Source organism: Mycobacterium malmoense, from assembly GCF_019645855.1.
In the GTDB taxonomy this organism is placed as follows: Bacteria; Actinomycetota; Actinomycetes; order Mycobacteriales; family Mycobacteriaceae; genus Mycobacterium; species Mycobacterium malmoense.
Genome location: NZ_CP080999.1, coordinates 4,923,083 through 4,979,873 on the forward strand (window position 1 = coordinate 4,923,083; position 56,791 = coordinate 4,979,873).

Here is a 56,791-nt window from a genome sequence, read left to right on the forward strand (position 1 = left end):
TGCTTGTCGTCGCCGTGCTGGCGACGTGCTACCGCCCGCTGTTGTTCGCCACCGTCGATCCGGACGTCGCGGCCGCCCGCGGTGTCCCGGTTCGCGCGTTGGGCATCGTGTTCGCCGCGCTGGTCGGTGTGGTGGCGGCTCAGGCCGTGCAGATCGTCGGGGCGCTGCTGGTGATGTCGCTGTTGATCACGCCGGCGGCCGCGGCCGCTCGGGTGGTCACCTCTCCGGCGGCGGCGATCGTGGCGTCGGTGGTGTTCGCCGAGGTCTCCGCCGTCGGGGGCATCGTGCTGTCGCTGGCGCCCGGGGTTCCGGTGTCGGTGTTCGTCGCAACCATCTCGTTCCTGATCTACCTGTTTTGCTGGCTCGCTGGGCGGCGCCGGGAGGCCGCCACTTAAGCAATAAGCTGGGCCGGTGGCCGGTATCGACCTCAACGCCGACCTGGGCGAGGGCTTCGGCGTCTGGCGCCTTGGCGACGACGACGCCATGCTGGGGATCGTCACCAGCGCCAATGTGGCGTGCGGTTTCCACGCCGGGGATCCCGCCGGCGTGTTGCGGGTATGCCGGGCGGCCGCCGAGCGTGGTGTGCGGATCGGGGCGCAGGTGAGCTATCGCGACCTGGCCGGGTTCGGCAGGCGCTTCATCGACGTCGCCGCCGAAGACCTTGTCGCCGACGTCGTGTACCAGATCGGCGCGTTGCAGGCGATCGCCGCGGCCGCCGGCTCCGCGGTTTCCTACGTCAAACCCCATGGCGCGCTGTACAACACGATCGTCACCAACCGCGAACAAGCCGCCGCGGTGGCCGAGGCGGTGCGCCTGGTGGACCCCACGCTGCCGGTGTTGGGCATCGCCGGCTCGGCGTTTTTCGACGAGGCCGACCGCGCTGGTTTACGCACGGTGGCCGAGGCGTTCGCCGATCGCGCCTACCGGCCCGACGGCCAGCTGGTTTCCCGTCGCGAACCGGGCGCGGTGTTGGACGATCCGGCCGCGATCGCGGACCGCGTGGTGAACATGGTGACCTCGGGGCGGGTCACCGCGATTGACGGCAGCCCGGTCGCGGTCAGCGTGGAATCGGTTTGCGTGCACGGGGATTCGCCGGGTGCGGTGGACATCGCGACCGCGGTGCGCGATCGGCTCCAGGCCGCCGGCACCGATATCCGGGCGTTCTGCTGATGCGACTAAACCGCTTAAGGCTGGGCCGGCCCGATATCGCGCGGTACTCGGACCGGTTCGACGTGCCCGCCGCCGAAGCCGAGGCACTCTCGGTGATGTGGATGGGCGTGGCGACGCTGCTGCTCGACGACGGGTCGTCCGCGCTGATGACCGACGGCTACTTCTCCCGGCCCGGCCTGGCGCGGGTGGCGGCCGGCAGGGTATCGCCGTCGGCGGCCCGGGTGGACGGCTGCCTGGCCCGGGCGAAAGTGTCCCGGCTGGAGGCCGTGATCCCGGTGCACACCCACATCGACCACGCGATGGACTCCGCGCTGGTCGCCGACCGCACCGGCGCGCGGTTGGTCGGGGGCGAGTCGGCGGCCAACGTCGGGCGCGGCTACGGGCTGCCCGAGGACCGTCTCGTCGTCGCGGTCTCCGGTGAACCAATTCGGTTGGGCGCCTACGACGTAACGCTGGTGGAGTCGCACCACTGCCCACCCGACCGGTTTCCCGGTGTGATCGGCGCGCCGCTGAAACCGCCGGTGAAGGCGTCGGCCTACCGCTGCGGTGAGGCGTGGTCGACGCTGGTGCACCACCGGCCGTCGGGCCGGCGGCTGCTGATCCAGGGCAGCGCCGGCTTCGTCGCGGGCGCGCTGGCCGGCCAGCGCGCCGATGCGGTCTACCTCGGCGTCGGTCAGCTGGGCCTGCAGCCGCGGTCCTACCTGCTCGACTACTGGGCCGAGACCGTGCGCGCGGTGGGCGCGCGCACGGTGATCCTCATCCACTGGGACGATTTCTTCCGCCCCCTGTCAAAACCCTTGCGGGCCTTGCCATATGCGGGCGACGACCTGGACGTATCCATCCGCATCCTCGACGAGCTGGCCGCGCACGACGGTGTCGCGCTGCACATGCCGACGGTGTGGCGTCGCGAAAACCCTTGGGCGTGAAGTGGTCTAGACGTTGGCACTGACCGTTGCGCTATTGCTGCTTGCCGTCGTGCTCGGTTTTGCCGTCGCCCGCCCACGGGGCTGGCCCGAGGCGCTGGCGGCGGTCCCGGCGGCCGTCATCCTGATAGCGATCGGCGCGATCTCGGCGCGTCAGGCGGCCGACCGGGTCGCCGGGCTGTCAGGGGTGGTCGCCTTCCTGGGCGCGGTGCTCGTGCTGGCCAAGCTGTGCGACGACGAGGGCCTGTTCGAGGCCGCGGGCGCGGCGATCGCGCGGGGACGCGTCCGGTCGGGCGGCCTGCTGCGGCGGGTGTTCGTCGTCGCCTCCTTGATCACCGCGGTGCTCAGCCTGGACGCGGCGGTGGTGTTGCTGACGCCGGTGGTGCTGGCCGCCGTCCGCCGGCTGCGCACCCCGGTGCGGCCGTACGCCTACGCCACCGCCCATCTGGCCAACGGCGCCTCGCTGCTGCTGCCGGTGTCGAACCTGACCAACCTGCTGGCCTTTCACACGGCCAACATCTCGTTCACCAGGTTTACCGTCTTGATGGCGCTGCCATGGCTGGGCGCCGTGGCCATCCTCTACGTGGTCTTCCGGTGGTTTTTCGCCGGGGACCTGCGCGTCCAACCCGACCCGGAGCGACGCGGGCCGGCGCCGCGGCCGCCGGTGTTCGTGTTGGTGGTCGTCGGGCTGACGCTCGCCGGGTTCGCCGTCGCCCAGTCGGTGGGGGTGGCCCCCGCGTGGGTGGCGGTGGGCGGCGCCTCGGTGTTGGCGGTGCGCAGCCTGCGTCGTCGGCACACCTCGGTGGTGGAGATCGTGCGCTCGGTGAACGTGTCGTTCCTGGTGTTCGTGCTGGCGCTGGGCGTCGTGGTGCAGGCGGTCATGCTCAACGGGATGGACAGGGCGATGTCCGCGGTGCTGCCATCCGGTTCGGGGTTGCCCGCGCTGCTCGGTATCGCCGCGGTGGCCGCCGCGTTGGCCAACGTCGTCAACAACCTGCCCGCGACGCTGGTATTGCTGCCGCTGGTGGCCCCCGGCGGGCCGGTCGCCATCCTGGCGGTGCTGATCGGGGTCAACATCGGCCCCAACCTGACCTACGTCGGCTCGCTGTCGAACCTGTTGTGGCGGCGCGTGCTCCGTCGGCACGACGTCGACGCCGGCGTCGGCGAGTACACCCGCCTCGGGTTGTGCACCGTGCCCGCGGCCCTGGTAGTGGCGGTGCTCGCGCTGTGGGCGTCCGCGCGGCTGCTGGGCGCCTAATGGCGCAAGCTGGGGGAACCTCCCGCTTGCGAGCAGACGCAGAATCGCCTATTTCCGTTGCGAAATAGGCGATTCTGCGTCTGCTCGCGCTAGCTGCGGTGGTAGGCCGGCGGCAGCGGCATGCCGAGCTCGGCCAGCACACCGCGCAGCAGCGTCGGGTAGTCGGTGATGATGCCGTCGACGCCGTAGGCGATTTGTTCGCGCATGGCGTCGGCGTCGTTGACGGTCCACGGAATGACCTTGAGCCCCAACGAATGCGCGTGCTCGACATACGGTTTGCCGGTGACGAGGGCGTAGTTGGGCGAGACGATGTTGGCGCCGACCAGCATCGCCCCGATCATCGGGTCGCCTAGCAGAGCCGGGTCGGCGGCGTTGGTGCCGGCCAGCCACGGCGAACCCGGCACCCAGGTCTCGTCGTCATACAAGGCCACCAACGGAATTGAGGGCTCCGCCCGGCGCACCATGGGCAGGGTTCGCCAGTCGAAGCTCTGGATCTCCACGCGGTCGACCCTGCCCGCCGACCTGACCGCGGCCAGTATCACGTCGACGAATTCCTGCGGCTCCGCCGATGTACCCGGGCGATCGGCCTCCACCTTGGTCTCGATGTTGTAGCGCACCCCGGCCCGATACGAGTCGGCGAGCGCAAAGACTTCCGGCAGGGTCGCTATCTTGTTGCCCCGCACCACTTCAGCGCGGGGAAACTCGGCGAGCCTGCGGCCGCAGTCCAACGTGTCGATCTGCGCCAGGGTGAGCTCGTGCACCAGCTTCCCGACGTAGGGATATGCCGGGTCACCCGCGAACGCCGGCCCCGTGTCGGCGCACTTTTCCGCGTCGATGGCCGGGTCGTGCCACACCACGGGTCGGCCGTCCTTGGTGATGCCCACGTCGAGTTCGAGTGTGCTCACGCCGAGTTCGAGCGATTTGGCGAACGCGCGCAGCGATTCCTCGGTGGCCTCCCCGCGCCCACCGCGATGGGCCTGCAGATCGAACCCGGGCGCTTGCGCCGACGCCGTCGGCGACGCCGCGAGAAGCGCAGCGCTGGCTAGCACCGCGCCGAGGCGCGCGAGCCGGCACGGCACGGCCGTTAACTCCTGCGCTGACGGGCGATTTCGGCGAGCACCACCCCGGCGGCCACCGAGGCATTCAGCGATTCGGTTTGGCCCGCCATCGGAATCGATACCACCTCGTCGCAGTTCTGCCGGACCAGCCGGGACAACCCCTTGCCCTCCGAGCCGACGACCACCACCAGCGGGTCGGCGCCGTCCAGGTCGTCGAGTGGGGTGTCACCGCCGGCGTCCAACCCGACGACGCGCAGTCCGCTGTCGGCCCAATCCTTCAGCGCCCTGGTGAGATTGGTCGCCCGTGCCACCGGCACGCGGGCTGCGGCCCCGGCGCTGGTGCGCCATGCCACCGCCGTCACCGAGGCGGAGCGTCGCTGCGGGATCAGCACGCCGTGGCCGCCGAACGCCGCCACCGAACGCACGATGGCGCCGAGGTTGCGCGGATCCGAGATGTTGTCCAGCGCGACCAACAGCGCCGGCGGCGCGCCGGTGGCGGCCGCGAGCAGGTCGTCGGGGTGGGCGTAGTCGTACGGCGGCACCTGCAACGCGATGCCCTGGTGCAGGTGGTTGGCGGTCATCCGGTCCAGGTCGGCGCGCGGCACCTCGAGGATCGCGATGCCCATATCGGCCGCGCGGGCCACGGATTCGGTGAGCCGCTCGTCGGCCTCGGTGCCCAGCGCCACGTAGAGCGCGGTGGCCGGGACACCGGCGCGCAGGCACTCCAGCACCGGGTTGCGGCCGAGCACCGTTTCGGTCTCGTCGATTCGGCCCCGCGCCGGCCGGCGTGACGGGGATTGGGCACGCTTGGCGGCGGGATGGTGGGGACGCAGGTGCGCCGGCGGGGTGGGACCGCGCCCCTCCAGCCCGCGGCGACGCTGGCCGCCCGAGCCGACGGTGGGGCCCTTCTTGGTGCCGGATTTCCGTACCGCCCCGCGGCGTCGCGAGTTGCCGGCCATCTAGTTGCCGTCACCGCCCAACGTCCACTGCGGCCCGTCGGCGGTGTCGGTGACCTCGATCCCGGCGTTTTTCAGCCGCTCCCGGATCTCGTCGGCGAGAGCCCAATCGCGTTGTTGGCGAGCCTTTTCCCGGTTTTCCAGTTCGGCCTGCACCAGCACGTCGACGGCGGCCAGGGCGGCCGACGTCTCGTCGCGGGATTCCCAGCGTTCGTCGAGCGGGTCACAGCCCAGGATGCCCATCATCGCGCGGATCGCGGCGGCGTGCCGCAGCGCGCCCTCATGGTCGCCGGCGTCGAGCGCCCGGTTACCTTCGGCGCGGGCGTGGTGCACCTCGGCCAGCGCGACCGGGACCGCCAGGTCGTCGTCGAGGGCCTCGGCGAACTTCTGCGTCCACTCGCCCGGTTCGACGGCACCGACCCGGCTGCGGACGCGATGCAGGAACTCCTCAACCCCGGTATAGGCTTTGACCGCGTCCTGCAGCGCGTTTTCGGAGAATTCCAGCATCGACCGGTAATGCGCGCTGCCCAGGTAGTAGCGCAGCTCGGCGGGCCGCACCCGCTGCAACATCGCCGGTATAGCCAGCACGTTGCCCAGCGACTTGCTCATCTTCTCCCCGCCCATGGTCACCCAGCCGTTGTGCAGCCAGTAGCGGGCGAATCCATCGCCGGCGGCGCGGCTCTGGGCGATCTCGTTCTCGTGGTGCGGGAATACCAAATCCATTCCGCCGCAATGGATATCGAATTCCGGGCCGAGGTAGGCGCGGGCCATCGCCGAGCATTCCAGGTGCCAGCCGGGGCGCCCGCGGCCCCACGGCGTGGGCCACGACGGCTCGCCGGGTTTGGCGGCCTTCCACAGGGTGAAGTCGCGCTGGTCGTGCTTGCAGGTGGCCACGCCCTCGCCCTGATGGACGTCATCGATCTTGTGCCCCGACAATTGGCCGTACTCCGGGTAGCTGAGCACGTCGAAGTAGACGTCGCCGCCGGCCGGATACGCGTGCCCGGTTTCGATCAGGCGTTGCATTAACTCGACCATCTGGGTGACGTGGCCGGTGGCGCGCGGCTCCGCCGACGGCGGCAGCACGTCCAGGGCGTCGTAGGCGGCGCTGAATGCGCGCTCGTAGGTGGCCGCCCACTCCCACCACGGCCTGCCCGCCGCGGCGGCCTTGTTGAGGATCTTGTCGTCGATGTCGGTGACGTTGCGGATGAACGCGACGTCGTAGCCGCGCGCGATCAACCATCGGCGCAGGATGTCGAAGGCCACCCCGCTGCGGACGTGCCCGATATGCGGCTGGCCCTGAACCGTGGCGCCGCACAGGTAGATGGAGACGTGCCCGTCGCGCAGCGGAACGAAATCACGCACGACACCTGCCGCCGTGTCGTGGAGCCGCAAGCGGGCGCGATCGGTCACGACGTGCCAGCTTAATCGCGAGCGTAACGTCAGCGCGAAAAATCACGCCGGATCTCGCAGTGGCGTCACGCTCGCGGAAGGTCCGCAGCGGATCCCACGGGGACCACCAGCGCGGTGGCGATCGCGGCGAGGCCCTCGCCCCGTCCGGTCAGGCCCAGCCCGTCGGTGGTCGTCGCCGACACCGATACCGGCGCCCGCAGCAGACCCGACAGCACCTGCTGCGCCTCGGCGCGGCGCGGACCGACCTTCGGCCGGTTGCCGATGACCTGCACGGCGGCGTTTCCGACCCGGTAGCCGTGCCGCGAGATCAGGTCGGCGACGTGGCGCAGCATGTCGGCGCCGCTGGCGCCTTGCCACCGCGGATCGTCGACGCCGAACACGGCGCCGACGTCGCCCAGCCCCGCGGCCGACAACACCGCATCGCACAGCGCGTGCGCCCCGACGTCGCCGTCGGAGTGGCCGGCGCAGCCGTCGGCGGCGGGAAACAGCAGCCCGACCAGCCAGCAAGGTCGCCCGGGTTCGATCGGGTGCACGTCGATGCCCAAACCGACGCGTGGAAGGGGAAGCAGCTCGGTCATCGGCGCACGATCGCTTGGGCCAGCAACAAGTCGAGCCGGGTGGTGATCTTGAACGCCAGCGGGTCGCCGTCGACCACCTGGACCTGGCCGCCGAGTCGCTCAACCAGGGACGCGTCATCGGTAAAACCGGCGGCGCCCCGGGAAGCCCGGTACGCGCTCAGCAACAGTTCGGTGGCGAACCCCTGCGGGGTCTGGACCGCCCGCAGCCCGGCCCGCTCCGGTGTGCCCAGGACCGCCCCGTTGGCATCCACGGCCTTGATGGTGTCAGATGGCGGCAGCGCGGGCACCACGGCGCCATGACCGGCCCGCAACGCGTCGACCACGCGCCCGACCAGTGCCGGCGGTGTCAGCGCCCGCGCGGCGTCGTGCACCAGCACGAAGTCGGGGTTGCCGGGGAGAGCCGCGAGGGCCAGGCTCACCGATTCGGTCCGGTCCGCCCCACCGGCCACGACGGTGGCCTTCTCGCCCAGGACGCCCAGGGCCCGCTTGGCCTGGTCGATGCGGTCGGCGGGGACCGCCGCCACGACATGATCGACGACCCCGGACTCCAGCAGGCCGGCGACGGCCCGCCCGAGCAGGGTGCGTCCGTCGAGTTCACAGAATGCCTTCGGGATGCCAGCGGCCAGCCGCTCCCCCGACCCTGCGGCGGGGACCACTGCTACTACTGTGCCCCCGGCCACCAGAAACTCAGGGCCTTCAGGAAGCGGCGGCCAGAACCTCGTCGAGGATGGTCTCCGCCTTGGCGTCGTCGGTGCTCTCGGCTAGCGCCAACTCGCCGACCAGAATCTGCCGGGCCTTGGCCAGCATGCGCTTCTCACCGGCGGACAAGCCGCGTTCCTGATCGCGGCGCCACAGGTCACGCACCACCTCGGCCACCTTGTTGACATCGCCGGAGGCGAGCTTTTCCAGGTTGGCCTTGTAGCGGCGGGACCAGTTCGTCGGCTCTTCGGTGTGGGGGGCGCGCAAAACCTGGAAGACCTTGTCGAGGCCCTCCTGCCCTACGACGTCACGGACACCGACGTACTCGGCGTTGTCGGCGGGTACTCGAACTGTCAGATCGCCCTGCGCCACTTTCAAGACGAGATACTCTTTTTGTTCCCCTTTGATGGTCCGGGTTTCGATCGCCTCGACTAACGCGGCACCGTGGTGCGGATAGACAACGGTGTCACCGACCTTGAAGATCATCTGATTCGAGCCCCTTTCGTTACTTCATCCTAACACGGCGGCCCGACACGTGCGAAGCAACGATGCAGGTCAGGGGCACAACACGTGCGGATTAGGGGTTGACAGGCGAAGCAAGACATGCAAGGCACCACACTACGCTTGTTCACGCTTGCCCCCGCGGGCACCCCGGCGGTGGCTGCTGCGCTGGTCTGGCGCCCCGCGCTACCGCCGACGAAACGTTGCTACTACTGTGCATAGTTGCACAGGAACGATGGCGCACGCCCGGCAGGAGGCATCGAGTGAACCGCTTCAAGATCGGCCTCCCGATCCGACGTTTCGCCCTGGTCGCCTTGGTCGCCGGCTTGATCAGCGGCTGCGGAGCCGGTCAGATCTCGCAGATGGCCACCCAGGAGCCCGCCGTCAACGGCAACAAGGTCACGATCAACAACGTGGCGCTGCGCGACATCCGCATCCAGGCCGTCCAGACCGGTGACTTCCTACAGCCGGGCCGGACGGTGAACCTCGTGGCGGTGGCCGTCAACCAGTCGCCGGACGTCGCGGACAGGCTGCTGGGCATCACCAGTGACATCGGCACGGTGACGGTCGCCGGCGACACCCGGCTGCCCGCCGGCGGGATGCTGTTCATCGGCACGCCCGAGGGCCCGAAAGTGGCGCCGGGCCCGCTCGACCCCAACACCGCGGTCAAGGCGACCGTCACCTTGGCCAAGCCCATCACGAACGGCCTCACCTACGCCTTCACGTTCAATTTCGAAAAGGCCGGGCAGGCCAGCGTGCTGGTCCCGATTTCGGCCGGACTGGGACCCCAGCAGATCTGAACTCTTGTCGGACCGGCCCGATACGGTCATGGCGTGGCAAATGCGCGCGTGCAATACCGCTGCTCGGAATGCCGGCACGTCACCGCGAAGTGGGTGGGCCGCTGCCTGGAGTGCGGCACTTGGGGCGCCGTCGACGAGGTGCCGGTGCTCAACGCGGGCGGCGCCCGTCGCCCGGGCCCGGCTTCGCGAGCGGTTCCGATCAGCTCCATAGACGCGCACCGCACGCACCACCGCCCGACCGGCGTCGGCGAACTCGACCGGGTCCTGGGCGGCGGGGTGGTGCCCGGCTCGGTCACGCTGCTGGCCGGCGATCCCGGCGTGGGCAAGTCGACGTTGTTGCTCAAGGTCGCCCATCGCTGGGCGCAGGCCGGGCGGCGGGCGCTGTACATCTCCGGTGAGGAGTCCGCCGGCCAGATCCGGCTGCGCGCGGACCGGCTCGGCTGCGGCGGTGACGAGGTCTACCTGGCCGCCGAATCCGACCTGCACGCGGTGCTGGACCACATCGCGACGGTCCGGCCCGCGCTGGTCATCGTGGACTCGGTGCAGACCATGTCCACCACCGAGGCCGACGGCGTCGCCGGCGGGGTCACGCAGGTGCGTGCGGTGACCGCCGCGCTGACCGCGGCCGCGAAGTCCAACGACGTCGCCCTGATACTCGTCGGACACGTCACCAAGGACGGCGCCATCGCCGGACCCCGCTCCCTGGAACACCTCGTCGACGTGGTGCTGCATTTCGAGGGCGACCGCAACGGCGCGTTGCGGCTGATCCGCGGGATCAAGAATCGATTCGGCGCCGCCGACGAGGTCGGGTGTTTCATGTTGCACGACAACGGAATCGAGGACGTCACCGACCCGTCGCACCTCTTCCTGGACCAGCGGCCGGCGCCGGTCCCCGGTACCGCGATCACCGTCGCGCTGGACGGGAAGCGACCGCTGATCGGCGAGGTCCAGGCGCTGCTGGCGACACCGTCCGGCGGCTCGCCGCGCCGGGCCGTCAGCGGCATCGACCACGCCCGGGCCGCGATGATCACCGCCGTGCTGGAGAAGCACGCCAGGCTGAACATCGCCGTCAACGACATCTACCTGTCGACCGTCGGCGGCATGCGGTTGACCGATCCGTCCTCGGATCTCGCCGTCGCGCTGGCGCTCGCCTCCGCATACGCGAACCTGCCGCTGCCCACCACGGCCGTGATGATCGGCGAGGTGGGCCTGGCGGGCGACCTGCGACGGGTCAGCGGCATGGAACGGCGGCTGGCCGAAGCCGCGCGGCAGGGATTCAGCCTCGCGCTCATCCCGGCGGGTTGCGACTCCCGATCAGACGGGGTGCCGCCGGGCATGCGCGCGCTGAGCGCACCCACCATCGTCGCGGCACTGGAGCACATGATCGACATCGCCGATCATCGCGCCGGTGCGCCGCCCGCTCCGCAACGGCTGGACGCACGGCGAACGGGACCGCAGAATGACACGCTGTGACCCGTCCGACGTTGCGTGAGACCGTCGCCCGCCTGGCGCCGGGCACGGGGCTGCGGGACGGCCTCGAGCGCATCCTGCGGGGCCGTACCGGCGCGTTGATCGTGATCGGCAACGACGAGAACGTCGAGGCCATCTGCGACGGCGGGTTTGCCCTCGACGTCCGGTACGCGCCGACGCGGCTGCGCGAGCTGGCCAAGATGGACGGCGCCGTCGTGCTGTCCACCGACGGCAGCCGCATCGTGCGGGCCAACGTGCAGCTGGTTCCGGATCCGTCGATTCCCACCGACGAATCGGGGACCCGCCACCGCTCCGCGGAGCGGGCCGCGATCCAGACCGGTTACCCGGTGATCTCGGTCAGCCACTCGATGAACATCGTCACCGTCTACGTCGGAGGCGAGCGTCACGTGGTGGCCGATTCCGCGACCATCCTGTCGCGGGCCAACCAGGCCATCGCCACCCTGGAACGCTATAAGACCAGGCTGGATGAGGTCAGCAGGCAACTGTCGCGGGCCGAGATCGAGGACTTCGTCACGCTGCGCGACGTGATGACGGTGGTACAGCGACTCGAGTTGGTACGGCGGATCGGCCTGGTGATCGATTCCGACTGCGTCGAACTCGGCACGGACGGGCGCCAGCTGCGGCTGCAGCTCGAGGAGTTGCTGGGCGGCAACGACATCGCCCGGGAATTGATCGTGCGTGACTACCACGCCAGCCCCGAGCAACTGTCCGAAGCGCAGGTGACCGCCACCCTCGAAGAGCTGGACGCGCTGTCGGACGCCGAGCTGCTCGATTTCACCTCGCTGGCGAAGGTTTTCGGATACCCGACGACGGCGGAGGCACAGGATTCGGCACTGAGCCCGCGCGGCTACCGCGCGATGGCCGGCATCCCCCGGCTGCAGTTCGGTCACGTGGACCTGCTGGTCCGGACGTTCGGGACGCTGCAGGGCCTGCTGGCGGCCAGCGCCAACGACCTGCAATCGGTCGACGGCATCGGCGCGATGTGGGCCCGCCACGTGCGTGAGGGGCTGTCGCAGCTGGCGGAGTCGACCATCGCCGACCCGCTGAGCTAACGAAGCCCCGGGTTCAGCCCGCGGGAACGGGGGCCGGCGGCGCCTCCGGTGGCGGCGCAAGCGCCGGCTGACCCGGCTGACCGGGTATCGGGCCCGGCGGCGGTGGCGGCTGATTGAGGATGAACGGAACCGGCTGCGAGCGCAGATTGCCCAGCTGCACGACGAGGTTGTAGGTGCCGGGCCCGATCGCCGGCCTCGGCAGCGGGCAGTGCGGCGCCGAGCCCATTCCCGTCCAGGTCACCGCCGTCGTCACCTGCTCGCCCGGCGTGAAGGTCTTGATCAGGGTCTCGTTGGACGGCGCGCAGTCCAGGTTGGACCACAGCCGCCTGTTGTCCAGCGAGTAGACGTAGGCGGCGAGCACCGCTGCCCCGACGTCGCGCTTGCAGGACACCAGCCCGATGTTGGTGACGACCATGGTGAATTTCGGCTGGTCACCGATGAAGTATTGGGGCGCGTTGGTCAGGCCCTTGACGGCCAGCGTCGAATCGGGGCAGTCGTCGCCCTCCTTCAGCACCGGCGGCGGCTGCACCGCGGCGGTGGGGGTCGCCGACTCCGGGTTTTGCCCCTGCGGAGGCGGCACCGGGGTGACGCCTTCCTGTCCCGCCGGGGGCGGCGCCTGCGGCGTGGGCGAGGCCGGCTTGCCCTGAGCGGAGTTGTGTTTGTCGGCGTTGGCGGGCTTGGCACCCGCGCTGTTGCCCATGAAGGCAATGGCGATGGCGGCCACGATCCCGATCACGACGACCGCGATGCCCAGGGCCAGGCCCCTGCGCCGCCAATAGATCTCGGTCGGCAGCGGGCCACGCGGTTCCAGATCCAGCACATTCACACCGTAGGCCCAGGTCACGTCGATTTGTTCGACCCGACTCGGCGTGTCGCCCTGTTTGCCGGCCAACCGCCGTGTTAAGGGCGGCGCTGGGCCAGGGTCACTGGCCGATATCTCCCACCTGGTCGACCAACGCCGCCCGCCCGTTGGCGAGGTGATAGGTGACGCCCGCGATCGCCAGGGTGCCCTTGGTCACCCGCTCCGCGATGGCCACCGAACGCGCCATGAGCTGCGCCACGGTCTCGCGCACGTGCCGCTCCTCGAACTCGTCGACGCGGCTCAGGCCGTCGCGGCGGCCCATCAGGATCGACGGCGCCACGCGCTCCACCACATCCCGCACAAAGCCGGTCGGCACGGCGCCGTCCTCGATCGCGTCCAATGCCGCCTTGACCGCGCCACAACTGTCGTGACCGAGGACGACGATGAGTGGCACGTCGAGCACGGTCACCGCGTACTCGACGGAGCCGAGCACCGCCGAGTCGATGACATGCCCGGCGGTGCGAACCACAAACATGTCGCCCAAGCCCTGATCGAAGACGAGTTCGGCGGCCACCCGGCTGTCCGCGCAACCGAATATCACCGCCGTTGGCTTCTGGACAGCGGCCAGTCTGGCCCGATGCTCGACGCTCTGGCTGGGATGTAGTGGCTTGCCGGCGACGAATCGCTCGTTACCCTCTTTGAGTGCTTTCCAAGCGGTTACCGGGCTGGTATTGGGCATGGCACATATTGTGCTGCGCCGGAGCCCCCGATGCCTAGGCAAGTGCACATTCCGGGTGATGAGCTTGTGGCTTGGTACGACCGGTCGTGCCGCGATCTGCCGTGGCGGGCACCCGGACTCGGCGCATGGCCGATCCTGGTCAGCGAGTTCATGCTGCAACAGACACCGGTGTCCCGGGTGCTGCCGATCTGGCCGGACTGGGTGCGACGCTGGCCCACCGCTTCGGCCACGGCCGCGGCCAGCGCGGCCGACGTGCTGCGCGCCTGGGGCAAGCTGGGCTATCCGCGGCGGGCCAAGCGTTTGCACGAGTGCGCCACCGTGATCGCGCGCGAGCACAACGACGTGGTTCCCGATGACGTCGACACGCTACTGACGCTGCCGGGCGTCGGCAGCTACACCGCGCGGGCCGTGGCCTGCTTTGCCTATCACCGGCCGGTGCCGGTGGTGGACACCAATGTGCGCCGCGTGGTGGCCCGCGCGGTGCACGGGCTGGCCGACGCCGGGGCGCCGTCCGCGGCGCGTGATCACGCCGACGTCTCGGCATTGCTGCCGGCGGACGGCACTGCGCCGAAGTTTTCGGTGGCTTTGATGGAACTGGGTGCCACGGTGTGCACCGCGCGCGCACCGCGCTGCGGGTTGTGCCCGCTGGCCGGATGCGCATGGCGACTTACCGGCTATCCGCCGGCGCAGGGGCCGGCGCGTCGTGTCCAGACCTACGCCGGAACGGACCGGCAGGTCCGCGGACGCTTGCTGGATGTCTTGCGCGCCAACGACTCTCCGGTTACCCGGGCGGAGCTGGATGTGGCGTGGCTGACGGATACCCGGCAGCGCGACCGAGCGCTGGACTCGTTGCTGGACGACGGCCTGGTGACGAAGACGGCCGACGGCCGATTCGCATTGCTGGGCGAGGGGTAGCCCCGGCCCGATCAAAGGCCCCTCAAAGGTCATTGCCGGCGTAGGACTGGTTGAAGCTTTTGTTAGCCAACGGGAAATCGGGGACGATCGTGTCGGCCATCGCGACCGGCAGCGCGGGCCAGTTGAACCAGGACGGGTCGACGATCTTGGCGCGGGTGATGCGACCGGTCGCGTCGATTTCGACGCGGTGGACGATGGTGCCGCGCCAGCCTTCGACGATGCCGATACCGCTGCGGGCCGCGTGCGGCGCCGGCGGGGTTTCGATGTATTCGATTGGGCCGGCGGCTGTTTCGATCAGGTGGCACGCCAGCTCGATGGACGCGGCGAACTCGTCGCGCCGCACCGTGTAGCGCGCCAGCACGTCGCCCGCGGTGGCGCCGACCTCGGTGACGGGTAGCGCGACGGTGGGGTGTTCGAGCCGGGCGTCGGTAGGCACCCCGCTGGCGCGCGCGACATAGCCGAGGCACCCAAGGGCGTGAGCGTCTTCCCGGTCCAGGACCGCCGTCCCGGCGAACCTGTCGTACACCACGGTGTTGCGTAGGGTCAGTTCGGCAATCTCCGCGACGTCGGCGGCGATGGAGCGCAGCGCGGTGGCGTCCGGCAGCGTTTGCAGCGTGACCGCGCCGGGGCGGATGGCGCCACGCAGCAGCCGATGTCCGGCGACGGCCGCGTTGATTCGCAGCAGTTGTTCGCGGACGCGCTGGGCGTGCGCGCTGGCGAGCCCGAATCCGACGTCGTTGGCCAGCGCGCCCAAGTCGGCGACGTGGTTGTAGAGACGTTCCAGCTCGACAAGCAGCGCCCGCAGCCGGTGTGCCTCGTCGGGGACTTCGACGCCGAGCGCGTCTTCGACGGCAAGGCTGTGGGCGAGCGCGTGAGCGACGGAGGTGTCGCCGCTGACGCATTCGGCCAGTTCGACCGCGCCGTCGGCCGGCCGGCCCTGAAACACCTTTTCCAGCCCCCGGTGTACGAACCACAGCCGGGCCTTGAGTCGCAGGATCGTCTCGCCGGCGACGGAGAAGCGGAAATGGCCGGGTTCGATCACCCCGGCGTGCACGGGCCCCACCGGGATCTCATATACCCCAGGCCCTTCGACGGTGACGAACGGGAAGCCGCCGACGCCTTCGAATTCGGGTGCGGGCGTGGCCGTGCCACGCATGGGATACCACTCTTCGGGCCAGTGAGCATGCCGCACCAGTCGTCTCACCTTGGGATGTCCGACGGGCCGAATCCCGTACAGGTCCGCCATCTCGCGCTCGAATCGGCTGGCCGCAAACGACAGGTATGCCAGCGAACGTATGACCGGATCACTTTCTGGCACAATATATTCGAGTTCGATACGACGATCTGGTCCGCCGGCGAGGAACAGGTAGACGATGCGGAAGGCACCGCCGTCGTCGTGTGCGGCCACCAAGCCCAGACGAAACCCGTTGCCCAGGAGGTCTTCTGCCATATCGGCCAACCGGTTTTGGGACACCCTGTGCCGCACGCAGTTACGGCTCATGGGATGCCCCGACGTTGCCGGCCGCGGCGGTGAACAATTCGGTAAGCGGGCCGGCGGTGATACCCAGGGCGAACGATGCCGCGACACCAAGGAGCAGGGCCGTCGCCATCGTTTTCGGCACAATGATTTCCGGCGTGCCGGCCACGCCCCCCAGCAGGATGCGGCCCGAGTTGCGCGCCAGCGCGGCGAAGGCGATCGCGATCAGCAGCATGCCCGCGCCGAGGGCCCACGTGAGGCGGGCATCGGCGAGCGAGCGGGCGATGGCCAACTCGCTGGCGAACATCGCGAAGGGCGGCAGCCCGAGCAGGACGACCACACCGACGGCAAGGGACACGCCGATCAGGCGGGAGCGCCGCAGCACGGCGGTGACGTCAGCGATCGCGGTGGAGTTGTGCGCCGCCTGCAGCTGACCGCTCGCCAGGAACAGAACCGTCTTGCCGATCCCGTGAGCGAGCACGTGCAGCAGCAGTGCGGCGATCGCCAGCGTTGTTCCCGCGGCCGCGGCGATCGCGATGAGGCCCATGTTCTCCATCGAGGAATAGGCGAGCATCCGTTTGATATCGGGCGTCACGGTCAGCATCAAGGCCGCGATCAGCAGCGTCGCCAACCCCATCGCCAGCAGCCCGGACCGGATGAAGGTGGGCCCGGTAGCGGCGTCGACGATCGGTTTGATGCGGACCAGCACCGAGAACGCCACCGACAGCAACACCCCGCTCATCAGCGCCGAAACGGGTGCCGGGGCCTGGCTGTGGGCGTCGGCCAGCCAGGTGTGGAAGGGAAACAGCCCGGCCTTGGCGCCATAGCCGATCAGCAGCAACCCGCCCGCCAGTCGGGTGGTGCCGGGGTCCAGGCCGGCCGCGTGCGCCGTGAGCACGTCGAGGTTCAGGGCGGCGGCGGCCGGCGCGCCGGCATGCTCGGCGGCGTAATACAGCAACACGGTGCCCAGGAAAGCGATCGCGATGCCGACCGAGCAGATCACCACGTATTTCCAGGTCGCCTCGAGCGCCGTGCGGGTGCGGCGGTGTCCGACCAGAAAGGCGGTGATCACCGTGGTGGCCTCGATCGCGACCCAGATCACGCCGATGTTGTTGGCGCACACCGCAACAACCATCGCCGCCAGGAACGCCGCCGTCAGCGCGCCGTACGTCCGGGCGCCGCGGGTGTCGGTGTGGTCGCGCGCGAGTTCGGTGTCGAGGTAGCCGATGCTGGCCCAGGTCGCCAGTGTCGCAACGATTCCGATGACGATCAGCATGGTGACGCTCAGGGCGTCGACCCGCAGCAGCCCGCCCAGCGCGAACCGGGTCCCCGATCCGACGCCGAATCCCAGCGCCGCACCACACGCGAGCACCGTCACCGCCGATGCGACGATCAACGTCGCGGTTGCCCGGCGCCACCCTCCGATCAAGGTTGCGATCGACGCGGCGATCGGCGTGAGGATCGCGGCCAACAGTAAGCCCGTCATCAGTCGTGCAGCTCCTGCAACGCGTCGAGCTCGGCGCCGCCGAAGGCGCGGGACAGGCGGCCGGTCAGGACACCGATCACCAGGACCGCGAACAGCACGTCCAGGGAGGCACCGAGTTCGACGATGAGCGGCACCCCCGCGGTGAGCAAAAACGCGGTCGCGGCAATTCCGTTGTCCAGCATGAGGAATCCCGCGGCCTGCGACACCGCGTGCCGCCGCGTGACCATCACGAGCAGCGCGATCAGCACCACCGCGGTGGCGGCGGGGACCGCGGTGGTGGTGGCCGCCGGCTGCAAATTCACCAGGGGTCGAGCGGCGGCGAACGCGGCCAGTGTCAACGCGGCAGTGATCAACAGCGATGTGGCGGTGTTGACCAGCGGGGTGGCCTCGCGGTGGGCCTGATGGGTGGGTGACGCGGCGCCGGCCGCGCGGGAAAGCAACCGGGGCAGCACCACCGCCCGCAACACCAGGACGGCCACCCCGACACCGATGAGCGCCCCATCGACGGCGTACGCACCGCGCAGGATGGGAATGGCCGCCAAGGCGACGCCCTGCCACGCCAGCAGGCGGACGATGGCGCCCAGGTCGCGGCGCCACACGACCAGCACCGCGGCCAAAATCAGCCCGCCGGCGGCGAAGTCGACCAGTACCGCGAAAGCGTTGTACGTCACGCCGGCACCGTGAAGAAGTCGGCGGCGATCACCGCGAGCAGCGCCAGCAGAAACGACCCGGCCAGCAACTCGGGAACCCGGAACAGCCGCAGCTTGGCCGCGAATACTTCGAAAGTTGCGAGCAGTCCCGTGAGCAGGGCGACCTTGGCCACCACGGCCGCCACGCCGATGACGATGTCGACCGCACCGGGCCGGCCGCCGGCAATGCCCCACGGCGCGAACAGGTTTGCCAGCAGCGCCAGCAGCACCGTCAGTCGCATGCCGGCCGCCCACTCGACCAGCGCAAGGCGGGGACCGGCGTATTCGAGCACCATCGCCTCGTGCACCATCGTCAGCTCGAGATGGGTGGCCGGGTTGTCCACCGGCAGCCGCCCGGTCTCGGCGACGATCACGATCACCAGCGCGACGAACGCCAGCACCGCGGCCAGCGACACCACCTGGCCGGGATGGGTGATGGTATGCGCCACCAAGGCACCGAGATTGGCCGATCGCGCGGGGATGGACAGCGCGAAGACGGCCAGCAAGATGGTGGGCTCGACCAACGCGGCGATGGTGATCTCGCGACTGGCCCCCATGCCACCGAACGAGGTGCCGGTGTCGATGCCGGCCAGGGTCAACGCGACGGTGCCCAAGAACAGCAGCCCGACCACAGCGAACAGGTCCGCGCTGGCATCCAGTGGGGATCCGGTGGCGACCAGCGGTGCGATCGCGGCGATCAACAGTGTCGATCCGGCGACGACGGCCGGCGCGGCCGCGAACACCACCGTCGTCCCGCGCGGGTTGATCTGTTGTTTGCCAAGCTGTTTCACTATGTCGCGCCACGGCTGCAGGACGCCGCCACCGGCACGGCCCTCCCAGCGGGCGCGCACCTGCCGGGCAAGGCCGACCACCAGCGGCGCCCCGGCGATCACGGCGCCGAGCTGCACCGCGCCCGCGACGTAGGACAGGGCGTTCATCGGGCGACCACCAGCACGGTCAGGACGCCGAGCGCACCGTAAGCCAGGTACAGGTGCACGCTGCCGGTGTGGGCGCGCCGCACCGTTCCCGCCGCCACCGTGATCAGCTGCAGCACCGGCGTATAGAAGCGTTCCTCGATCGCGTCGACGATTCTGGTGCGGTAGACGATCTTTTCAGCGAGATACCGTGACTCCGCGGTGTGCGTGACCTCGACGTCGGTGTCGGGTCGCAGCACGTCGTCGAAGACCCGTTGCAGCGGCTCGGCGAAGGACGTCGCCGTGTACTGCATGCGTGCGGTGAGATCGTTTGCGCCGCAGGCCCATAGCGGCAAGGCGGCGGGTTCCGGACGCCGGCCCCGGCGCCATCGCGCCAGGACGGCCACGGTCAGCGCGGCAACCCCGACGCCGGCCGCGATCACCCCGGGCGCGATCGAACCCAGCAGGCCGGGCAGCCGCACGACTGCCCTGAAGTCGATGAACTGCGTCGCCCGTGCGGCCGGCAGCGCGGCGACCGCACGGCGCAGTGCGGGTGCGATAACCGAGGGCGCCACCGCCAGCGTCACACAGGCGGCCGCCGCAACGGCCATACCGGCCAGCATGCTGCCCGCCGCCTCATGGGCCGTGGCGGCCTCTTCGCTTCGGGGCCGCGCCAGGAATCCGATCCCGAACGCTTTGACCATCGCCGCGACTCCCAGGCCCGTGGTGAGCGCGACGGCGCCCACGGCCAGCGGCGTGGTCAAGGCCAGGACGGTGGCGTGCCCGGGGGTTGTGTGGATCAGCGACTGGACCAGCAACCACTCGCTGACGAACCCGGCGCCCAGCGGCAGCCCGCACGCCCCCAGCGCGGCGACCCCGAACAGCGTGGTCGTCGCCGGCATGCGACGGGCCAAACCGCCCAGCCGGTCGAGGTCACGCAGTCCGGTTGCGGCCAGAACCGACCCGGCCGCCAGGAATCCGAGGCTTTTGAACGCCGCGTGCGCCACCAGGTGCAGCATGGCCGCGGCCGCGGCGATCATTGCGGGCACCGTCGCGCCCGTGGCCGCGAACAGGGTGGCGGCTCCCAACGCCAGGACGATCAATCCGAGGTTCTCGGTCGTCGAATAGGCAAGGAGGCGTTTGAGATCCGTGGCCACCGAAGCCTGCACCACGCCGTAGAGCGCCGACACCCCGCCGACGACCATCAACGTGAGTCCCCACCAGCGCGGCCCCGGGCCGAGCAGCTGCAGATCGACACGGCAGATGCCGTAGACGCCGAGGTTGACCATCGCCGCGCTCATCAGCGCCGACACCGGGCTCGGCGCCTCCGGGTGTGCGCGTGGCAACCACGCGTGCAGCGGCACCAGCCCGGCCTTGGAACCGAATCCCACAAGCGTCAACAGGAAGACCGCGGTGTACACACCCTGCGGTATCCGGTGCAGGTCGGCAAACCGGTCCGCGCCGCCGGACGCCGCCAGCACCATCAGCCCGAGCAGGATCGACACAAAACCCAGCTGAGTCATGACGGCGTACACCAGCGCGGCCGAGCGGACCTGCGCGCGGGTGTGCTCGGCCAGCACCAGCACCAGTGACGCGACCGCCATCAACTCCCACGCCAGCAGGAACGTGGTGACCGATCCCGCGGCGGGTACCAGCAGCATCGCCGCGACAAACACCGGCACCGCCGCCAGCGCGACCCGGCCCAGATGGCCATGCCGGGCATACCCGATCACATAGACGCCGGCCGCGACCGCGACCGCTCCCGTGATCGTCATGAAGAACCCGCCCAGCGGATCGAGGCCCAGCTGGACACCCGTCAGGGGAAGCAGCCAACCGATGTGGACCGCGCGCACCGAACCGAAGATCCCCAGCATGCCGGCCCACACCCCGCCGGCGCCGAGCAGCGACGTCAGCACACCCGCGAAGATGGGCCCGAAGTCATTGCGTCGCACCAGCTTCGGCACGGGCACCGCGCTGGTCAGCAGCTCCGCGGTCACTTGCCGGTCACCGACCTGAGGGCGGCGATGATCTGGCTCGGCGTGGGCGGGCAACCCGGGATTTCGACGTCGACGGGCACCACCTCGGCCACGGCCCCGACCACGCCATACGCGTCGGTGAAGACGCCCCGGTTCAGCGCACAGTCGCCACAGGCGATCACCCGGCGCGGCCGCGGGGTGGCGTCGAGGGTGGCGCGCAGCGGTCCGGCCATATTGCGTGTCACGACGCCGGTCACCAGCAGCGCGTCCGCATGGCGTGGCGAGGCCACCAGCCGTGCCCCGAACCGTTCGGCGTCGTAGACCGGCCCGAACGCGCCCGTGATCTCCACCTCGCACCCATTGCACGAGCCCGCGTCGACGTGCCGGATCTGAAGCGAACCACGCACTCCCCCAGGCGGTTTGGCCGTCTGCGGCGGTGCGGGTGGCGCGGGTTCGGCGATCCGACCGACCCTGAAGGCTTTGCTGACCCAGCCCATGGACGCTACTCCGGGCCGCCGGCGCGCAGGTCTTCCAACACCGCCACGCGATCGCTGAGCACCCCGGTGAGGACCTTGCGGGCCACCGTCAGCAGTTCGGCGATGTCCGGCGAGGCGATCGAGTAGATCACGGTGTTGCCGTCCCTGAGCGCGTCAACCACGCCGGCTCGGCGCAGAACGCCGAGCTGCTGCGACAGGTTCGATGATTCGAGGCCGACCTCGGGCAACAGTTCGGCGACCGACTTGTCGCCCGCGACGAGCAGCTCCAGGATCCTGATCCGCGCCGGGTGCCCCAACGTCTTGAAGAACTCAGCCTTGAGCTTGTACAGCGGCTCCGACACCACGGATCTCCTGAAGAACTTAAGCTTTCTATATTCGAACAGTTGAAGAATTTATCAGGCGGTGCCGCGGGCTGCACCGTGAGCGGTCACACACCGGCCTGACGGCGATGCTCAGGCACGCGGGTCGGGCGCCGCCAGGAAAGACTCCACCGCCTCGCGATATGCCTGCGGCGCTTCGTCGTGAATCAGATGACCGGCCTCGGTTACACGCAAATACGTTGCGGGAGAACCGGTTTTGCTCATAGCGTGCATCTGGCCCGGCGGCGTCACCGAGTTGCCCGCCTCGATGAGCAGCGCCGGGGCCCGCACGGCCATCCAGTGCGCCCAGTAGTCCCGGGTACCCCATTCGGCGGCGATCTCGATCCAGCGCGAGGTATGGCCATGCAACCGCCAACCGGTCGCGATGCGGTCGAACGCGTCCAGGAAATACCGCCCGGCGACGGGCCCAAACTCGTCGAATACCTTTTCGGCAGAATCGAATTCGACCGGAAGGGCATGCGCCCAAGGTTCCCATGGACCGGTGGTGCGGCCCCGGAAGTCCGGGGCCATGTCCTCGACCACCAGCGCCGAAACCAGATCCGGACGCTCCGCGGCCAAGCACCACGAGTGCAGCGCACCCATCGAATGCCCGACCAGCCGGGCCGGTGCCCCCAACGTGCTCACCGCGTCAGCCAGGTCGGCCACGAACCGTTCGGTGCCGATCGGGTGTGGGTCGTCGACGTCGCGACCCCGGTGCCATGGGGCGTCGTAGGTGTACACGGTGCCCAACCGGGTCAGCCACGGTAGCTGGCGCGACCACGTGGTGCCCCGGCCCATCAGGCCGTGCACCAGCACCAACGGCTGGCCTCGTCCGCCGTGGCAGGTCAACAGATCGCTGGGCATAGCACCATCTTGCGTGGCCCGCCCGGGGGTTGGGTAGGCTCCAGCCGGATTGCCCGGCTCCTCCCCAGGCCGAATCGGCCCGCATCGTCGCCGGGCAGGCGACGGGGTAACCTAGCGGAATGCCGCCAGTGGTGAAGATCAACGCAATCGAGGTGCCCGCCGACGCTGGCCCCGAACTGGAGAAGCGGTTCGCCCATCGCGCGCACGCGGTGGAAAACCAACCCGGTTTCCTCGGCTTTCAGCTGCTGCGTCCGGTCAAGGGCGAGAACCGCTATTTCGTGGTGACACAGTGGGAGTCCGATGAAGCATTCCAGGCGTGGGCGAACGGGCCCGCCATCGAAGCCCACGCCGGACACCGCGCCAACCCGGTGGCGACTGGCGCAACGCTGCTGGAATTCGAGGTCGTGCTGGACGTTGCCGGGAACGACCAGGCTGGCTAGCGAGCGGTCGGCGCGGCGCCGCGCGGCGGCGTTGAGCGCCGCCACGGCACTGGTCGTGACCCTGGCGCCGGGTTGCGCACCGTCGCCTTCCCCCCACGCGAACGCCGCGAACACCGGGCGGGGGATCGATACCAGAACTCCTCCCGGTCTGCGGGCCCGGCAGGCCATGGACATGCTCAACTCGGACTGGCCCATCGGGCCGGTCGGTGTCGGCACCCTCGCCGCGCCCGACAAGGTCGGCCCGGTCGAGACCACCATGGAAGGGCTGTGGTGGGATCGCCCCTTCACCCTCGCCGGCGTCGACATCGGCGCCAGCGTCGCCACGCTGCACGTGGTCTCCTCTTATGGTGCGCGACAAGACATCCGGATACACACCGACGACGACGGCTGGGTCGATCGGTTCGACGTCGACACGCGGGCGCCAAAGATCGGCTCGTGGCACGACGTCGACGCCGTGCTGGGCAAGACCGGCGCCCGTTATTCCTACCAGGTCGCCAAGGTCAACGACGGTCGCTGCGATCCGGTGGCGGGCACGAACACCGGCGAATCTCTGCCGCTGGCTTCGATTTTCAAGTTGTACGTGCTGCACGCGCTGGCGGGCGCGATCAAAAATGGAACGGTGTCCTGGGACGACCAGCTGACCGTCACCGACAAGAGCAGGGCGGTCGGTTCTTCGGGCTTGGAACTGCCTCCCGGGGCGCACGTTTCGGTGCGCACGGCCGCCGAGAAGATGATCGCCACCAGCGACAACATGGCCACCGACTTGCTGATCGGGAGAATGGGCACGTCCGCTGTCGAGGAAGCGCTCGTCACCGCCGGCCATCACGATCCGGCCAGCATGACCCCCTTCCCCACGATGTACGAGCTGTTCTCCGTCGGCTGGGGTCAACCGGATCTGCGCAGCCAATGGAAGCAAGGATCGCCGCAAGTCCGTGCCCGGTTGCTGGCACAGGCGAATTCGACTCCTTACCAACCCGATCCGACTCGCGCCCACACCCCGGCCTCGACCTACGGCGCGGAGTGGTACGGCAACGCCGAGGACATCTGCCGGGTCCACGCGGCCCTGCAAGCCGACGCGGTCGGCGCGGCCGCGCCGGTGCGGCAGATCCTTTCCGCGGTGGCGGGCATCCAATTGGACCGGAACGTTTGGCCGTATGTCGGCGCGAAAGCCGGTGGCCTGCCGGGCGATTTGACGTTTAGCTGGTATGCCGTCGACAAAACTCGGCAGCCGTGGGTGGTCAGCTTCCAGCTGAACTGGCCTCGCGATCACGGGCCGACCGTGACCGGCTGGATGTTGCAGGTCGCCAAACAGGTCTTCGCGCTGATCGCGCCTCGGTAGCCGTCACAGCCGCAGCGTCCAGCGGCCGTTCCGGAAGTGCAGTACGGTGCGACTAAGCGGCGCGATGTCTATGCGCCAGAACGACTTCGGGGCGGCGTCGAGTGCCAGCAGGAGCGCCGCCCGGATCACCGCGGGATGTGTCACCGCGACCGCGGGCGCGATGGTGTCCGTCAACGAGGCCAGCCAGCCGGCCACCCGCTCGATCAGGTCGGCGATCGACTCGCCGCCGTGCGGCGCCCGGTCGGGCTCGGTCAACCACCTCTCGAGGTCTTCGGAACTCGGAGCGCCGAGCGTCTGCCCACGCCACCGCCCACAATCGAGATCGGCCAGCCGCGGTTCGGTCGTGGCGTGCAGCCCCAGCAGCTCCGCGGTTTGACGGGCGCGCCGCTCGGGTCCGGCAAGCTGACGGGCGTCGCTTTGGATACCAAGGCCCGCAACGGCTTCGGCCTGTCGACGGCCCATATCGTTGAGCGGTTCGTCGGTGGGAAAACGCCCGGCCGCCATGGCGTCGGTCATCGCGTGCGACACCAGGGTCAGCCGGACGACCTCGGTCACGCCGCGATGCTCGGCGCCGATCCGCTCTCGGCTCGCTGCCCCAGCAGCCGGCCGGCAAGCGTCGCGAAGACCAGGCCGATGGTCGCCCACAGCACCAGTTGGGTGGCCAGGGAGAGCAGCCTGAATTCGTAGAGCACGTCGGCGGGACAGCCGGGATAGATGATCGCGCCGGAAGCGTCGCGCAGGGGTTCGGGCGTCTCGTCGACGGTCGGCAGCAGCACCGCCACCACCGCGACCGCCACCAGATAGGCCCCCGCCGCGAGCAGCCTCCCATTCCACGCGCCGAGCCGGGCTTCGAGCCGCCGGGCCAGCCACACCGCGGCGATTGCCAACACCACTGACGCCAACACCATCACCAGATACCAGCCGGTGCGTGCCCGGATCGTGTCCGCCTGGCCCACGGCCGGCGGATTCGGCGGATACTTGACGAACGGCACGAGGTACACCGCGCCGAACGCGCCCGCGGCCAAGAGGGCCGAAAGTGGCCGGGGCGCAGGGTTCTTCGCGCGGGCCGAGACCACGCAGAACAGCACGGCGAACAGCGCGCCCATCGCGACGCCGAAAATCAGCACACCGAAACCCAACCCGGCGTTGGCCTGCACCCCGCGGGTGAACAACTCGGTGCCGTGCTCGTGCACGCCGTGGGCGTTCTCGGCGTCGATTCGGCCGTCTTCAAAGGCGATCGCGCGGCCGATCACCGGCTCGGCGCACAGGCGGGCGAAGACGAACGCCAGCGCCGCCCCGACCGCGCCCGCAAGCACACCGCGTGCGATCAGACGCTTCTCCACGCGTCAGTGGCAGGGGAAGCCGAGTAGGTGCCGCGCGTCGTGTACGAACTCGTGCACGTGGGAGTCACTGCCGAACAGCGACACCGCGCCCTGGTCGACACCGACGAAGTAGAGCGCCAGAAGAGCCAGGAAAACGGTGGCCGCCAACCAGAGCGTGGCGCTTGCCGCGGATAGGTCAACCGCCCGGACACGGGTGCGGGCTGCGTGGGGATTGGACACAGTTGACTCCTTCTCGGGATGTCGCGTCCCGCTTGGCGGATGGCTGCCATGGCCTGCGAGCTTCGGGTCTGACTTTGGACAGTGGCGCGACCGCTCTGGGATTTCACCAGATTCCGTGGCTCGTCGACAACAGTCGTCAGTGTATGCCCCGCCGCTACTGGGTATCGGGCGCGCTGTGCGCTCCGGCCTTGGCCAGGTCCGGCTCGGCCGGCGGCTTGCGGGTTCCGGTGAACGTGAACACCGCGTCCTCGCCGGTCCCTTCGCCGTCCCAGTTGTCCACGTCGACCGTGACGACCTGTCCCGGCCCGACCTCCTCGAAGAGGATCTTCTCGGAGAGCTGGTCCTCGATCTCGCGCTGGATGGTGCGCCGCAGCGGGCGAGCGCCCAGCACCGGGTCGAAGCCACGCTTGGCCAGCAACGCCTTGGCCTTGTCGGTCAGCTCCATCGCCATGTCCTTGCTCTTGAGCTGGCCGGCGACGCGGCCGATCATCAGGTCGACCATCCGGATGATCTCGTCGCGGGTCAGCTGGTGGAAGACGATGACTTCGTCGATGCGGTTGAGGAACTCCGGCCGGAAGTGCTTCTTCAGCTCGTCGTTGACCTTCTGCTTCATCCGCTCGTAGTCGTTCTCACCGCCGCCCTGGGTGAAGCCCAGGCCGACCGGCTTCGAGATGTCGGAGGTGCCCAGGTTGGAGGTGAAGATCAGCACGGTGTTCTTGAAGTCCACCGTGCGGCCCTGGCCGTCGGTGAGCCGGCCGTCCTCGAGCACCTGCAGCAGGCTGTTGTAGATCTCCTGGTGTGCCTTCTCGATCTCGTCGAACAGCACCACCGAGAACGGCTTGCGCCGCACCTTCTCGGTGAGCTGGCCGCCCTCCTCGTAGCCGACGTATCCCGGCGGGGCGCCGAACAGCCGCGACGCGGTGAACCGGTCGTGGAACTCGCCCATGTCGATCTGGATGAGCGCGTCGTCGTCGCCGAACAGGAAGTTGGCCAGCGCCTTGGACAGCTCGGTCTTCCCGACGCCGGACGGACCGGCGAAGATGAACGAGCCCGACGGGCGCTTGGGGTCCTTCAGCCCGGCGCGGGTGCGGCGGATGGCCTTGGACACGGCCTTGACGGCGTCCTCCTGACCGATGATCCGCTTGTGCAGCTCGTCCTCCATGCGCAGCAGCCGGGTGGTCTCGGCCTCGGTGAGCTTGAACACCGGGATGCCGGTCCAGTTGCCCAGCACCTCGGCGATCTGCTCGTCGTCCACCTCGGCAACCACGTCGAGATCGCCCGAGCGCCATTGCTTTTCGCGCTCCGCCCGCTGGGCCACCAGCTGCTTCTCGCGGTCGCGCAGGCTGGCGGCCTTCTCGAAGTCCTGGGCGTCGATGGCCGATTCCTTCTCGCGGCGGGCCTCGGCGATCTTCTCGTCGAACTCGCGCAGGTCTGGCGGTGCGGTCATCCGGCGGATCCGCATCCGGGCGCCCGCCTCGTCGATCAGGTCGATCGCCTTGTCCGGCAGGAACCGGTCGTTGATGTAGCGGTCGGCCAGGGTGGCGGCGGCCACCATCGCGGAATCGGTGATCGACACCCGGTGGTGCGCCTCGTAGCGGTCGCGCAAGCCCTTGAGGATCTCGATGGTGTGCTCCACCGTCGGCTCGCCGACCTGCACCGGCTGAAACCGGCGCTCCAGGGCGGCGTCCTTCTCGATGTACTTGCGGTATTCGTCGAGCGTGGTGGCGCCGATCGTCTGCAGCTCGCCGCGGGCCAGCTTGGGCTTCAGGATCGACGCGGCGTCGATCGCGCCCTCGGCCGCACCGGCGCCGACCAGGGTGTGCAGCTCGTCGATGAACAGGATGATGTCGCCGCGGGTGTTGATCTCCTTGAGCACCTTCTTCAGGCGCTCCTCGAAATCGCCGCGGTAACGGCTGCCGGCGACCAGCGATCCCAGGTCCAGGGTGTAGAGCTGCTTGTCCTTCAGCGTCTCGGGGACCTCGCCGTGCACGATGGCCTGCGCCAGGCCCTCGACGACGGCGGTCTTGCCGACGCCGGGCTCGCCGATCAGCACCGGGTTGTTCTTGGTGCGCCGGGAGAGCACCTGCATCACCCGCTCGATTTCCTTCTCGCGGCCGATGACCGGGTCCAGCTTGCCCTCCATCGCGGCGGCCGTCAGGTTGCGGCCGAACTGGTCGAGCACCAACGACGTGGAGGGGCTGCCCGACTCGCCGCCGCGACCACCGGTGCCGGCCTCGGCGGCCTCCTTGCCCTGGTAGCCGCTCAGCAGCTGGATCACCTGCTGGCGCACCCGGGTCAGCTCGGCGCCCAGCTTGACCAGAACCTGGGCGGCCACGCCCTCACCCTCACGGATGAGGCCCAGCAGGATGTGCTCGGTGCCGATGTAGTTGTGGCCGAGCTGCAGCGCCTCGCGCAGGCTCAGCTCGAGCACCTTCTTGGCGCGCGGGGTGAACGGGATGTGTCCCGACGGGGCCTGCTGGCCCTGGCCGATGATCTCCTCGACCTGGCTGCGAACGCCCTCCAGCGAGATCCCCAGCGACTCCAGCGACTTCGCCGCGACGCCTTCGCCCTCGTGAATCAAACCCAAAAGGATGTGCTCGGTGCCGATGTAGTTGTGGTTGAGCATCCGGGCCTCTTCTTGCGCCAGGACGACGACCCTGCGGGCACGGTCGGTAAATCTTTCGAACATCGGTGGTTACCTGCTCTCCCTCACCATCGGTACAGCCCTCGCCGGTCCAGTGCGGCCGGAATCGCATACCTGCCATCCACTGTAATGGTCGGCCTACCAGGGTTCCTAACCTTGCCGGTGCCTAGCACAGCCACAACACATAAACGAGGAAAACCACCAAAGCGTTTCCCGCGTAGACCGACGATCGTTTCGCCGCCAGCGAAAAAGACAAACTACCGGCGCCCGGGCGCACTCGGGCCCGGGCGCCGGTAAACGGTTTGTTAGGTCGCCGCGTGGAATGCGTCGATCACCTCGGCCGGGATGCGGCCGCGCGTCGACACGTTGTGCCCGTTTCGGCGGGCCCACTCCCGGATCGCGGCGCTCTGCTCGCGGTCGATCGCGCCACGCCCGCGTCCGGAGCCGGAACGCCCACGCCGGCGGCCTCCGACGCGACGGCCGGCTTCCACCCATTGCTTCAGATCGCCGCGAAGTTTCGCGGCATTCTTGGACGAAAGGTCAATCTCATAGGTCACCCCGTCAAGCCCGAATTCAACCGTTTCGTCGGCTGCGCCCGCACCGTCGAAATCATCGACCAGGGTGACGGTCACTTTTTTGGCCATTAGCTTATCCTCGCATTTCGTCCTGGGTAGTTGCTGAGCAGTTTGGATTGACCCCCGGTCACCAATCTGCCATAAGAACGCAGCATACTCAATCCAGACGCAAGACGTACAGTTGGACTTTTCAACTGGAGTGTGGCCGAACAATCGGGAACAAAACTGTCTCTCTAATTGACAGCCCGGTCAAAGACATCAACAACCGATCTATACCCATTCCGGTTCCGGTGCACGGCGGCATCCCGTACTCGAGCGCGGTGAGAAAATCTTCGTCGAGCACCATAGCCTCGTCGTCGCCGGCGGCCGCGGCGCGGGCCTGGGCGGCGAATCGCTCGCGCTGCACCACCGGATCGTTCAATTCGGAGTACCCGGTGGCCAGTTCGACTCCGCGCAGGTACAAGTCCCACTTCTCGGTCACACCCGCGATGCTGCGGTGCTGGCGGGTCAAAGGCGTTGTCTCGACGGGAAAATTCTTGACGAAGGTGGGCGCGATCAGCGCGTTGCCCACCGTGTGCTCCCACAGTTCCTCGACGAGTTTTCCGTGCCCATAGCCCGGGCCTATCTCCAGGCCAAGTCGCTCCGCGATGGCACGCAGCCGATCGAACGTCGTCTCGGGTGTGATCTCCTCGCCGAGCGCCGCCGACAGCGACGGATACATTTGTATCGACGCCCATTCTCCGTCTATGTCGTAGACGCTGCCGTCTGGCAACGGCAGTTGTCTGGTGCCGATCGCCTCGTCGGCCACCTCTTGAATAAGCTCGCGGGTGACGACCGCCGAATCATCATAGGTTCCGTAGGTCTGATACGTCTCCAGCATGGAAAATTCCGGAGAATGAGTCGAATCCGCCCCTTCGTTTCGGAACACCCGATTTAGTTCGAAGACCTTGTCGAAACCGCCGACGACGCAGCGCTTGAGGAACAGTTCCGGCGCGATCCGCAGGTAGAGATCGATGTCAAGCGCATTGGAATGCGTGACGAACGGCCGGGCCGCGGCGCCACCGGCCAGCGTCTGCAGCATGGGCGTTTCGACTTCGAGAAACCCGCGCCGCTCCAGCGCGTTGCGTATCGCGCGGACCACGGCGATTCGCTGACGGGCCACCGCGCGCGCCTGGGGGCGCACGATCAGGTCGACGTAACGCTGCCGCACCCGGGACTCTTCGCTCATCTCCTTATGCGCGACGGGCAGCGGCCGCAACGACTTAGCCGCCATCCGCCACGAGTCGGCCAGCACGGACAGCTCGCCGCGCCGCGAGCTGATCACGTTGCCGTGCACGTAGACGATGTCGCCGAGATCGACGTCGGCTTTCCACGCGTCGAGCCCCTGTTGGCCGACCTTGTCGAGGCTGATCATCACCTGCAGGGTGGTGCCGTCGCCGTCCTGGAGCGTCGCAAAGCACAACTTTCCGGAGTTGCGCGCGAAGGTGACCCGGCCCGCGACGCCGACGACGTCGTCGGTCGCGGTGTCGCTCGGCAGATCGGCGTGGGCGGCGCGCACCTGCGCCAGGGTGTGGGTGCGCTCGATGGCAACCGGGTAGGGTTCCCGACCCTCCGCCAACAGGCGAGCCCGCTTGTCCCGGCGGATCCGGAACTGCTCGGGGATATCGGCCGCGTCGGTTACCGGCGGGTCAGCGTTCACGACGTGCCAGCTTAAATGACAGGCCCTCGGGTGTGCGCTGACGGCATTGGGTGTGCGCTCATGGCTTTGGGTGTGCACTCCGGGCGGAAAACGGGGCTGAATCCCTGCCAGGTTTCACACGACGCCGTGGACTCTCAATGCGCCGTCTTGAGCCGGCCGCGCTGGGCGTCGCGGTTGCGTTCGAAGACCAGCTGCAGCCCATGCAGCGTCAGGTGCTCGTCGTAGTGGTTTACGGTGTGCAGTTCGGGCAGCAGCAACGACGCGGCGTGCCCGGTGGTCACGACGACGACCTGATCGCCCAGGTCGCCGGAGAAACCGTCGACGTCCTCGCGGATGCGCCCGACCAGACCGTCGACCAGCCCGGCGAAGCCGAACACCGCGCCCGCCTGCATGCATTCGACGGTGTTCTTCCCGACCACCGACCGGGGCCGGGCCAATTCGACGTTGAGCAATGCGGCGGAACGCGCCGCGGCGGCATCCGATGAGATCTGCACACCGGGGGCGATGGCGCCGCCGAGAAACTCGCCCTTGGCCGACACCAGGTCCACGCAGATCGAGGATCCGAAGTCGACGACGATGGCCGCCTTGCCGAATTTGTGAAACGCCGCCAGGCAGTTGACGATCCGGTCGGCACCCACTTGCTTCGGGTTGTCGACCAGCAGCGGGATGCCGGTGCGCACCCCCGGCTCGATCAGCACGTGTGGCACCGACGGCCAATACTGGTCGAGCATGATCCGCACCTCGTGCAGCACCGACGGAACGGTGGACAGGGCGGCGGCGCCGGTGAGCCGCTCGGAATCGTCGCCGATCAGGCCGTCAATGGTCAGCGCCAGCTCGTCCGCGGTGATCTCGGACTCGGTGCGAATCCGCCACTGCTGCACGACTTTTGCGTGCTCTTTGGAGCCCGATAGCAGTCCGACGACGGTGTGCGTGTTGCGGACGTCGATGGCCAGCAGCACGGCTACCGCGCGCCGATCCGGGGATCTAACAGCTCTATACCCAGGGCCGGCACGAAGGCCGGATCGTCGCCCAGGTCGATCGGCTTGTTGTCGGCGTCGACGAACACGATCCGCGGCCGGTAGCCGCGCGCTTCCGCGTCTTCCATTGTCCCATAAGCGATCAGGATCACCAGATCACCCGGATGAACGAGATGCGCTGCGGCACCGTTGATTCCGATCATCCCGGTGCCGCGCTCGCCGGTGATCGCGTAGGTGACCAGGCGGGCGCCGTTGTCGATGTCGACGATGGTGACCTGTTCACCCTCGAGCAGGTCGGCGGCGTCCATCAGGTCGGCGTCGATGGTCACCGAGCCGACGTAGTGCAGGTCGGCCTGCGTGACGGTGGCGCGGTGGATCTTCGACTTGAGCATGGTCCGTAACATCAATTCCTCCACGATGATTCAAGGATGTCCCGATATCCGTCCGGCCCCACGGGTGCCGGCGAAGCTCCGATCTCGATGGCGATGTTGTCCAGCAGCCTGGTGGTGCCCAGCCGGGCGGCGACCAGCAGCCGGCCGGGGGCGTTGTCGCGCAGCGAACCAAGTTCCGCGTCGCGCAGCTCCAGGTAGTCGACCGAGAGCGCGGGCACGGCGTCGAGCACCGCTCGGGCGGCGTCCAGCGCGGCCCGCGCTCCGGCGTGCGCGGCGTGTGCCGCCGCCGTCAGCGCCGCGGAAAGCGTCGCGGCCAATTCGCGCTGCACCGGGTCCAGGTAGCGGTTGCGCGACGACATCGCCAGCCCGTCGACCTCCCGGACGGTTGGCACCCCGACGACGGCGACGTCGATGTTCAAGTCGGCGACCAGCTGCCGGATCAGGACCAGCTGCTGATAGTCCTTCTCGCCGAAGAACACCCGGTCGGGACGCACGATCTGCAGCAGCTTGCACACCACGGTCAGCACGCCGGCGAAATGCGTCGGCCGGGCGGCGCCCTCGAGTTCGGCGGCCAGCGGGCCGGGGTGCACCGTGGTGCGCAGGCCGTCGGGATACATCGCCGCGGCGGTCGGCGCGAACACGATCTCGACGCCTTCGCCACGCAGCAGCGCCAGGTCGTCGTCGAGGGTCCGCGGGTAGGCGTCGAGGTCTTCCCCGGCGCCGAATTGCAGCGGGTTGACGAAGATCGACACGACGACCACCGAGCCGGGCACCCGCTTGGCCGCGCGCACCAGGGCCAGGTGCCCGTCGTGCAGCGCGCCCATGGTGGGCACCAACATCACCCGGCGGCCGGTGTGCCGCAGCGCGCGGCTGACGTCGGTGACCTCGCGCGGCGTGGAGTAGACGTTGAGGGCGGCCGGGTTGAACGCGGGCTTGTGTGCCTTCATGGCGCCAGCACCTCGACGACGTCCGCCGGGGCGTGCGCGCGCTGGGCGGTGCGCAGGGCGTTCACCCGGTACGCCTGGGCCAGTTCGGGGTCAACCGTGGCCAGCGCGGCCAGGTGCCCGGCGACCGCGGCGGCGTCGCCGCGGGCGACCGGTCCGGTGAGCGCCGCCTGCCCGCGCTGCAGGGTGTTCTCCAGGGCCGCCCGGGCCAGCGGCCCGACGATTCGTTCGGCGAGGCCACCCGGCTGGTCGTCGACGGTTTGTTGGCCGAGCAGTTCGCTGCCCCGCAGCGCGGCCCGCAACGCCTCGAGCGCGTCGGCGAGCACCGTCACGAGGTGGTTGCCCGCATGCGCCAGCGCGGCGTGGTAGAGGACGCGGGCGTCCTCGCGGACGCGGAACGGCTCGCCGCCCATCTCCAGGACCAGCGACTGCCCGATCGCGTACCCGACGTCGTCGGCCGCGGTGACCCCGAAGCAGGTGTCGGGCAGCCTGGCGATGTCCTCGTCGGAGCCGGTGAACGTCATCGCCGGATGAAGTGCCAGGGGTATGCAGTGGGGCGTCAGCGGTGCCAGAACGCCGACCCCGTTGGCGCCGGACGTGTGCGCCACGATCGTGCCGGGCCGCACCGCCGACGTCGCGGCCAACCCGGATACCAGGCCGGCGAGTTCGCCGTCGGGAACCGCCAACAGCAGCAGCTCGGCGCCGGCGGCCACGTCCGGCGGCGACACCACCGGGGTGTCGGGCAGCCGGCGCTGGGCCCGCTGCCGCGACGCGTGGGAGATGGCGCTGCACGCCACCACGACGTGGTCGGCGCGCTCCAGCGCGACTCCCAGCGCGGTGCCCACCCGGCCGGCCGAGATGATGCCCACCTTGAGCCTGGCCGGGCGCAAACCGTCGAACTGCACCATCGCAGACGACCTCACATGGTTTCTTCGTTCGTTCCGGTCCTCACACGGGGTACCGGACGGTCGTTACGACTGTAGTCGATTGCCAGCCAACACCCCAATGTGAGGAAGCTCCCAGCTCACCTCTCACGCCCTTCACGCCTTAGGCGCCGACCGCCCCCGGACGGCTCGACCTGCAGCCGCGCCAGCAGGTCGGCGACCGACTGGCCGCCGCTCGGCGGGCCATCCGGGCTATCCGGCCGGTCCGGCAGCGGGTCCGCCCCGCGGTGCCGGGGTGCGGGCTCCGGGGGCGACGGCGGGGCCATTTGTGGCGGCGGCTGCTGCGGCTCGTTCGGGGCCGCGAAGTCGTGCACGCCGTAGTCGCGGTGCTCGACCGAATGCCGCGCCCGCCGATCATCGGACTCCGTCTGCGGCGGCGGCTCGACGTACGCCCCGTCCAAGGGCTCGTCGGCGCCGGAATGCCGGGCGCGGCGCCGGCGGTTCGACGGCGCGCCGGCCGACGTATCGGGCGGATCGGCGCCGGCCCAGCGACCGTCGGGCGTTCCGGGGGGCGGCCACCGCCCCTCCGCGGCGACCGGCTGCCAATCCTGCATCTGCGGCTGTGGTTCGGGTTGCGGCTGGTGACGCTGCTCGAATCGCGCCCCGGGCGTCGGCGGCTGCGTCATGTACGGCGGTTCTTGTGAAACCACGTACCGGGCCTCCGGCGGAACGTCGTACTGGGCGCGTACGTGCTCCCGCGGAGGCGGTGGCTGCCGGGGCGGCAGCAGCGGTTCCTCGGGCACGTCGATGATTGCGGTTTCTTCCGCGCGGCCGTCGACGCGGCTGGCCGACGTGAACCGATCGCTGGGCGCCCAATCGACGGGGCCTCCCTCGCCGTTGCGGCCCCAGTCGCTGTACGCGCGCCCGCGTGGCGCCTCGGTCTCGGGCGTTTCCAGTGCCGGGTGGTGCTGGAAATCGGTGTCGAACAGGATCTCCAGGCTGGTCCGTAAGGCGCCCAGCTCGGCGCGCAGCGCCGCCAGATCGTCGGCGGCCTGGGCCCGCAGCTCGGAGGCCAGCTCGCGGCGCAGCTGGGACTCCACGGTCAGCTCGTACTCGCGGCGGGCCGAGATCTCCCGATCCAGCTGCAGGTCGTAGACCAGCTTCAGGTCACGGACCCGGGACTGGTCCGCGTCACTCTGCCGACGGTAGAGCACCGAAACGAAGGCGCCGGCGACTGCGGCCCACAGCGCCAGGATTACAGCGAGCTTGAGGAGTTCCACCCGATTGGTGAAAACCAGTGCGGAACTGGCCCCCATCGCGAGGACCAGCAACGCGGTCAAGAGCACCCAACCCGGCCTGCGGCCGCCGCGCCGGACCCGGGCGCCGCGGGACAGAACGGTCATGGCCTGACTGTACCTGTGCGAGGTCAATCCGCGTGTCGCGCGACCCCGGCGATTCTCACCTGGGTTGATCGGAGGGTTAATTGCCCGGCTCGTACCTGTCGGGCCGCGTCGTGGTCCGCAACGCCGGATGACGGGCTAGTTTTCCGCGCCCTCGCCGTGCTCGGTCGGATCCTGCGGGGATTTGCAGCAATGCTGCAGCCACAGCGCGGCGACGACCAACGCCAGCGCGCTGACGGCCGCCACCGCCGTCCCGGTGGTGTCCTCGGCGGCGGCCCGCAGCCAGGACCGCCGCGGCAGGAAGTACACCAACACCCCAACCCACCAGCCCAGCATCACCGCGCCCACCCAGGCCGACGCCTTGGCGACCATCACGCTGCGTGCCACCGCGAGCGGGTGCAGCCACCCGGGCCCGGCACCGATTTCGCCGTCGTTGATCTTGGCCCGCACGTAACGCGCCCACAGCGCCTCGGCGATGGCCACCGCGAGCAGTGACAGCCCGGTCCACACGGTGATGGGCGGAAACCACCGGTACAGGCTGATCACCAGCAGATAACCCACCACCGCGGCGCCGACCACCGCGGCCGTCAGGTCACGTTTGCGGGTCGGTCCCATCAGGTTTCCAACGCCCGCGGGAACAACCGAACCCCCTCCCGGTCGGCCGGGTCCAGCTCGGCCAGCAGGCCCGCGACGGGCCGCGGCCCCCCGGCGACCGTCAGCCGGGCGTCCGGCTCGACGGCCAGCCACGGCACCATCACGAAGGCTCGCAGGTGGGCCAGCGGGTGCGGCAGCGTCAGGTTGGGCTCGCGGGCGATCACCTCGGTCTCGCCGTAGCAGGCGATCAGGTCGACGTCGAGGGTGCGTGGGCCCCAGCGTTCGCCGCGGACCCGGCCCGCGGCCCGCTCGAATTCCTGCGCCCTGTGCAGCCAGGCCTGCCCGTCGCACGCCGGGTCGTCGGCGATCAGCACCGCGTTGAGAAACGGTGCCTGCTCCATACGCCCCCACGGCTCCGTCTCGTAGACCGGGGAGACCGCGACCACCGCGTCCCCGAGCCCGTCGACGACCGCCTGCAGCCGCGCCAGCCGGTCGCCCAGGTTGGACCCGATGGACAGCACCACGCGGGTCATAGCGGAATCACCGAACCGCGGCCGCCGCGCCGCGACCGCCGGACCACCACCGCGACGTCGGCGAAGCGTTGCGGGATCGGAGCCTGCGGCTTGTGCAGCACCACCTCGACGGCGTGCACGCGTTGGTCGCCCATCACCCGGTCGGCGATTTCGCCCCCCACCGTTTCGATCAGGTTGCGCGCGGGCCCGGCCACCACGTCGGCCGCCAGCCGGGCCAGCGCGGCGTAGTCGTACGTGTCGGCCAGGTCGTCGCTGGCGGCGGCGTCGGCCAGGTCGATCCACACCGTGACGTCGACGACGAAGTCCTGCCCGTTGGCGCGTTCGTGGTCGAAAACTCCGTGTTGCCCGCGAACAGTCAAGCCGCGCAACTCGATTCGATCAGCCATCGTCTCCAGCCAGCTCGGTTTCGGTCCAGGCCGCCACGACCTTGAGGGCATCGACCGAGGCCCGCACGTCGTGCACGCGCACGCCCCAGGCCCCGTGCACGGCCGCCAGCGCGGAAATCACCGCGGTCGCCGTCTCACGCCCGTCGGGTGGCCGCGGCGAGCCGTCGGGCCCGGCTAACAACGTACCGAGGAACCGTTTGCGTGAGGCGCCCAGGAGCACCGGGATCCCGGTGGCGACGAACTGTGGCAGCGCATGCAGCAGCGCCCAATTGTGTTGTCCCGTCTTGGCGAATCCGAGCCCGGGGTCGATCACCAACTTGTCGGGATCGACACCCGCGGCCACGGCGGCGTCGATGCTGGCGAGCAGCTCGGCGCGCACCTCGGCCACCACGTCGCGGTAGTGCGGGACCGCGTGCGGACGGTCGGACGACACCGGTCGCCAGTGCATCAGCACCCAGGGCACGCCGGCCTCTGCCAGCAGCGGTGCCATCGCGGGGTCGGCCCGCCCGCCCGACACGTCGTTGACGATCCGGGCGCCGCTCTGCAGCGCCGCCCGCGCCACGTCCGCGTGCATGGTGTCGATGCTCACGGTAATGCCCTGTGCTGCAAGCTCTTTGACGACGGGCACGACACGGGACGTCTCGACCCGAGGGTCGATCCGGGCGGCACCGGGCCGGGTCGACTCACCGCCGACGTCGACGATCCCCGCGCCTTCGGCGGCCATCGCCAGACCATGGGCGACGGCGTCGTCGGCATCGAAATAGCGCCCGCCGTCGGAGAACGAATCGTCAGTGACGTTCAGAACCCCCATAACCTGCACGGGCGCCGGGCTCACTTACGCAGGATGAGGTCGAGCGCCTCGGCTCGAGAAGCGGCATTGGTTTTCAACAAACCGCGCACCGCCGACGTCGTCGTGACGGCGCCGGGCTTGCGCACGCCACGCATCGCCATGCACAGGTGCTCGGCCTCGACCACGACGATGACCCCGCGCGGATCGAGCTTCTTCACCAGGGCGTCGGCGACCTGGCTGGTGAGCCGCTCCTGCACCTGTGGCCGCTTGGCGTACAGGTCGACCAGGCGCGCGATCTTCGACAAACCGGTGACCCTGCCGTCCGCGCCCGGTATGTAGCCGACGTGGGCCACCCCGTGGAACGACACCAGGTGATGTTCGCAGGTGGAGTAGAGCGGGATTTCCTTGACGATCACCAGCTCGTCGTGTTCCTCGTCGAACATGGTGTTCAGCACGGTGTCGGGGTCGGTGTAGAGCCCAGCGAACATCTCGCGGTAGGCGCGCGCGACGCGGGCGGGGGTGCCCTGCAAGCCATCTCTGTCCGGGTCTTCGCCGATCGCGAATAGCAACTCGCGGATCGCGGCCTCGGCACGCTGCTGGTCGAACACCCGTATGCGGCCAGGCGCGTTGCGGGTATCCGGCCCCAAATCCGGCAAGGCCATCGAACCCTCCGTTCGTCAGCCGTGGGCCGGCGGGTTGGACCGGCTCACGTCCTCGTCCGGCTGGTCGGGGGACTTTCCGGCTTCCGGGCCGGATTGACCGGGCGGCGGATAGGGCGGAAACGGCGGGTAGCTCGGCGCTGGATGGCCCTGGGCCGGGTGACCCTGGCCCGGATAGCTCGGCGCCGGCTGCGGCCAATACGGCTGCTGGGCAGGCTGTGTGGGATGGGCGGGCGGATACCAATAATTCGGCTGCTGTTGCTGTGGCGGCCATCCCGGCGCATACCAGCCCGCCGGGGCACCGTAGTCGGGCTGGGTAGTACCCTGGCGATTACCGGACTCCTGACCCGCGTGAGAACCGTTGCCGCCGTTGGCATTCCTATCGGCCTCCACGCGCGCGGCCTCGGCGGCCTGGGTGGCCTGTGCGATGGCAGCCTTGAAGGCCGGCTCGGGAACGGGTTGCGGCCACGGTTCGCCGCGCTCCATGGCCAGCTCGCCGGGCGTCTTGATCGGCGGTTTGTCCGACGGGATGCGACCGCCGAAATCGTCGAACATGGTTAGCCGTGGGCGTTTTTCGACGCCGGTGAAGATTCCCTCCAGCTCCGGTCGGTGCAGGGTTTCCTTCTCCAGCAGCTGGCCGGCCAGGGTGTCGAGCACGTCGCGGTATTCGGTGAGGATTTCCCAGGCCTCGGTGTGCGCCGCCTCGATCAGCTTGCGGACTTCGTCGTCGATGTCACGGGCGACCTCGTGCGAGTAGTCGGCCTGCGTGCCCATGGTCCGTCCAAGGAACGGGTCACCGTGCTCGGACCCGTATTTGACGGCGCCGAGCTTGGAGCTCATGCCGAATTCGGTGACCATCGAGCGCGCAATCTTGGTGGCCTGTTCGATGTCGGACACCGCGCCGGTCGTCGGCTCACGGAAGACGAGTTCCTCGGCGGCGCGCCCGCCCATGGCGAAGACCAGCTGCGCGATCATCTCCGACCGGGTCCGCAGGCCCTTGTCTTCCTCCGGCACCGCCACCGCGTGCCCGCCGGTCCGTCCCCGGGCCAGGATCGTCACCTTGTAGATCGGCTCGATGTCGGGCATCGCCCAGGCCGCCAGGGTGTGGCCGCCCTCGTGGTAGGCGGTGATCTTCTTTTCCTGCTCGCTGATGATGCGGCCCTTGCGGCGTGGCCCGCCGATCACCCGGTCCACCGCCTCCTCCAGGGCGGCGCCGGTGATGACGGTGCCGTTTTCCCGGGCGGTCAGCAGCGCCGCCTCGTTGATGACGTTGGCCAGGTCGGCGCCGGTCATGCCGACGGTGCGCTTGGCCAGCCCGTCGAGGTCGGCGTCCGGGCCGATCGGTTTGCCCTTCGCATGCACCTGCAGCACCGCGCGGCGGCCCGCCAGGTCGGGGTTGGATACCGGGATCTGCCGGTCGAAGCGGCCGGGCCGCAGCAGAGCGGGGTCGAGGATGTCGGGCCGGTTGGTGGCCGCGATCAGGATGACGCCGGCCCGCGGGTCGAACCCGTCCATCTCGACCAGCAGCTGGTTCAGCGTCTGCTCGCGCTCGTCATGACCGCCGCCGAGGCCGGCGCCGCGCTGGCGGCCCACCGCGTCGATCTCGTCGACGAAGATGATGCAGGGGTTGTTCTGCTTGGCCTGGTCGAACAGGTCGCGCACCCGCGACGCGCCCACACCGACGAACATCTCGACGAAGTCGGAGCCGGAGATCGTGAAGAACGGGACTCCGGCTTCCCCGGCCACCGCGCGGGCCAGCAGCGTCTTACCGGTGCCGGGCGGGCCGTAGAGCAGCACGCCCTTGGGGATCTTGGCCCCCAGCGCCTGATAGCGCCCGGGGTTCTGCAGGAAATCCTTGATCTCGTAGAGCTCTTCGACCGCTTCGTCGACGCCGGCAACGTCGGCGAACGTGGTCTTGGGCATGTCTTTCGAGAGCTGCTTGGCGCGCGATTTGCCGAACCCGAAGCCCATCCGGGCGCCGCCCTGCATGCGGGAGAACATCACGAACAGGCCGACCAGCAACAGCAGCGGCAGCACGTAGACCAGCAGCTCGCCCAAGATGCTGCCTTGGTTGACGACGGTGCTGATCTTCGCGTTTTTGGCGCTGAGCGCGTTGAATAGGTCGACGGCGTATCCGCTGGGGTATTTGGTGATGACCTTGTCGGAATTGGCGGTGTCGTTGTTGCCCTTCTTCAGGGTCAGCCGCAGCTGCTGCTCGCGATCATCGATCTGCGCGCTCTTGACGTTGTCGCCGTTGATCTGGGCCATCGCCACCGAGGTGTCGACCGGCTTATAGCCGCGGGTGTCGTCGCTAAAGTAAAAGAACGACCAACCCAGCAGCACCACGACAGCGATCGCCGTGAGGATGCGAATCACGTTTTTCCGGCTCATCAATCATCGGCCTTGTCGGCCAGGTCCTTCCCGATACACGACGCTAGAAAAGTCCAGGCTACCGCTAGTGGCGATCGCCAGCTCCGGCAGAGCCGGGCGCTGGGGGTACCTCCCGCTTGCGGGGGACGGGTCGCCACCGTCCTGCCGCGTGGCGATCGCCAGCTCCGGCAGAGCCGGGCGCTGGGGGTACCTCCCGCTTGCGGGGGACGGGTCGCCACCATCCTGCCGCGTGGCGATCGCCAGCTCCGGCAGAGCCGGGCGCTGGGGGCACCTCCCGCTTGCGGGGGACGGGTCGCCGGCCCGGCCGAGCCGGCGCCACCCTTTGTCCCAGTTAACGACCGGCAGTTCCCGGCGTGGCAACCACGACCTTCGCCGAGCGTCACGCTGGCGTCACGACCGACGGCCAGCGCCGCGCCAGTGTGACGTTCGGTGAAGAACCCGGTGAAGAATAAGCCCTTCTCAGCCCGCGGCCGTTGTGATTTGGTGAGGTGGTGCCCTCATCAACCGAACGGTTAGTAGACACCAATGGTGTGCAGCTGCGGCTGATCGAAGCGGGAGACCGCGGCGCGCCCGTCGTGATCCTGGCCCACGGATTTCCCGAACTGGCCTATTCGTGGCGGCATCAGATACCGGCCCTCGCCGAGGCCGGCTATCACGTGCTGGCGCCCGACCAGCGCGGCTACGGCGGTTCGTCCCGCCCGGGCGCGATCGAGGCCTACAACATTCACGAGCTGACGGCGGACCTGGTCGGCCTGCTCGACGACGTCGGCGCCGAGCGCGCCGTCTGGATCGGGCACGACTGGGGCGCCGCCGTGGTGTGGAACGCGCCGCTGCTGCACCCGGACCGGGTCGCGGCGGTCGCCGCGTTGAGTATCCCGCCGCTGCCGCGCCCGCAGGTGCCGCCGACGCAGGCCTTCCGCACCTTGTTCGGGGATAACTTCTTCTACATCCTCTATTTCCAGGAGCCAGGCGTCGCCGACGCCGAACTCGACGCCGACCCCGCCCGCACGATGCGCCGGGTGATGGCCGGCCGGCCGGCGCTCGACCAGAGCGCGGCGATGCGGATGCTGGCACCCGGTCCGGAGGGTTTCGTCGACCGCCTTCCCGAGCCGGACGGGCTGCCGGACTGGCTCAGCCAGGACGAGCTCGACTATTACATCAACGAGTTTTCCCGCACCGGCTTCACCGGCGGCCTGAACTGGTACCGCAATTTCGACCGCAACTGGGAGACCACCGCGGAACTCGCCGACGCGAAAATCCCTGTGCCGTCGTTGTTTATCGCGGGGACGTCCGACCCGGTGCTGGCGTTCACCCGCGCCGACCGTGCGTCGGAGGTGATCGCCGGGCCGTACCGCCAGGTGATGATCGAGGGCGCCGGACACTGGCTACAGCAGGAACGGCCCGACGAGGTGAACGCGGCCCTGTTGGAGTTCCTCAACGGACTGGAGTTGCGATGAGCGCGCCGCTGCGCTTCGGCGTCTTCATCACACCGTTTCACCCTATTGGCCAATCCCCAACGGTGGCACTGGAATACGACATGGAACGCGTCGTCACGTTGGATCGCCTGGGTTTTGACGAGGCATGGTTCGGCGAACACCACTCCGGTGGCTACGAGCTGATCGCCTGCCCGGAGGTGTTCATCGCCGCCGCGGCGGAACGGACGAAGCACATCCGGCTGGGCACGGGAGTGGTCTCGCTGCCCTACCACCATCCGCTGATGGTGGCCGATCGTTGGGTGCTGCTGGACCACCTGACCCGCGGCCGGGTCATGTTCGGCACCGGTCCCGGAGCACTGCCCTCGGACGCGTACATGATGGGCATCGACCCGGTCGATCAACGGCACATGATGCAGGAGTCGCTCGAAGCGATCCTGGCGCTGTTTCGCGCCGGCCCCACCGAGCGCATCGACCGCCACTCCGACTGGTTCACGCTGCGTGACGCCCAATTGCATATCCGCCCCTACACCTGGCCCTATCCGGAAATCGCGACGGCGGCAATGGTTTCGCCGTCCGGGCCGCGGCTGGCCGGCGCGCTCGGCACGTCGCTGCTGTCACTGTCGATGTCGGTGCCCGGCGGCTACGCCGCGCTGGAAACCACCTGGGAGGTGGTCCGCGAACAGGCCGCCAAAGTCGGCCGCGACGAGCCGGACCGGGCCGACTGGCGCGTTTTGAGCATCATGCATATCGCCGACAGCCGCGAGCGGGCGATCGACGATTGCACCTACGGGCTACAGGATTTCGCCAATTACTTTGGCGCGGCCGGGTTCGTCCCGTTGTCCAACGCCGTGGACGGCGCCCAGACACCGCACGAGTTTGTCGAAGACTATGCGGCCAAAGGGAATTGCTGCATTGGCACGCCCGACGACGCGATCGCGCACATCGAGGATTTGCTCGAACGGTCGGGCGGTTTCGGCACGTTGCTGATGCTCGGCCACGACTGGGCCTCGCCCGAGGCGACTTACCACTGCTATGACCTGGTCGCCCGCAAGGTGATTCCTTATTTCAAGGGACAGCTCGAAGCGTCGCGGTCGTCGCACGACTGGGCCAGAGGCAAACGCGACCAATTGATTGGCCGCGCCGGTGAGGCCGTGGTGAAAGCCATCACCGAGCATGTCGGCGAACAGAAAGGCGTGGTGAACTGATGCGTGCCGCGGTATTGCGAGACGGCCGTATGGTCTATCGCGACGACGTGCCCGAGCCGGTGCCCGAACCCGGCCAGGTGCTGGTTGGTGTGCGGACGTGTGGAATCTGCGGTTCCGATTTGCATTTCGCCGCCCACGGTAGCGAAGTGGTGGCGATGACCGCTCAGGTGGCCGGCGATGCCGGCGGCATGGGCATCGATCTAGACCGCGACATCTTCATGGGCCACGAATTCAGCGCGGAGGTGCTCGAAGCCGGGCCCGACACCGAAACCCATCCGCCGGGAACCCTGGTCACGTCGATTCCGGTGCTGCTGTCCGCCAAGGGTTTTGAGCCAATCGTCTACAGCAACAGCACGATCGGCGGCTACGCCGAGCGGATGCTGCTGTCGGCGCCGCTACTGCTGCCCATTCCCAACGGCCTGGACCTCAAACATGCGTCCCTGACCGAACCCATGGCGGTGGGGTTGCATGCCGTCAACAAGTCGAACATCGCGCCGGGCGAGACGGCCCTGGTGCTCGGTTGCGGCCCGATCGGCATCGCGATCGTCGCAGCCCTTCACGCGCACGGGGTCGAAACCGTTGTGGCATCGGATTTTTCGCCGAAGCGACGGGAGCTGGCCACCGCGATGGGAGCCCACCAGACGCTGGATCCGGCGCAGGGTTCGCCGTTCGACACCGTCAAGCCCGCGGTGGTGTTCGAGGCCGTCGGAATACCCGGAATCATCGATGACGTGCTGCTGCGGGCGCGGCCAGGCACCCGCCTGGTCGTGGCCGGGGTGTGCATGCAGCCCGACACCGTGCATCCGTTCTTCGCGATCGCCAAAGAGATCAACGTGCAATTCGTACTCGCCTACACTCCCGACGAGTTCGCCGACTCGCTGCGCTCGCTCGCCGAGGGCGAGATCGACGTGACCCCGGTGATCACGGGAGAGGTGGGCCTGGACGGCGTCGGCGCGGCCTTCGACGACCTCGCCGACCCCGAGCGGCACTGCAAAATTCTCGTCACGCCGTAGGCGCAGCTGAACGGCATTCGGGTACCGGCTGGACAAAAGCGTCGCGGTCGTGCGTCACGGGGTCTGGCGCGATCGTCACCTGCCGCAGATCGCGGCTGCCCTCACGCGCATCGAGGGGCGGCGCCCACCGGAGTACTTTGCCACGGCGCGAAATCCTTGGTCATCTATGTGGCGGTCCGCCATTTTCTCCGTTATATGAAAACCTCAATCGTCTACATCCGACCGCGATTGGTCACGTCGCCATAGACGGGCCGAGAAGCATACTAATAAACGGATCGGCCCCCTTCTTGCTTGCAAAGGGGGCCGATCGCCGTTGGTGGTCGCCGGCTCGCATCGGCGACCTTCAGCGGACTCAGAGCAACTTGAGCAGGCTGGTGATGAAGAACCCAATATTGCTTGCCAACCATGCGCCGCTGTTGCTCAAGATCGACGGGAGATTCGACAGGACCGACGGCAGGCTTTGCAGCTGCGACGTCAACGAACCAGTGATGGTGTTGATCACGGGAGTCAGCGATGGCCAGCCGCCGGTCAGCTGGTTGACGAGGCTCTGGAATGCGCCTCCAAGGCCGCCGCCGCTCAGGATCGGCTGAGCGCCAGGAGCAACAATACTTTTCACGACACCGTTGCCTATCGCCGACAGACTGTTAAGCACACCAGTGCTGGAGAGTAAGCCTGTACTGTTCCTGTTGAGGAATTGGTTCACCACGGCGCCCGGGGTATTGAGCAGGTTGGTCACCGCCCCCAGCAGATTCCCGGCAGTGTAGTCGCTATAAACAGCTGCAAAACTATTATCGAGCGCATACGCGACGTACTTGGGCGGATTGAGGAGAACTCCGAGCCCGAAAAGAAGCAGACCGGTCGTGTCCAGATAACTGGCCGCCTGATAGAGATTTCCTGTGATGTCTACGGGGATCTTCAGAGTCGCTTCGAGTGGCGCCAGGATTTGGGTAAATGGTTCTGTCCAGAAGGCTTCTTCCAAGAGGGTGAACACGCCCTTGGCGTTTGTGAAATTGCCCGCCAGGAGGGCGCTCCACGCCTGCTGCAGCAGCGGCACGAAATCGAACTGCGGGTACTTCCCACCCCCGGTGAAGTAGCCCACGGCGCCAGCCGCAGCTTGTTGGAACGAGCTGACGTAGAGGTTCGCGTACTCGGCCCAGTTGGCGCCGATCTGCTGCAAAAGCGGGAAGGGAAGCTTGCTCCAGGTGTTGAACATGGTTTGCAGGTTGGTGCCTGTGGCGTTGAAAGTGTTCAACCAGGTCTGGACGATCAGGTTCTGGGTGGGGTTGAAGGCGGCGCTGGCGAGGCTCGCGGGCACCGCGGTCGCGCTGGCTCCGCTGGCGAGCGAGGCGAGTTCGTTCTCCACGCCGGAGAACAGGTCAAGGGCGCTGCTGGCGTCGGTGAGCTGGATGGCGGACACGCTCACCTGGCGTAGTTGTTGGGCGACGTGAAGGTCGGGTAGCTGCTGGGCCATGGGGCCTGCCGCGATGGCGGCGGTGGCCAGGGCGGCTGCGGCGGTGATGTGGGGGCGGGCTGCGAGATCCACGACTATCTCCTTTGATCGGTGAGTCGAATTCGGATGGCCAGAACGTAGCTGAGAACAACCTGAGTTTCGGACGGATTGGGGCGAGGTTGGCCAAGTTCGCCGAGCAAACATCGGGCCTCGCAAACCTTGTGCGATAAATGAACAAATGGTTGTATGACGTTTTCTTAGCTAAGAGTTAACCCCCCCCCCGAATTTTAGTTCAAGGCGAAACCATCCGGGGGCAACCACAAACGTATGTTTGCCACCACCGCGGGATATGACTAGCAAAACCCCGCCGCAGGTGGCGTCTATCAAGCCGGCCACCCCTGATCGCCGTCGGTGGTGATGGGCGGTGCTGCGGAAGTCGGCGCTTTGGTATATACTCGAACACATGTTCGAATCAAAGCTGGATCCCGCGGCCTTGGTGACGGCGGTCGAGTCCACGCATCGGCAGGAATCGATGCTGGTGGCGCGGCGGATGGCGGCGGTGGCGGCATTGCTCCGGCATCGGGTGGCCGCGGCCGAGCGGGCCGAAGCCCAGCGCGGGCATGCGGCAATCACCGGGTTCGAGCAGACCAGTGCCGAGGTGGCCGCCGCGATGAACCTGTCACCGATGGCGGCCAGTTATCTGGTGTCGGATGCCGAGGCACTGGACACCCGATTGCCCAAGGTTGCGGCGCTGTTGGCCGAGGGGCGAACTGATTGGCGCACCGTGCGATTGATCATCAGCCGCACCGATCTGGTCACCGACGACGGGCTGATCGCCAAGCTTGACCAGTCGCTGGCCGCGCGCATCGGCAACTGGCACGGCTGGTCACGGCAGCGGATCGTCAACGCCGTCGACGCCGCGGTACGCACCGTCGATCCCGATGCCGCCCGGGAGCGCCGCGTGGCCGCCGAGGACGACCGACACATCGGAATCAATGCGCTGGACAATGGGATGGCCGAGGTCTACGGCACCGTCGGCGCTGCGGCCGCGGCGACCTTCGACCGGCGGCTGTCGCAGCTTGCCACGCAGGTGTGCCCGGCCGACCCACGCACGATGGATCAGCGCCGCGCCGACGCGTTGGCCGCGCTGGCCCAGGGCCGCCGCCTGGCGTGCACCTGCGGGCAACCCGATTGCCCGACCAAGGCCGGCGACGACGAAGCGCCGCCCGATCGGGGCGGGGCGCAGGTGGTGATCAACGTGGTGGCCAGCGACCACACCGTGTATGGCGACAGCAGTCAGCCCGGTTATTTGCAGGGGTACGGGGTCATCGACGCCGAGCAGGTTCGCGCGTTGGCCGCCGCGGCCTCGGTACTGGTGGCCGATCCGACGACCAGCCCGGTGCAGGCGCTGCGTTATCAGCCACCGGGGGCACTGGAACGCGCCGTGCGGTGTCGGGATCTGACGTGTCGGTTTCCAGGGTGTAGCCGCCCGGCCACGGTCTGCGACATCGACCACACGGTTCCGTTCAACCACCAGAATCCTGCGGCGGGCGGGTTGACGGTGGCTGAAAACCTCAAATGCCTGTGTAGGCAACATCATCGGCTCAAGACATTCGGTGGATGGCGCGATACTCAACTGGCTGATGGGACCATCGTCTGGACCTCGCCCACCGGGCGGACCTATCGGACGTTTCCGGCGGGTGCCGACCTCTTCCCGCAGCCGCGCGGGCCGGCATGCGCGCCGCCGGCGCCCAGCAGACGCAGCCGCTCACAGCAGCGCAGCGCCCGGATTGCCCAGGCGCGCAAGCACAATCGGGAGCAACGACCCGTCAACGAGGCCCGGGTCCGGCTCGAACGGGCCCGCAAGCAGGAAATCGCCGAGCGTAAATTCCGAAACCACATGCGCGACATGCTGTTTGCGTTCAAGGGCACACCCAGCACCAGCCCGTTTTGCGGATGGGTGAACGACCCCCGCGAACCCGAAGAACTACCACCGGATTGGACCCCCGACGAACCGACGCCGGTACTCCTGCCCGACGACCCGCCCTTCTGAGAACCACCGATTCGGCGCTCCCGGGAGCGCTAGTGTCGGCTCATGCCGATCGCACGAAGCGCCCCGGGGTTTGTCCGCAGGTCGATAGCTTGGGCTGCCGCCGGCGTGGCCATTGCCGCGGTGTCCGGGTGTGATTCCGACCATTCCGAGGCCGCGCACGGGGCGAATCCGCGTCAAGTGACCGTCGTCGGCTCGGGGCAAGTCCAGGGCGTTCCGGACACCCTGACCGCCGACGTCGCCATCGAATTCACCGCGCCCGACGTCACCGCCGCGATGAACCGGACCAATGACCGTCAACAAGCGGTCATCAACGCGCTGGCCGGCGCCGGCCTCGACCGCAAGGACATCAGCACCACCGAGGTCACGCTGCAGCCACAGCACAGCAATCCCGGGCCCAATGGCACCGCCAACATCACCGGCTACCGCGCCACCAACGCGATCCGGGTCAGGATCCACCCCACCGACGCCGCGTCGCGAATGCTGGCCCTGATCGTGAGCACCGGCGGCGACGCCACCCGGATCAACTCGGTCAGCTATTCCATCGCCGACGACTCGCAGCTGGTCAAGGATGCGCGTGCGCGGGCATTCAACGACGCCAAGAACCGCGCCGACCAGTACGCCCAGTTGTCCGGCCTGCGGCTGGGCAGGGTGCTGTCCATTTCGGAGGCGCCCGGCGGTATGCCCGCACCCGGGACGACACCGGCCCCGCCCCGCGCCACATCCGCGGTCCCGCTGGAACCCGGCCAGCAGACCGTGAGCTTCTCGGTAACCGCGGCGTGGGAGCTGGATTAAGGCAGGATTAAGGCTCGTCTACTGCTGGTAGACGCGGGGGTCTAGCGTGCCGATATACGACAGGTCGCGGTAGCGCTCGTCGTAATCCAGGCCATAGCCGACGACGAAGTCGTTGGGAATGTCGAAGCCCACGTAGGCGATATCGACGTTGGCGCGCACCGCGTCCGGCTTGCGCAGCAGCGTGCACACCCGCAGCGAACGCGGATGCCGGGTGCGGAGGTTCCGTGATAGCCAGGACAAGGTCAGGCCCGAGTCGACGACGTCCTCGACGATCAGCACGTCGCGGTCGTGGATATCGCGGTCCAGGTCCTTGAGGATCCGCACCACGCCCGACGACGACGTCGAGGACCCGTAGGAGCTGACGGCCATGAACTCGAACTGGGTCGGCACCGGAATCGCGCGGGCCAGATCGGTGACGAAGATCACCGCACCCTTGAGCACCGTGATCAACAGCAAATCCTGGCCCGTCGCGGCGACGACGTCGCGGTAGTCGTTGCCGATTTGCTCGCCGAGCTCGGCGGTGCGGGCCTGAATCTGCTCCGCGGTGAGCAGCACCGACTTGATGTCCCCCGGGTACAGGTCCACTGGCTGATCGGGGGTGATCGCCGGGGAGATCTGGGCCACGACCACAGCGTGCCATGCCGGCGGGCGAACAACCAACGGCAGCCCGTGTTTACACAGGCTCGCGCCGCAGCGTGAGCACGCCGTCGCGCCGTCCCGCGATCAACCGCTCGCCGCGCAACGGCGACCCTACCGCCACCCCGCCCTGCCCGCGCCACGCGGTAATCAGCGCGTCCACCCCGCGGATCTGCTTGTCGGTCAACCCGGACGCGCCGCCGGCCAGCAGCCAGCCGCGGATCACCCGGCGTCGGACCGGGCCGGGCAGCGCGGCCAGCGCCCCGGCTTGCAGCCCGGGGCCCGCCGTCACACCGGGCAGCGCCTGTGCCGCGAGAGTGTCGATGAACTCGGTGTCCTCGCGCAGCGCCGTCGCCGTCCGGGCCAGCGCCTCGGCCACCCCGCCGCCCAGCACGTCCTCAAGCAGCGGCAACACCTCGAGCCGCAGCCGGGTCCGGGTGAAGCGGCGGTCGCTGTTGTGCGGGTCCTGCCACGGGGTCAGGCCCAGCTCCCGGCAGGCGGCGTGCGTCACGGTACGCCGCACGCCCAGCAACGGCCTGCACCACGGCGGATCGTGGGGGCGCATCCCGGCGATGGAGCGCGCCCCGGAGCCGCGGCCCAGCCCCAGCAGCACCGTCTCCGCCTGGTCGTCGAGCGTGTGCGCCAACAGCACCGGCCCGTCACGGTAGGCCCCCAACGCGGCGTAGCGGGCGGCCCGCGCCGCGGCCTCGGGGCCTCCCTCGTTACCCACGCGCACGCAAAGCACTTGTGCGTCAACACATCCCAAGGCCATCGCCTGCTTCAGGGCCGTCTCGGCGACGGTGGCCGAGTCGGGCTGCAGGCCGTGATCCACGATCAACGCGGTGGTGGGCCGCAGCGGGGCCGCGACCGCGGTGAGCGCCAGCGAATCCGGGCCGCCGGACAGTGCCACGCACCATTGGTCCCCGGTGACCAGATAAGTCCGAGCGAACGTTTCGACAGCCGCGCGCAGCTGCCCTACAGCACCCTGTCGATCCATCGCTGGGGGTTTTCGATCTCGGCGGGCAGCGGCAGCGTCTCGGGGCCCGACCAGACGGCGTTGAACCGCGCCATTCCGACCCGACCCACCACGTGGTCGACGAACGCCTTACCGCGGGTGTATTGGCTGAGCTTGGCGTCGAGCCCCAGCAGCGCGCGCAGCAGGCGCTGCAGCGGCGGTTGCTTGCGATGGCGACGCTCGTCGAATCGACGGCGGATGGTGGCCACCGACGGCACCACCATCGGCCCGACCGCGTCCATCACGTGGTCGGCGTGGCCCTCCAGCAGCGTGCCGAGCACCAGCAGCCGATCCAGGGCTTCGCGCTGCGGCTCGGACTGCACGGCGCGCACCAGGCCGAGAATCCCCCCCGGGCCGCCGTCGGACGCCCCGCTACCACGGTCGCGGACGAAGTCGGCGAGCCGGCTCACCACCTGACCGAAGTCCTCCCCCACGTCCTGGGTCAACAGCCCCAGGGCCCGCGACATGTAATCGGACAGCCAGCGGTTGGCAGTGAACTGCACCCGATGGGTCACCTCGTGCAGGCACACCCACAGCCGGAAATCGGAGGGCGCGACCCGAAGCTGACGCTCGACGGCGATGACGTTCGGATACACCAGCAGCAGACAACCCTCCTGAGCGGCGGCGAAGGGATCGTACTGGCCGAGGATCCCGGAGGACACGAACGCCAGCACGGCGCCCGTCTGCGCGCCGGTGAGGCGACCGGTGAGAAACCCCCGCGGCTTTTCGCCCCCGTTGGTCATCACCCGCATCGACTCGGCCGCCGCCCCAATCCACTCCGTGCGGTCGACGATGCGGGCCGACGGCACGTCACCTTCCCTGCCAAAGCCCTTGTCAAAGCCGTCGGTGACCAGGCCGGTGACGTCGCGCACCGGCGGCTCGGCTTTCGCGGCCGCGCTCGTCAGCTCGTCGATCACCTGGCGGCGGGTGTAGTCGCTGGACGGTGGGCCCGGCCGGGCCAGCCGTTGGCCGACGGTGGCCGCGAATCGCCAATCGACGGCCGTGCCCAGGGTCAGGTCCGACGACGGGGTCATGCGCACCCGCAGAACCAGAGCCTGGTGGCCAGGGCGTCCATCGCGTTGCGCCCGTTCGGCCCGGCGGCGTTGGAGATGAACGCGAACGTGAGCACCCGTCCGCTGTGGTCCGTGAGCACCCCCACCAACGAGTTGATGTCGGTCAACGAGCCGGTCTTGGCGCGCAGCCAGCCGGCGGGGCCTCGGTCGGTGGCCGGGTCGAGGAAGCGGTCGGCCAGCGTCCCGCTGCCGCCGGCGATGGGAAGGAGATCCAGCAGCGCCCGCAACGCCGGCTGGTCCGGCCCCGCGGCCGCCTGCACCGCGCCGTCGAGCGTCTTGGCCGTCAACCGGTCGTCGACCGACAGCCCGCTGGAATCCTGCAGCGCGGCGCCGGTGATGTCGACGTGCGCGGTGCTCAGCCGGTTGGTCACCGCGTCGACCGCCCCGGCGAAGCTGCGCGGCCGGTTGATCGCGGCCGCCACCTCCCGGGCGATGCATTCGGCCATCACATTGTCGGAGTGGTCCATCATCTGCGACAGCCGCTGGATCAGCGGCGCGGACTGCACCACGGCCAGCTGCCGCGCCCCGGACGGCGCCGGGGCGATCGTCACCGCGGCGGGATCCAGGCCGAGGCCCTTGGCCAGTTCCCGTCCGGCATCCAGCGCCGGGGTTCGCGACCGCCGCGAGTTGACCGTGGTCGGCTGGATGCGCCCGGCGTCGATCATCGCCGACTCGATCGGCGCGATGTCGCCGTTGTCGACGTCGGCCGGATCCCAGCCCTGCGCCAACGTCGGTCCGGTGAACGCCGAGGTGTCCACCTGCACGGCCGTCGGCGTCACGCCGCTGCGGCGAATCTGTTCGACGAGGTCGCTGATCCGCGGTGCCCCCCGGTACCAGGTGGGTACGTCCGGCGGCGCCGCCGACAGCGTCGGATCCCCCGCACCCACCAGCACGACGGGCCCCTGGGGGTTCGGGCCGGCGGCGACCACGCGGGTGCTGATCCGGGCCTGACGGTCCAACGTCAGCAACGCCGCGGCCGCCGTCAGGACCTTGTTGGTCGACGCCGGTACCAATGGCACGTCGTCGGCGACCTGCCAGAGCTCTTTTCCGGTGCTGGCATCGGTGATCCGGCCACCCAGCCTGCCCAGGTTGGGATCGGCCGCCGCGGCCGCGAGCGCGGCGGCCACCCCGCCGGGGCTGGGTGTCTCGGCGGCGTCACTGACCGGGACCACTCCCGGCTTGACCGTCGGCGGGCGCGGAGGCGGCACGGGGGCGTGCGCGGCGGTTGCGCCGTGCCCGCCGGTGAAAAACATTGCCGCCGCCACGACCGCGGCGACGAACGCCAGCACGGCCAACCCGATGAGCACACGGGTGGATTTCCGCCAGCGAGTAGGACCCATCACTCTCCTGACTGTTTGAACCCATTCTGCCGAATCGGCCGCAATGCGCTCGACTAGGGTGGATGCCCGACGCAATTGACCTCCCACCACCTACCCCTCGCGAAGGAGCCGGCACGGTGCAATTCGACGTGACCATCGAAATTCCGAAAGGCCAGCGGAACAAGTACGAGGTCGACCACGAGACGGGTCAGATCCGCCTGGACCGCTACCTCTACACCTCGATGGCCTATCCCACCGACTACGGCTTCATCGAGGACACCCTCGGTGAGGACGGTGACCCGCTGGATGCGATGGTGCTGCTGCCCGAGCCGCTGTTCCCCGGTGTGGTCGTGGAGGCCCGTCCGGTGGGGATGTTCCGGATGGTCGACGAGCACGGCGGCGACGACAAGGTGCTGTGCGTGCCGGCCGGCGACCACCGGTGGGACCAGATCCAGGACATCGGGGACGTTCCGTCGTTCGAGCTGGACGTCATCAAGCATTTCTTCTCGCAGTACAAGGCTCTGGAGCCGGGCAAGTTCGTCAAGGCCGCCGACTGGGTCGGCCGCGCCGAAGCCGAGGCGGAGGTGCAGCGCTCGGTGGAACGGTTCAAGGCCGCCGAGCACTGAGGCTTTCGGCGTGACGCGCAGCCCGGTGGCATCCTGGCGATGTGACCCCGATGCTGCATTTCGCCGCGAATTTCTGGTGGCTCATCTTCCCGCTGGGAGGAGCGATCGGCGGGGGCCTCAGGGCGGTCGCCGCCGCCAGCGAGCGGCGGGCCGACCGGCGGCTGGAACGGTATCGGCTGAAGCAGCAAGCGAAAATCGCCGCGGCCGAGGCCTCCGGGCGGGCGCGCAACAACCAGGACGCCTATCGCCGAGAGCTCGCCAAACTCATTGCGGCGCATGACCGTACCGACGCCCGGTGGCTGGACTACGAAGTCGACGTCGCCAAATTGCTGAACTTCCCGATGATGACCGACATGCGGGACCCGCTGACCGTCGCGTTCCACAAGGCCAAGCAACGCGCGGACCTGTTGCGGCCGGAACGGCCCCAGGACGCGAAGGCCCTCGTCGGCGATCGGGCGGCGCAGCGGGAATACCGCGACGCCGTCCACGAGTACGTCAGCGCATTCGAGATCGCCGAGACCGAGGCGATTCGCCGCCGCCGCAGTGACTTCTCGGCGGACGAACAGCAACGGCTGGCGCGCGCCCAGAACCTGCTGCACCTGGCGCAGGACGAGGCGGCCACGCGGGAGGAACGACAGCACGCCTACGCGCGGGCGAACAAGGAACTCGACGGGCTTATCGTGCTGCCGGCCCCGTCGCGGGCCAGCATCGAACGGCGCATCGCCGGCCAGATCGAGGCCTAGTCCGTTACGGGCCCGTTACGGCGGCGGCCCTGGCATTGCGCCGGTTGCGCAGCACGCTCCAGCCCAACGCCGCCCCGATGAAGACGACGCCCACCGACGCCGTGATGACCTCGGGGATCTGGAATCGCGGCTCGACCGACAGCAGCATGATCACGGCCAGCACCCCGATCGCCCAGTGCGCGCCGTGTTCGAGGTAGACGTAACGGTCCAGCGCTTCCTGCTGCACCAGGTAGATGGTGATCGACCGGACGAACATCGAGCCCACCAGTCCCAGACCCAGCGCGATGACGATGGGATCCGAGGTGATCGCGAAGGCGCCGGTGACCCCGTCGAACGAGAATGCGGCGTCGAGAACCTCGAGATAGAGGAACAGGGTCAGGCCGGTCCTGCCGACCGCCGCGCCGGCCGTGGCGGCCTCGACGCCGGCCGGCCGGAACGCCCGGCTCAAACCGTTGACGACCAGGTACGTCACCAGGCCCAGCAGCCCGGCCGTCAACACCGTCGCGCGCTCGTCGCCGGAGTGCGTCAACCGCGTGCCGACGAGCACCAGCGCGACACCGGTCACCACCACCGACACCTGGCCGAGCCGCCCGATGCGGGCGAATGGGACCTCAATCCACTTGAGCCACTTGATATCCCGGTCGTGGAAGACGAAATCCAGAAACAGCATCAACAGGAACGTCCCGCCGAACGCCGCGATCTGCGGGTGGGCGCAGGTGATCAGCTTTTCGTAGCTGGGCGAGCCGTCCGGGAATTCCAGCGCGCCGTGGGGCGGCGGATGCAGCGCCAACTCCATCGCGCGAACCGGGTCGATGCCCGCGGTCGCCCAGACGATGAGCAACGGAAAGGCCAGCCGCACGCCGAACACCGCGATGAGGATCCCGATCGTCAGGAACATCTGCCGCCAAAACGGGCTCATCCGCTGCAGGATCGCCGCGTTGATGATGGCGTTGTCGAACGACAGCGACACCTCGAGGACAGCCAGCACCACCAGCAAAAAGAGGGCATTGAGCCCCCCGTGGGCGTATCCGGCCGCAAGAGCCGCCGCGGTAGACAACAGCGAGATGCCGAAGACGCGTAAGGCGGCCATGGATCCTTCCTGACAGCCGCCCACACTAGCGAAGCGCCTCGCCAGCGCGGGCCATCGGTGCCGGCGCACTTAGTATTTACAGATTGTGGCGATGCTGGCGGTACATCGGGGCAGCCGACCGAGAGTCCTGTCCCGGTGACCGAAGTCGGGGCCTCTAGGGGGCCGGTCGCGCGGGGCAGCGTGGCCCGGGTCGGCACCGCGACCGCGCTGACCGCGCTGTGCGGCTACGCGGTGATCTATCTGGCCGCTCGTGACCTTGCGCCGAGCGGCTTTTCGGTGTTCGGGGTGTTCTGGGGGGCGTTCGGCCTGGTCACCGGCGCCGCCAACGGCCTGCTGCAAGAGGCGACCCGGGAGGTTCGCTCCGCGGGCTACGTCAGCGACTCCGAGGCCGTGCCGGCCAGGCGTGCGCATCCGCCGCGGGTCGCCGCGATGGTCGGCGTGGCGGCGGCCGTCGCGATCGCCGGTAGCTCGCCGGTGTGGAGCGGCCGGGTGTTCGTCGAGGCGCGCTGGCTGTCGGTGGGACTGCTCAGCGTCGGGCTCGCCGGGTTTTGCCTGCACGCCACCCTGCTGGGCATGCTGGCAGGCACCAATCAGTGGACCCAGTACGGGGCGCTGATGGTGACCGACGCCGTCATCCGAGTGGCGGTCGCCGCGGCCACCGTCGTCCTCGGGTGGGGCCTGACCGGCTTCTTGTGGGCGACCGTGACGGGCGCGGTGGCCTGGCTGATCATGCTGGCGACCTCGCCGACCACGCGCGCGGCGGCCCGCCTGCTGACACCGGGCGGCACCGCGACCTTTTTGCGGGGCGCCGCCCATTCCATCACCGCGGCCGGTGCCAGCGCGATCCTGGTGATGGGGTTTCCCGTGTTGCTGAAGCTGACCAGCGACGAGCTGGGGGCGCAGGGCGGCGTGATCATCCTGGCCGTGACGTTGACCCGCGCGCCGCTGCTGGTCCCGCTGACCGCCATGCAGGGCAATCTCATCGCTCATTTTGTCGACGAGCGCAGCGACCGACTTCGGGCGCTGATCAACCCGGCGGCGATCGTTTGCGGCATCGGCGCGGTCGGGGTGCTGGCGGCGGGCGTGCTGGGCCCGTGGTTGCTGCGGGTCGCCTTCGGGCCGCAGTACCAGGCCAACGGCGCGCTGCTGGCCTGGCTGACGGCGGCCGCCGTGGCGATCGCCGCGCTGACCCTGACCGGTGCCGCCGCGGTGGCCGCCGCGCTGCACCGGGCGTACGCGCTGGGATGGGTCGGTGCGACGGTGGCGTCGGGGCTGTTGCTGTTGCTGCCGCTGCCGCTGCAGACCCGCACCGTGGTCGGCTTGTTGTGCGGCCCGTTGGTGGGAATCGGCGTCCATCTGGTGGCGCTGGCGCGTGCCGGGCGCCTAACGGGCTGATGCTGGTTAACCTTGTGGGCACACATGGGCTTGAAAATGGAACCTGAAACGCATCACCCCGGCGTCTGGATCGTCATTCCCGCCTTCAACGAAGCCGCCGTCATCGGCGAGGTGATCGCCGA

58 protein-coding genes (2 of these 58 cut by a window edge) are annotated in these 56,791 nt (G+C 68.9%); 19 read left to right on the forward strand and 39 right to left on the reverse strand.

What is annotated here, in order from left to right; translation table 11 throughout:
* The 4 genes in view from K3U93_RS22735 to K3U93_RS22750 are tightly spaced (at most 16 nt apart) and all read left to right on the forward strand, a layout consistent with a single transcriptional unit that may run on beyond the window.
* Window positions 1-395, forward strand: the 3' end of a protein-coding gene (locus K3U93_RS22735; protein WP_083010193.1) for a metal ABC transporter permease. 466 nt of this gene lie to the left of the window's left edge; the window shows 395 of its 861 coding nt (coding positions 467-861); its start codon lies beyond the left edge, outside the window; the stop codon is at window positions 393-395.
* 16 nt (window positions 396-411) lie between these two features.
* Window positions 412-1,170: a LamB/YcsF family protein gene (locus K3U93_RS22740; protein WP_083010192.1), complete on the forward strand. Its 759-nt coding sequence runs from the start codon at window positions 412-414 to the stop codon at window positions 1,168-1,170.
* On the forward strand, window positions 1,170-2,096 hold the full coding sequence (locus K3U93_RS22745) for an MBL fold metallo-hydrolase (protein WP_083010191.1): 927 nt from the start codon (window positions 1,170-1,172) through the stop codon (window positions 2,094-2,096). Before K3U93_RS22740 ends, K3U93_RS22745 begins: the two co-directional genes overlap by 1 nt.
* Window positions 2,097-2,109: 13 nt before the next feature.
* Window positions 2,110-3,351 carry an SLC13 family permease gene (locus K3U93_RS22750; RefSeq protein ID WP_083010190.1) on the forward strand — a complete coding sequence of 414 codons (1,242 nt, stop codon included), beginning with the start codon at window positions 2,110-2,112 and terminating at the stop codon, window positions 3,349-3,351.
* Between the two features lie 89 nt (window positions 3,352-3,440).
* Here K3U93_RS22750 and K3U93_RS22755 read toward each other — a convergent pair whose 3' ends face one another.
* The 6 genes from K3U93_RS22755 to carD all read right to left on the reverse strand — a co-directional run bounded on the left by K3U93_RS22755 (window position 3,441) and on the right by carD (window position 8,538).
* A complete protein-coding gene (locus tag K3U93_RS22755; protein WP_083010189.1) occupies window positions 3,441-4,430 on the reverse strand; it encodes a glycerophosphodiester phosphodiesterase in 990 nt (329 codons plus the stop codon).
* A gap of 5 nt (window positions 4,431-4,435) precedes the next feature.
* On the reverse strand, window positions 4,436-5,368 hold the full coding sequence (gene rlmB / locus K3U93_RS22760) for a 23S rRNA (guanosine(2251)-2'-O)-methyltransferase RlmB (protein ID WP_083010188.1): 933 nt from the start codon (window positions 5,366-5,368) through the stop codon (window positions 4,436-4,438).
* Window positions 5,369-6,775 carry a cysteine--tRNA ligase gene (cysS, locus tag K3U93_RS22765; RefSeq protein ID WP_083010187.1) on the reverse strand — a complete coding sequence of 469 codons (1,407 nt, stop codon included), beginning with the start codon at window positions 6,773-6,775 and terminating at the stop codon, window positions 5,369-5,371.
* A 65-nt stretch (window positions 6,776-6,840) separates the two neighbouring features.
* Window positions 6,841-7,353 carry a 2-C-methyl-D-erythritol 2,4-cyclodiphosphate synthase gene (ispF, locus tag K3U93_RS22770; protein ID WP_071513083.1) on the reverse strand — a complete coding sequence of 171 codons (513 nt, stop codon included), beginning with the start codon at window positions 7,351-7,353 and terminating at the stop codon, window positions 6,841-6,843.
* On the reverse strand, window positions 7,350-8,033 hold the full coding sequence (gene ispD, locus K3U93_RS22775) for a 2-C-methyl-D-erythritol 4-phosphate cytidylyltransferase (protein WP_071513082.1): 684 nt from the start codon (window positions 8,031-8,033) through the stop codon (window positions 7,350-7,352). Before ispD ends, ispF begins: the two co-directional genes overlap by 4 nt.
* 16 nt (window positions 8,034-8,049) lie before the next feature.
* Complete coding sequence (carD, locus tag K3U93_RS22780; RefSeq protein WP_007166539.1) at window positions 8,050-8,538, reverse strand: RNA polymerase-binding transcription factor CarD; 489 nt, start codon at window positions 8,536-8,538, stop codon at window positions 8,050-8,052.
* 278 nt (window positions 8,539-8,816) lie between these two features.
* On the opposite strand from carD, the gene K3U93_RS22785 reads away from it, so the two are divergent.
* From K3U93_RS22785 to disA, 3 genes are read left to right on the forward strand one after another with little or no spacing between them, the layout of a single operon-like run.
* Complete coding sequence (locus K3U93_RS22785) at window positions 8,817-9,353, forward strand: copper chaperone PCu(A)C domain-containing protein (protein WP_071513081.1); 537 nt, start codon at window positions 8,817-8,819, stop codon at window positions 9,351-9,353.
* A gap of 33 nt (window positions 9,354-9,386) precedes the next feature.
* On the forward strand, window positions 9,387-10,826 hold the full coding sequence (radA, locus tag K3U93_RS22790; RefSeq protein WP_071513080.1) for a DNA repair protein RadA: 1,440 nt from the start codon (window positions 9,387-9,389) through the stop codon (window positions 10,824-10,826).
* Window positions 10,823-11,896, forward strand: a complete 1,074-nt coding sequence (disA, locus tag K3U93_RS22795; protein ID WP_071513079.1) for a DNA integrity scanning diadenylate cyclase DisA — start codon at window positions 10,823-10,825, stop codon at window positions 11,894-11,896. Before radA ends, disA begins: the two co-directional genes overlap by 4 nt.
* Before the next feature lie 13 nt (window positions 11,897-11,909).
* On the opposite strand, the gene K3U93_RS22800 is transcribed toward disA, so the two are convergent.
* Complete coding sequence (locus K3U93_RS22800) at window positions 11,910-12,716, reverse strand: hypothetical protein (protein ID WP_139796865.1); 807 nt, start codon at window positions 12,714-12,716, stop codon at window positions 11,910-11,912.
* A 103-nt stretch (window positions 12,717-12,819) separates the two neighbouring features.
* On the reverse strand, window positions 12,820-13,437 hold the full coding sequence (locus K3U93_RS22805) for a carbonic anhydrase (protein WP_071513078.1): 618 nt from the start codon (window positions 13,435-13,437) through the stop codon (window positions 12,820-12,822).
* A 30-nt stretch (window positions 13,438-13,467) separates the two neighbouring features.
* Between K3U93_RS22805 and K3U93_RS22810 the strand changes: the two genes are divergently transcribed.
* Window positions 13,468-14,352 carry an HhH-GPD family protein gene (locus K3U93_RS22810; RefSeq protein ID WP_071513077.1) on the forward strand — a complete coding sequence of 295 codons (885 nt, stop codon included), beginning with the start codon at window positions 13,468-13,470 and terminating at the stop codon, window positions 14,350-14,352.
* Window positions 14,353-14,374: 22 nt separating this feature from the next.
* On the opposite strand, the gene K3U93_RS22815 is transcribed toward K3U93_RS22810, so the two are convergent.
* From K3U93_RS22815 to K3U93_RS22850, 8 genes are all read right to left on the reverse strand, one after another.
* Complete coding sequence (locus K3U93_RS22815) at window positions 14,375-15,853, reverse strand: hydrogenase large subunit (protein ID WP_071513076.1); 1,479 nt, start codon at window positions 15,851-15,853, stop codon at window positions 14,375-14,377.
* Window positions 15,843-17,315, reverse strand: coding sequence for a proton-conducting transporter transmembrane domain-containing protein (locus K3U93_RS22820; RefSeq protein WP_071513075.1), 1,473 nt, complete (start codon window positions 17,313-17,315; stop codon window positions 15,843-15,845). The genes K3U93_RS22815 and K3U93_RS22820 overlap by 11 nt, the downstream gene beginning before the upstream one ends.
* Window positions 17,315-17,986 carry a hypothetical protein gene (locus tag K3U93_RS22825; RefSeq protein ID WP_071513074.1) on the reverse strand — a complete coding sequence of 224 codons (672 nt, stop codon included), beginning with the start codon at window positions 17,984-17,986 and terminating at the stop codon, window positions 17,315-17,317. The genes K3U93_RS22820 and K3U93_RS22825 overlap by 1 nt, the downstream gene beginning before the upstream one ends.
* Window positions 17,983-18,933, reverse strand: a complete 951-nt coding sequence (locus K3U93_RS22830; RefSeq protein WP_071513221.1) for a respiratory chain complex I subunit 1 family protein — start codon at window positions 18,931-18,933, stop codon at window positions 17,983-17,985. Before K3U93_RS22830 ends, K3U93_RS22825 begins: the two co-directional genes overlap by 4 nt.
* A gap of 5 nt (window positions 18,934-18,938) precedes the next feature.
* Window positions 18,939-20,870 (reverse strand): proton-conducting transporter transmembrane domain-containing protein, encoded by a 1,932-nt coding sequence (locus K3U93_RS22835; RefSeq protein WP_420915431.1) that lies wholly within the window; start codon window positions 20,868-20,870, stop codon window positions 18,939-18,941.
* Window positions 20,871-20,911: 41 nt separating this feature from the next.
* Window positions 20,912-21,391, reverse strand: coding sequence for an NADH-quinone oxidoreductase subunit B family protein (locus tag K3U93_RS22840; protein ID WP_083010186.1), 480 nt, complete (start codon window positions 21,389-21,391; stop codon window positions 20,912-20,914).
* Between the two features lie 5 nt (window positions 21,392-21,396).
* Complete coding sequence (locus K3U93_RS22845; RefSeq protein ID WP_139796864.1) at window positions 21,397-21,735, reverse strand: lsr2/espR transcriptional regulator; 339 nt, start codon at window positions 21,733-21,735, stop codon at window positions 21,397-21,399.
* 108 nt (window positions 21,736-21,843) lie between these two features.
* Complete coding sequence (locus tag K3U93_RS22850; RefSeq protein ID WP_083010185.1) at window positions 21,844-22,614, reverse strand: alpha/beta fold hydrolase; 771 nt, start codon at window positions 22,612-22,614, stop codon at window positions 21,844-21,846.
* Window positions 22,615-22,733: 119 nt separating this feature from the next.
* Here K3U93_RS22850 and mhuD point away from each other — a divergent pair, with 119 nt between their 5' ends.
* A complete protein-coding gene (gene mhuD / locus K3U93_RS22855) occupies window positions 22,734-23,054 on the forward strand; it encodes a mycobilin-forming heme oxygenase MhuD (RefSeq protein WP_071513071.1) in 321 nt (106 codons plus the stop codon).
* On the forward strand, window positions 23,029-24,393 hold the full coding sequence (locus K3U93_RS22860; RefSeq protein ID WP_139796863.1) for a serine hydrolase: 1,365 nt from the start codon (window positions 23,029-23,031) through the stop codon (window positions 24,391-24,393). The genes mhuD and K3U93_RS22860 overlap by 26 nt, the downstream gene beginning before the upstream one ends.
* A gap of 3 nt (window positions 24,394-24,396) precedes the next feature.
* On the opposite strand, the gene K3U93_RS22865 is transcribed toward K3U93_RS22860, so the two are convergent.
* From K3U93_RS22865 to ftsH, 17 genes are all read right to left on the reverse strand, one after another.
* A complete protein-coding gene (locus K3U93_RS22865; RefSeq protein WP_083010183.1) occupies window positions 24,397-24,948 on the reverse strand; it encodes a histidine phosphatase family protein in 552 nt (183 codons plus the stop codon).
* Window positions 24,945-25,736, reverse strand: coding sequence for a CbtA family protein (locus K3U93_RS22870; RefSeq protein WP_083010182.1), 792 nt, complete (start codon window positions 25,734-25,736; stop codon window positions 24,945-24,947). Before K3U93_RS22870 ends, K3U93_RS22865 begins: the two co-directional genes overlap by 4 nt.
* Before the next feature lie 3 nt (window positions 25,737-25,739).
* Complete coding sequence (locus K3U93_RS22875) at window positions 25,740-25,955, reverse strand: CbtB domain-containing protein (RefSeq protein ID WP_071513067.1); 216 nt, start codon at window positions 25,953-25,955, stop codon at window positions 25,740-25,742.
* A gap of 154 nt (window positions 25,956-26,109) precedes the next feature.
* Entirely contained in the window at window positions 26,110-28,644 is a 2,535-nt protein-coding gene (clpC1, locus tag K3U93_RS22880) for an ATP-dependent protease ATP-binding subunit ClpC (RefSeq protein ID WP_071513066.1), read from the reverse strand.
* 260 nt (window positions 28,645-28,904) lie between these two features.
* Window positions 28,905-29,243, reverse strand: a complete 339-nt coding sequence (lsr2, locus tag K3U93_RS22885) for a histone-like nucleoid-structuring protein Lsr2 (RefSeq protein WP_071513065.1) — start codon at window positions 29,241-29,243, stop codon at window positions 28,905-28,907.
* Between the two features lie 121 nt (window positions 29,244-29,364).
* Window positions 29,365-30,873 carry a lysine--tRNA ligase gene (gene lysS / locus K3U93_RS22890; protein ID WP_083010181.1) on the reverse strand — a complete coding sequence of 503 codons (1,509 nt, stop codon included), beginning with the start codon at window positions 30,871-30,873 and terminating at the stop codon, window positions 29,365-29,367.
* Window positions 30,874-31,007: 134 nt separating this feature from the next.
* The gene (locus K3U93_RS22895; RefSeq protein ID WP_083010180.1) at window positions 31,008-31,832 is read right to left on the reverse strand and encodes a type III pantothenate kinase; all 825 of its coding nucleotides are present in this window, start codon (window positions 31,830-31,832) and stop codon (window positions 31,008-31,010) included.
* Window positions 31,833-31,834: 2 nt separating this feature from the next.
* Window positions 31,835-32,254: an aspartate 1-decarboxylase gene (gene panD, locus K3U93_RS22900; protein WP_071513219.1), complete on the reverse strand. Its 420-nt coding sequence runs from the start codon at window positions 32,252-32,254 to the stop codon at window positions 31,835-31,837.
* A complete protein-coding gene (panC, locus tag K3U93_RS22905; protein WP_083010179.1) occupies window positions 32,254-33,189 on the reverse strand; it encodes a pantoate--beta-alanine ligase in 936 nt (311 codons plus the stop codon). Before panC ends, panD begins: the two co-directional genes overlap by 1 nt.
* Window positions 33,186-34,094: a Rossmann-like and DUF2520 domain-containing protein gene (locus K3U93_RS22910; protein ID WP_083010178.1), complete on the reverse strand. Its 909-nt coding sequence runs from the start codon at window positions 34,092-34,094 to the stop codon at window positions 33,186-33,188. Before K3U93_RS22910 ends, panC begins: the two co-directional genes overlap by 4 nt.
* A 116-nt stretch (window positions 34,095-34,210) precedes the next feature.
* On the reverse strand, window positions 34,211-35,473 hold the full coding sequence (locus tag K3U93_RS22915) for a DUF6779 domain-containing protein (RefSeq protein WP_083010177.1): 1,263 nt from the start codon (window positions 35,471-35,473) through the stop codon (window positions 34,211-34,213).
* A gap of 135 nt (window positions 35,474-35,608) precedes the next feature.
* Window positions 35,609-36,085 (reverse strand): DUF3180 domain-containing protein, encoded by a 477-nt coding sequence (locus K3U93_RS22920; protein WP_071513059.1) that lies wholly within the window; start codon window positions 36,083-36,085, stop codon window positions 35,609-35,611.
* Complete coding sequence (gene folK, locus K3U93_RS22925) at window positions 36,085-36,597, reverse strand: 2-amino-4-hydroxy-6-hydroxymethyldihydropteridine diphosphokinase (protein WP_083010176.1); 513 nt, start codon at window positions 36,595-36,597, stop codon at window positions 36,085-36,087. The genes K3U93_RS22920 and folK overlap by 1 nt, the downstream gene beginning before the upstream one ends.
* Window positions 36,594-36,983, reverse strand: coding sequence for a dihydroneopterin aldolase (gene folB / locus K3U93_RS22930; protein ID WP_071513057.1), 390 nt, complete (start codon window positions 36,981-36,983; stop codon window positions 36,594-36,596). The genes folK and folB overlap by 4 nt, the downstream gene beginning before the upstream one ends.
* Window positions 36,976-37,818, reverse strand: a complete 843-nt coding sequence (folP, locus tag K3U93_RS22935) for a dihydropteroate synthase (RefSeq protein ID WP_139796862.1) — start codon at window positions 37,816-37,818, stop codon at window positions 36,976-36,978. Before folP ends, folB begins: the two co-directional genes overlap by 8 nt.
* Entirely contained in the window at window positions 37,815-38,435 is a 621-nt protein-coding gene (folE, locus tag K3U93_RS22940; protein WP_083010175.1) for a GTP cyclohydrolase I FolE, read from the reverse strand. The genes folP and folE overlap by 4 nt, the downstream gene beginning before the upstream one ends.
* A 15-nt stretch (window positions 38,436-38,450) precedes the next feature.
* Window positions 38,451-40,823, reverse strand: a complete 2,373-nt coding sequence (gene ftsH, locus K3U93_RS22945) for an ATP-dependent zinc metalloprotease FtsH (protein ID WP_083010174.1) — start codon at window positions 40,821-40,823, stop codon at window positions 38,451-38,453.
* 491 nt (window positions 40,824-41,314) lie between these two features.
* Between ftsH and K3U93_RS22950 the strand changes: the two genes are divergently transcribed.
* Genes K3U93_RS22950 through K3U93_RS22960 form a run of 3 tightly spaced genes read left to right on the forward strand, consistent with a single transcriptional unit; the run spans window position 41,315 to window position 44,477 of the window.
* Window positions 41,315-42,280 carry an alpha/beta fold hydrolase gene (locus K3U93_RS22950; protein ID WP_083010237.1) on the forward strand — a complete coding sequence of 322 codons (966 nt, stop codon included), beginning with the start codon at window positions 41,315-41,317 and terminating at the stop codon, window positions 42,278-42,280.
* Window positions 42,277-43,464, forward strand: coding sequence for an LLM class flavin-dependent oxidoreductase (locus K3U93_RS22955; RefSeq protein ID WP_083010173.1), 1,188 nt, complete (start codon window positions 42,277-42,279; stop codon window positions 43,462-43,464). The genes K3U93_RS22950 and K3U93_RS22955 overlap by 4 nt, the downstream gene beginning before the upstream one ends.
* Window positions 43,464-44,477 (forward strand): zinc-binding dehydrogenase, encoded by a 1,014-nt coding sequence (locus K3U93_RS22960; protein WP_083010172.1) that lies wholly within the window; start codon window positions 43,464-43,466, stop codon window positions 44,475-44,477. Before K3U93_RS22955 ends, K3U93_RS22960 begins: the two co-directional genes overlap by 1 nt.
* A gap of 352 nt (window positions 44,478-44,829) precedes the next feature.
* Here the strand turns inward: K3U93_RS22960 and K3U93_RS22965 are convergent, their stop codons facing one another.
* Complete coding sequence (locus K3U93_RS22965; RefSeq protein WP_083010171.1) at window positions 44,830-46,020, reverse strand: hypothetical protein; 1,191 nt, start codon at window positions 46,018-46,020, stop codon at window positions 44,830-44,832.
* Window positions 46,021-46,390: 370 nt separating this feature from the next.
* On the opposite strand from K3U93_RS22965, the gene K3U93_RS22970 reads away from it, so the two are divergent.
* Window positions 46,391-47,980: an HNH endonuclease signature motif containing protein gene (locus K3U93_RS22970; protein ID WP_083010236.1), complete on the forward strand. Its 1,590-nt coding sequence runs from the start codon at window positions 46,391-46,393 to the stop codon at window positions 47,978-47,980.
* A 42-nt stretch (window positions 47,981-48,022) separates the two neighbouring features.
* On the forward strand, window positions 48,023-48,772 hold the full coding sequence (locus tag K3U93_RS22975) for an SIMPL domain-containing protein (protein WP_083010170.1): 750 nt from the start codon (window positions 48,023-48,025) through the stop codon (window positions 48,770-48,772).
* An 18-nt stretch (window positions 48,773-48,790) separates the two neighbouring features.
* Here the strand turns inward: K3U93_RS22975 and hpt are convergent, their stop codons facing one another.
* From hpt to dacB, 4 genes are read right to left on the reverse strand one after another with little or no spacing between them, the layout of a single operon-like run.
* Window positions 48,791-49,402 carry a hypoxanthine phosphoribosyltransferase gene (hpt, locus tag K3U93_RS22980; RefSeq protein WP_071513047.1) on the reverse strand — a complete coding sequence of 204 codons (612 nt, stop codon included), beginning with the start codon at window positions 49,400-49,402 and terminating at the stop codon, window positions 48,791-48,793.
* A 43-nt stretch (window positions 49,403-49,445) separates the two neighbouring features.
* Complete coding sequence (gene tilS / locus K3U93_RS22985) at window positions 49,446-50,405, reverse strand: tRNA lysidine(34) synthetase TilS (protein ID WP_083010169.1); 960 nt, start codon at window positions 50,403-50,405, stop codon at window positions 49,446-49,448.
* Window positions 50,384-51,457, reverse strand: a complete 1,074-nt coding sequence (locus tag K3U93_RS22990) for a zinc-dependent metalloprotease (protein WP_071513045.1) — start codon at window positions 51,455-51,457, stop codon at window positions 50,384-50,386. The genes tilS and K3U93_RS22990 overlap by 22 nt, the downstream gene beginning before the upstream one ends.
* Window positions 51,454-52,836: a D-alanyl-D-alanine carboxypeptidase/D-alanyl-D-alanine endopeptidase gene (gene dacB / locus K3U93_RS22995; protein WP_083010168.1), complete on the reverse strand. Its 1,383-nt coding sequence runs from the start codon at window positions 52,834-52,836 to the stop codon at window positions 51,454-51,456. The genes K3U93_RS22990 and dacB overlap by 4 nt, the downstream gene beginning before the upstream one ends.
* A 116-nt stretch (window positions 52,837-52,952) precedes the next feature.
* On the opposite strand from dacB, the gene K3U93_RS23000 reads away from it, so the two are divergent.
* Together K3U93_RS23000 and K3U93_RS23005 are read left to right on the forward strand one after the other, a co-directional pair.
* Complete coding sequence (locus K3U93_RS23000) at window positions 52,953-53,441, forward strand: inorganic diphosphatase (RefSeq protein ID WP_083010167.1); 489 nt, start codon at window positions 52,953-52,955, stop codon at window positions 53,439-53,441.
* Window positions 53,442-53,491: 50 nt separating this feature from the next.
* Entirely contained in the window at window positions 53,492-54,184 is a 693-nt protein-coding gene (locus K3U93_RS23005) for a hypothetical protein (protein ID WP_083010235.1), read from the forward strand.
* A 4-nt stretch (window positions 54,185-54,188) separates the two neighbouring features.
* Here K3U93_RS23005 and K3U93_RS23010 read toward each other — a convergent pair whose 3' ends face one another.
* On the reverse strand, window positions 54,189-55,274 hold the full coding sequence (locus K3U93_RS23010; RefSeq protein ID WP_083010166.1) for a DUF475 domain-containing protein: 1,086 nt from the start codon (window positions 55,272-55,274) through the stop codon (window positions 54,189-54,191).
* Window positions 55,275-55,409: 135 nt separating this feature from the next.
* On the opposite strand from K3U93_RS23010, the gene K3U93_RS23015 reads away from it, so the two are divergent.
* Together K3U93_RS23015 and ppgS are read left to right on the forward strand one after the other, a co-directional pair.
* Window positions 55,410-56,669, forward strand: coding sequence for a hypothetical protein (locus tag K3U93_RS23015; RefSeq protein ID WP_083010165.1), 1,260 nt, complete (start codon window positions 55,410-55,412; stop codon window positions 56,667-56,669).
* Window positions 56,670-56,693: 24 nt separating this feature from the next.
* Window positions 56,694-56,791 carry the 5' portion of a polyprenyl-phospho-N-acetylgalactosaminyl synthase PpgS gene (ppgS, locus tag K3U93_RS23020; protein ID WP_220688563.1) on the forward strand. 613 nt of this gene lie beyond the right edge of the window, so the window shows 98 of its 711 coding nt (coding positions 1-98); it begins with the start codon at window positions 56,694-56,696; its stop codon lies beyond the right edge, outside the window.

Bases quoted from the DNA above. Each gene is read 5' to 3' on its own strand.
- K3U93_RS22810 (WP_071513077.1), top strand. From the start codon at position 13,468: ATGCCTAGGCAAGTGCACATTCCGGGTGATGAGCTTGTGGCTTGGTAC.
- K3U93_RS23005 (WP_083010235.1), top strand. From the start codon at position 53,492: ATGCTGCATTTCGCCGCGAATTTCTGGTGGCTCATCTTCCCGCTGGGA.
- tilS (WP_083010169.1), bottom strand. From the start codon at position 50,405: ATGGATCGACAGGGTGCTGTAGGGCAGCTGCGCGCGGCTGTCGAAACG.
- K3U93_RS22745 (WP_083010191.1), top strand. From the start codon at position 1,170: ATGCGACTAAACCGCTTAAGGCTGGGCCGGCCCGATATCGCGCGGTAC.
- carD (WP_007166539.1), bottom strand. From the start codon at position 8,538: ATGATCTTCAAGGTCGGTGACACCGTTGTCTATCCGCACCACGGTGCC.
- K3U93_RS22805 (WP_071513078.1), bottom strand. From the start codon at position 13,437: ATGCCCAATACCAGCCCGGTAACCGCTTGGAAAGCACTCAAAGAGGGT.
- K3U93_RS22820 (WP_071513075.1), bottom strand. From the start codon at position 17,315: ATGACGGGCTTACTGTTGGCCGCGATCCTCACGCCGATCGCCGCGTCG.
- lsr2 (WP_071513065.1), bottom strand. From the start codon at position 29,243: ATGGCCAAAAAAGTGACCGTCACCCTGGTCGATGATTTCGACGGTGCG.
- K3U93_RS22920 (WP_071513059.1), bottom strand. From the start codon at position 36,085: ATGGGACCGACCCGCAAACGTGACCTGACGGCCGCGGTGGTCGGCGCC.
- K3U93_RS22990 (WP_071513045.1), bottom strand. From the start codon at position 51,457: ATGACCCCGTCGTCGGACCTGACCCTGGGCACGGCCGTCGATTGGCGA.
- K3U93_RS22975 (WP_083010170.1), top strand. From the start codon at position 48,023: ATGCCGATCGCACGAAGCGCCCCGGGGTTTGTCCGCAGGTCGATAGCT.
- folE (WP_083010175.1), bottom strand. From the start codon at position 38,435: ATGGCCTTGCCGGATTTGGGGCCGGATACCCGCAACGCGCCTGGCCGC.
- K3U93_RS22910 (WP_083010178.1), bottom strand. From the start codon at position 34,094: ATGGTGCAGTTCGACGGTTTGCGCCCGGCCAGGCTCAAGGTGGGCATC.
- K3U93_RS22970 (WP_083010236.1), top strand. From the start codon at position 46,391: ATGTTCGAATCAAAGCTGGATCCCGCGGCCTTGGTGACGGCGGTCGAG.
- ispF (WP_071513083.1), bottom strand. From the start codon at position 7,353: ATGACCGAGCTGCTTCCCCTTCCACGCGTCGGTTTGGGCATCGACGTG.
- folB (WP_071513057.1), bottom strand. From the start codon at position 36,983: ATGGCTGATCGAATCGAGTTGCGCGGCTTGACTGTTCGCGGGCAACAC.
- rlmB (WP_083010188.1), bottom strand. From the start codon at position 5,368: ATGGCCGGCAACTCGCGACGCCGCGGGGCGGTACGGAAATCCGGCACC.
- K3U93_RS22960 (WP_083010172.1), top strand. From the start codon at position 43,464: ATGCGTGCCGCGGTATTGCGAGACGGCCGTATGGTCTATCGCGACGAC.
- K3U93_RS22850 (WP_083010185.1), bottom strand. From the start codon at position 22,614: ATGCCCAGCGATCTGTTGACCTGCCACGGCGGACGAGGCCAGCCGTTG.
- folK (WP_083010176.1), bottom strand. From the start codon at position 36,597: ATGACCCGCGTGGTGCTGTCCATCGGGTCCAACCTGGGCGACCGGCTG.
- panD (WP_071513219.1), bottom strand. From the start codon at position 32,254: ATGTTACGGACCATGCTCAAGTCGAAGATCCACCGCGCCACCGTCACG.
- mhuD (WP_071513071.1), top strand. From the start codon at position 22,734: ATGCCGCCAGTGGTGAAGATCAACGCAATCGAGGTGCCCGCCGACGCT.
- K3U93_RS22815 (WP_071513076.1), bottom strand. From the start codon at position 15,853: ATGAGCCGTAACTGCGTGCGGCACAGGGTGTCCCAAAACCGGTTGGCC.
- ftsH (WP_083010174.1), bottom strand. From the start codon at position 40,823: ATGAGCCGGAAAAACGTGATTCGCATCCTCACGGCGATCGCTGTCGTG.
- K3U93_RS22955 (WP_083010173.1), top strand. From the start codon at position 42,277: ATGAGCGCGCCGCTGCGCTTCGGCGTCTTCATCACACCGTTTCACCCT.
- K3U93_RS22840 (WP_083010186.1), bottom strand. From the start codon at position 21,391: ATGGGCTGGGTCAGCAAAGCCTTCAGGGTCGGTCGGATCGCCGAACCC.
- clpC1 (WP_071513066.1), bottom strand. From the start codon at position 28,644: ATGTTCGAAAGATTTACCGACCGTGCCCGCAGGGTCGTCGTCCTGGCG.
- dacB (WP_083010168.1), bottom strand. From the start codon at position 52,836: ATGGGTCCTACTCGCTGGCGGAAATCCACCCGTGTGCTCATCGGGTTG.
- panC (WP_083010179.1), bottom strand. From the start codon at position 33,189: ATGAAGGCACACAAGCCCGCGTTCAACCCGGCCGCCCTCAACGTCTAC.
- K3U93_RS22915 (WP_083010177.1), bottom strand. From the start codon at position 35,473: ATGACCGTTCTGTCCCGCGGCGCCCGGGTCCGGCGCGGCGGCCGCAGG.
- K3U93_RS23010 (WP_083010166.1), bottom strand. From the start codon at position 55,274: ATGGCCGCCTTACGCGTCTTCGGCATCTCGCTGTTGTCTACCGCGGCG.